General features: G+C 72.1%; 54 protein-coding genes, 5 tRNA genes and 1 pseudogene (1 of these 60 only partly in view). 23 read left to right on the top strand and 37 right to left on the bottom strand.

Features of this window, described 5'->3' with window-relative positions:
• Both OO67_RS27725 and OO67_RS27730 read right to left on the bottom strand, forming a co-directional pair.
• Positions 1-411 carry the 5' end (the start) of a LacI family DNA-binding transcriptional regulator gene (locus tag OO67_RS27725; RefSeq protein WP_033304391.1) on the bottom strand. The gene continues 609 nt to the left of window position 1, outside the view, so the window shows 411 of its 1,020 coding nt (coding positions 1-411); the start codon lies at positions 409-411; its stop codon lies beyond the left edge, outside the window.
• Positions 412-703: 292 nt separating this feature from the next.
• Positions 704-1,168, bottom strand: a complete 465-nt coding sequence (locus OO67_RS27730) for a hypothetical protein (RefSeq protein WP_033304392.1) — start codon at positions 1,166-1,168, stop codon at positions 704-706.
• A gap of 154 nt (positions 1,169-1,322) precedes the next feature.
• Between OO67_RS27730 and OO67_RS27735 the strand changes: the two genes are divergently transcribed.
• Positions 1,323-1,838 (top strand): DsbA family protein, encoded by a 516-nt coding sequence (locus OO67_RS27735; protein ID WP_033304393.1) that lies wholly within the window; start codon positions 1,323-1,325, stop codon positions 1,836-1,838.
• An 18-nt stretch (positions 1,839-1,856) separates the two neighbouring features.
• Here OO67_RS27735 and OO67_RS27740 read toward each other — a convergent pair whose 3' ends face one another.
• The 3 genes from OO67_RS27740 to OO67_RS27750 all read right to left on the bottom strand — a co-directional run bounded on the left by OO67_RS27740 (position 1,857) and on the right by OO67_RS27750 (position 4,633).
• On the bottom strand, positions 1,857-2,693 hold the full coding sequence (locus OO67_RS27740; protein ID WP_033304395.1) for a GNAT family N-acetyltransferase: 837 nt from the start codon (positions 2,691-2,693) through the stop codon (positions 1,857-1,859).
• A gap of 69 nt (positions 2,694-2,762) precedes the next feature.
• Positions 2,763-3,584, bottom strand: coding sequence for an aminotransferase class IV (locus OO67_RS27745; RefSeq protein WP_033304397.1), 822 nt, complete (start codon positions 3,582-3,584; stop codon positions 2,763-2,765).
• Positions 3,581-4,633: a chorismate-binding protein gene (locus tag OO67_RS27750; RefSeq protein WP_033304398.1), complete on the bottom strand. Its 1,053-nt coding sequence runs from the start codon at positions 4,631-4,633 to the stop codon at positions 3,581-3,583. The genes OO67_RS27745 and OO67_RS27750 overlap by 4 nt, the downstream gene beginning before the upstream one ends.
• A 144-nt stretch (positions 4,634-4,777) precedes the next feature.
• Between OO67_RS27750 and OO67_RS27755 the strand changes: the two genes are divergently transcribed.
• The 5 genes from OO67_RS27755 to OO67_RS27775 all read left to right on the top strand — a co-directional run bounded on the left by OO67_RS27755 (position 4,778) and on the right by OO67_RS27775 (position 5,223).
• Positions 4,778-4,850 (top strand) — tRNA-Gly (locus OO67_RS27755).
• Between the two features lie 37 nt (positions 4,851-4,887).
• Positions 4,888-4,961, top strand: a tRNA-Cys gene (locus OO67_RS27760).
• Position 4,962: 1 nt separating this feature from the next.
• Positions 4,963-5,034: transfer RNA gene (locus tag OO67_RS27765), tRNA-Val, on the top strand.
• Positions 5,035-5,053: 19 nt separating this feature from the next.
• A tRNA-Val gene (locus OO67_RS27770) sits at positions 5,054-5,125 on the top strand.
• Between the two features lie 23 nt (positions 5,126-5,148).
• Positions 5,149-5,223 (top strand) — tRNA-Val (locus OO67_RS27775).
• A gap of 56 nt (positions 5,224-5,279) precedes the next feature.
• Here the strand turns inward: OO67_RS27775 and OO67_RS40920 are convergent.
• From OO67_RS40920 to OO67_RS27800, 6 genes are all read right to left on the bottom strand, one after another.
• Positions 5,280-5,369: an MFS transporter small subunit gene (locus OO67_RS40920; protein WP_417794843.1), complete on the bottom strand. Its 90-nt coding sequence runs from the start codon at positions 5,367-5,369 to the stop codon at positions 5,280-5,282.
• 7 nt (positions 5,370-5,376) lie between these two features.
• Complete coding sequence (locus tag OO67_RS27780; protein WP_033304400.1) at positions 5,377-6,726, bottom strand: L-lactate MFS transporter; 1,350 nt, start codon at positions 6,724-6,726, stop codon at positions 5,377-5,379.
• 130 nt (positions 6,727-6,856) lie between these two features.
• Positions 6,857-7,153: a TFIIB-type zinc ribbon-containing protein gene (locus OO67_RS27785; protein WP_033304401.1), complete on the bottom strand. Its 297-nt coding sequence runs from the start codon at positions 7,151-7,153 to the stop codon at positions 6,857-6,859.
• Between the two features lie 63 nt (positions 7,154-7,216).
• On the bottom strand, positions 7,217-8,179 hold the full coding sequence (locus OO67_RS27790; RefSeq protein WP_033304403.1) for a phosphotransferase family protein: 963 nt from the start codon (positions 8,177-8,179) through the stop codon (positions 7,217-7,219).
• Between the two features lie 212 nt (positions 8,180-8,391).
• Entirely contained in the window at positions 8,392-8,598 is a 207-nt protein-coding gene (locus OO67_RS27795) for a hypothetical protein (protein ID WP_033304404.1), read from the bottom strand.
• 349 nt (positions 8,599-8,947) lie between these two features.
• Entirely contained in the window at positions 8,948-9,205 is a 258-nt protein-coding gene (locus tag OO67_RS27800; RefSeq protein WP_033304405.1) for a hypothetical protein, read from the bottom strand.
• Positions 9,206-9,410: 205 nt separating this feature from the next.
• On the opposite strand from OO67_RS27800, the gene OO67_RS27805 reads away from it, so the two are divergent.
• Entirely contained in the window at positions 9,411-10,730 is a 1,320-nt protein-coding gene (locus OO67_RS27805; RefSeq protein ID WP_033304406.1) for a serine/threonine-protein kinase, read from the top strand.
• A 14-nt stretch (positions 10,731-10,744) separates the two neighbouring features.
• On the opposite strand, the gene OO67_RS27810 is transcribed toward OO67_RS27805, so the two are convergent.
• The 8 genes from OO67_RS27810 to OO67_RS27845 all read right to left on the bottom strand — a co-directional run bounded on the left by OO67_RS27810 (position 10,745) and on the right by OO67_RS27845 (position 21,866).
• A complete protein-coding gene (locus tag OO67_RS27810; protein ID WP_033304407.1) occupies positions 10,745-11,569 on the bottom strand; it encodes a TrmH family RNA methyltransferase in 825 nt (274 codons plus the stop codon).
• A gap of 74 nt (positions 11,570-11,643) precedes the next feature.
• Positions 11,644-12,897, bottom strand: a complete 1,254-nt coding sequence (cobA, locus tag OO67_RS27815) for a uroporphyrinogen-III C-methyltransferase (protein ID WP_033304408.1) — start codon at positions 12,895-12,897, stop codon at positions 11,644-11,646.
• 356 nt (positions 12,898-13,253) lie between these two features.
• Positions 13,254-16,751 (bottom strand): nicotinate-nucleotide--dimethylbenzimidazole phosphoribosyltransferase, encoded by a 3,498-nt coding sequence (gene cobT, locus OO67_RS27820; RefSeq protein ID WP_033304409.1) that lies wholly within the window; start codon positions 16,749-16,751, stop codon positions 13,254-13,256.
• A gap of 332 nt (positions 16,752-17,083) precedes the next feature.
• Positions 17,084-18,298 (bottom strand): precorrin-6y C5,15-methyltransferase (decarboxylating) subunit CbiE, encoded by a 1,215-nt coding sequence (gene cbiE, locus OO67_RS27825; protein ID WP_033304410.1) that lies wholly within the window; start codon positions 18,296-18,298, stop codon positions 17,084-17,086.
• A gap of 120 nt (positions 18,299-18,418) precedes the next feature.
• Positions 18,419-19,057, bottom strand: a complete 639-nt coding sequence (locus tag OO67_RS27830; protein ID WP_051709913.1) for a GNAT family N-acetyltransferase — start codon at positions 19,055-19,057, stop codon at positions 18,419-18,421.
• A 141-nt stretch (positions 19,058-19,198) separates the two neighbouring features.
• The gene (locus OO67_RS27835) at positions 19,199-20,065 is read right to left on the bottom strand and encodes a MetQ/NlpA family ABC transporter substrate-binding protein (RefSeq protein ID WP_033304690.1); all 867 of its coding nucleotides are present in this window, start codon (positions 20,063-20,065) and stop codon (positions 19,199-19,201) included.
• A gap of 71 nt (positions 20,066-20,136) precedes the next feature.
• Positions 20,137-20,808, bottom strand: coding sequence for a methionine ABC transporter permease (locus OO67_RS27840; RefSeq protein WP_033304412.1), 672 nt, complete (start codon positions 20,806-20,808; stop codon positions 20,137-20,139).
• A complete protein-coding gene (locus tag OO67_RS27845; protein ID WP_033304413.1) occupies positions 20,805-21,866 on the bottom strand; it encodes a methionine ABC transporter ATP-binding protein in 1,062 nt (353 codons plus the stop codon). The genes OO67_RS27840 and OO67_RS27845 overlap by 4 nt, the downstream gene beginning before the upstream one ends.
• A gap of 573 nt (positions 21,867-22,439) precedes the next feature.
• On the opposite strand from OO67_RS27845, the gene OO67_RS27850 reads away from it, so the two are divergent.
• Both OO67_RS27850 and OO67_RS27855 read left to right on the top strand, forming a co-directional pair.
• Positions 22,440-22,799: a hypothetical protein gene (locus OO67_RS27850; protein ID WP_033304414.1), complete on the top strand. Its 360-nt coding sequence runs from the start codon at positions 22,440-22,442 to the stop codon at positions 22,797-22,799.
• 2 nt (positions 22,800-22,801) lie between these two features.
• On the top strand, positions 22,802-23,263 hold the full coding sequence (locus OO67_RS27855; protein ID WP_033304415.1) for a hypothetical protein: 462 nt from the start codon (positions 22,802-22,804) through the stop codon (positions 23,261-23,263).
• A gap of 22 nt (positions 23,264-23,285) precedes the next feature.
• On the opposite strand, the gene OO67_RS27860 is transcribed toward OO67_RS27855, so the two are convergent.
• The 3 genes from OO67_RS27860 to OO67_RS27865 form a co-directional block, all read right to left on the bottom strand.
• Positions 23,286-23,789: a GNAT family N-acetyltransferase gene (locus OO67_RS27860; RefSeq protein ID WP_033304417.1), complete on the bottom strand. Its 504-nt coding sequence runs from the start codon at positions 23,787-23,789 to the stop codon at positions 23,286-23,288.
• Between the two features lie 37 nt (positions 23,790-23,826).
• The gene (locus OO67_RS40165; RefSeq protein ID WP_078598314.1) at positions 23,827-24,396 is read right to left on the bottom strand and encodes a sigma-70 RNA polymerase sigma factor region 4 domain-containing protein; all 570 of its coding nucleotides are present in this window, start codon (positions 24,394-24,396) and stop codon (positions 23,827-23,829) included.
• A gap of 107 nt (positions 24,397-24,503) precedes the next feature.
• Positions 24,504-25,667, bottom strand: coding sequence for a glycerophosphodiester phosphodiesterase (locus OO67_RS27865; protein ID WP_033304419.1), 1,164 nt, complete (start codon positions 25,665-25,667; stop codon positions 24,504-24,506).
• Between the two features lie 232 nt (positions 25,668-25,899).
• Between OO67_RS27865 and OO67_RS27870 the strand changes: the two genes are divergently transcribed.
• Positions 25,900-26,571, top strand: a complete 672-nt coding sequence (locus OO67_RS27870) for a lysophospholipid acyltransferase family protein (RefSeq protein WP_033304420.1) — start codon at positions 25,900-25,902, stop codon at positions 26,569-26,571.
• A gap of 166 nt (positions 26,572-26,737) precedes the next feature.
• Here OO67_RS27870 and OO67_RS27875 read toward each other — a convergent pair whose 3' ends face one another.
• On the bottom strand, positions 26,738-28,285 hold the full coding sequence (locus tag OO67_RS27875; protein WP_033304422.1) for an MFS transporter: 1,548 nt from the start codon (positions 28,283-28,285) through the stop codon (positions 26,738-26,740).
• A complete protein-coding gene (locus OO67_RS27880) occupies positions 28,282-28,833 on the bottom strand; it encodes a TetR/AcrR family transcriptional regulator (RefSeq protein ID WP_033304424.1) in 552 nt (183 codons plus the stop codon). The genes OO67_RS27875 and OO67_RS27880 overlap by 4 nt, the downstream gene beginning before the upstream one ends.
• Positions 28,834-29,086: 253 nt before the next feature.
• Here OO67_RS27880 and OO67_RS36020 point away from each other — a divergent pair.
• Both OO67_RS36020 and OO67_RS27890 read left to right on the top strand, forming a co-directional pair.
• A pseudogene (locus OO67_RS36020) lies at positions 29,087-30,632 on the top strand (carboxylesterase/lipase family protein).
• A gap of 99 nt (positions 30,633-30,731) precedes the next feature.
• Positions 30,732-31,256 carry an HAD domain-containing protein gene (locus tag OO67_RS27890; RefSeq protein WP_033304426.1) on the top strand — a complete coding sequence of 175 codons (525 nt, stop codon included), beginning with the start codon at positions 30,732-30,734 and terminating at the stop codon, positions 31,254-31,256.
• Positions 31,257-31,358: 102 nt separating this feature from the next.
• Here OO67_RS27890 and OO67_RS27895 read toward each other — a convergent pair whose 3' ends face one another.
• Both OO67_RS27895 and argH read right to left on the bottom strand, forming a co-directional pair.
• Positions 31,359-32,330, bottom strand: coding sequence for an aldo/keto reductase (locus tag OO67_RS27895; RefSeq protein WP_033304428.1), 972 nt, complete (start codon positions 32,328-32,330; stop codon positions 31,359-31,361).
• Positions 32,331-32,393: 63 nt separating this feature from the next.
• Positions 32,394-33,827 (bottom strand): argininosuccinate lyase, encoded by a 1,434-nt coding sequence (gene argH, locus OO67_RS27900; protein WP_033304429.1) that lies wholly within the window; start codon positions 33,825-33,827, stop codon positions 32,394-32,396.
• Between the two features lie 182 nt (positions 33,828-34,009).
• On the opposite strand from argH, the gene OO67_RS27905 reads away from it, so the two are divergent.
• The 3 genes from OO67_RS27905 (at position 34,010) to OO67_RS27915 (ending at position 36,644) form a co-directional block, all read left to right on the top strand.
• Positions 34,010-35,236 (top strand): hypothetical protein, encoded by a 1,227-nt coding sequence (locus tag OO67_RS27905; RefSeq protein ID WP_033304691.1) that lies wholly within the window; start codon positions 34,010-34,012, stop codon positions 35,234-35,236.
• A 41-nt stretch (positions 35,237-35,277) separates the two neighbouring features.
• Complete coding sequence (locus tag OO67_RS27910) at positions 35,278-35,877, top strand: pyridoxamine 5'-phosphate oxidase family protein (protein ID WP_033304430.1); 600 nt, start codon at positions 35,278-35,280, stop codon at positions 35,875-35,877.
• A 65-nt stretch (positions 35,878-35,942) separates the two neighbouring features.
• Positions 35,943-36,644, top strand: a complete 702-nt coding sequence (locus OO67_RS27915) for a L,D-transpeptidase family protein (protein WP_033304432.1) — start codon at positions 35,943-35,945, stop codon at positions 36,642-36,644.
• On the opposite strand, the gene OO67_RS27920 is transcribed toward OO67_RS27915, so the two are convergent.
• The 5 genes from OO67_RS27920 to argC all read right to left on the bottom strand — a co-directional run bounded on the left by OO67_RS27920 (position 36,638) and on the right by argC (position 41,596).
• Entirely contained in the window at positions 36,638-37,183 is a 546-nt protein-coding gene (locus OO67_RS27920; protein WP_033304434.1) for an arginine repressor, read from the bottom strand. The genes OO67_RS27915 and OO67_RS27920 overlap by 7 nt on opposite strands.
• Before the next feature lie 25 nt (positions 37,184-37,208).
• Positions 37,209-38,405: an acetylornithine transaminase gene (locus OO67_RS27925; protein ID WP_033304436.1), complete on the bottom strand. Its 1,197-nt coding sequence runs from the start codon at positions 38,403-38,405 to the stop codon at positions 37,209-37,211.
• Positions 38,402-39,328, bottom strand: coding sequence for an acetylglutamate kinase (gene argB / locus OO67_RS27930; protein WP_033304437.1), 927 nt, complete (start codon positions 39,326-39,328; stop codon positions 38,402-38,404). Before argB ends, OO67_RS27925 begins: the two co-directional genes overlap by 4 nt.
• Positions 39,325-40,479 (bottom strand): bifunctional glutamate N-acetyltransferase/amino-acid acetyltransferase ArgJ, encoded by a 1,155-nt coding sequence (gene argJ / locus OO67_RS27935; protein WP_033304439.1) that lies wholly within the window; start codon positions 40,477-40,479, stop codon positions 39,325-39,327. The genes argB and argJ overlap by 4 nt, the downstream gene beginning before the upstream one ends.
• 88 nt (positions 40,480-40,567) lie before the next feature.
• Positions 40,568-41,596, bottom strand: a complete 1,029-nt coding sequence (gene argC, locus OO67_RS27940) for an N-acetyl-gamma-glutamyl-phosphate reductase (RefSeq protein WP_033304441.1) — start codon at positions 41,594-41,596, stop codon at positions 40,568-40,570.
• Between the two features lie 282 nt (positions 41,597-41,878).
• Here argC and OO67_RS27945 point away from each other — a divergent pair, with 282 nt between their 5' ends.
• The gene (locus tag OO67_RS27945) at positions 41,879-42,511 is read left to right on the top strand and encodes an SRPBCC family protein (protein WP_033304443.1); all 633 of its coding nucleotides are present in this window, start codon (positions 41,879-41,881) and stop codon (positions 42,509-42,511) included.
• Positions 42,512-42,678: 167 nt separating this feature from the next.
• Here OO67_RS27945 and OO67_RS27950 read toward each other — a convergent pair whose 3' ends face one another.
• Positions 42,679-43,077 carry a DUF5997 family protein gene (locus OO67_RS27950; RefSeq protein WP_033304692.1) on the bottom strand — a complete coding sequence of 133 codons (399 nt, stop codon included), beginning with the start codon at positions 43,075-43,077 and terminating at the stop codon, positions 42,679-42,681.
• Positions 43,078-43,135: 58 nt separating this feature from the next.
• Between OO67_RS27950 and OO67_RS27955 the strand changes: the two genes are divergently transcribed.
• From OO67_RS27955 to OO67_RS27975, 5 genes are all read left to right on the top strand, one after another.
• Complete coding sequence (locus OO67_RS27955) at positions 43,136-43,900, top strand: LysR family substrate-binding domain-containing protein (protein WP_033304445.1); 765 nt, start codon at positions 43,136-43,138, stop codon at positions 43,898-43,900.
• Between the two features lie 138 nt (positions 43,901-44,038).
• Positions 44,039-44,998 carry an alpha/beta hydrolase gene (locus tag OO67_RS27960; protein WP_033304447.1) on the top strand — a complete coding sequence of 320 codons (960 nt, stop codon included), beginning with the start codon at positions 44,039-44,041 and terminating at the stop codon, positions 44,996-44,998.
• The gene (locus OO67_RS27965) at positions 44,991-46,178 is read left to right on the top strand and encodes an acyltransferase family protein (RefSeq protein ID WP_033304449.1); all 1,188 of its coding nucleotides are present in this window, start codon (positions 44,991-44,993) and stop codon (positions 46,176-46,178) included. Before OO67_RS27960 ends, OO67_RS27965 begins: the two co-directional genes overlap by 8 nt.
• Positions 46,179-46,188: 10 nt before the next feature.
• A complete protein-coding gene (locus OO67_RS27970; RefSeq protein WP_033304450.1) occupies positions 46,189-47,466 on the top strand; it encodes a sensor histidine kinase in 1,278 nt (425 codons plus the stop codon).
• Positions 47,463-48,131, top strand: coding sequence for a response regulator (locus tag OO67_RS27975; protein ID WP_033304452.1), 669 nt, complete (start codon positions 47,463-47,465; stop codon positions 48,129-48,131). Before OO67_RS27970 ends, OO67_RS27975 begins: the two co-directional genes overlap by 4 nt.
• A 7-nt stretch (positions 48,132-48,138) precedes the next feature.
• Here OO67_RS27975 and OO67_RS27980 read toward each other — a convergent pair whose 3' ends face one another.
• The 4 genes from OO67_RS27980 to OO67_RS27995 form a co-directional block, all read right to left on the bottom strand.
• Positions 48,139-49,290: an EstA family serine hydrolase gene (locus OO67_RS27980; protein ID WP_033304454.1), complete on the bottom strand. Its 1,152-nt coding sequence runs from the start codon at positions 49,288-49,290 to the stop codon at positions 48,139-48,141.
• A gap of 96 nt (positions 49,291-49,386) precedes the next feature.
• Positions 49,387-49,962 carry a histidine phosphatase family protein gene (locus tag OO67_RS27985; RefSeq protein ID WP_033304456.1) on the bottom strand — a complete coding sequence of 192 codons (576 nt, stop codon included), beginning with the start codon at positions 49,960-49,962 and terminating at the stop codon, positions 49,387-49,389.
• Positions 49,963-50,031: 69 nt separating this feature from the next.
• On the bottom strand, positions 50,032-50,469 hold the full coding sequence (locus OO67_RS27990) for a GNAT family N-acetyltransferase (protein ID WP_033304458.1): 438 nt from the start codon (positions 50,467-50,469) through the stop codon (positions 50,032-50,034).
• Positions 50,466-51,926, bottom strand: a complete 1,461-nt coding sequence (locus OO67_RS27995; RefSeq protein WP_208861092.1) for an aminotransferase-like domain-containing protein — start codon at positions 51,924-51,926, stop codon at positions 50,466-50,468. Before OO67_RS27995 ends, OO67_RS27990 begins: the two co-directional genes overlap by 4 nt.
• Between OO67_RS27995 and OO67_RS28000 the strand changes: the two genes are divergently transcribed.
• Entirely contained in the window at positions 51,925-52,896 is a 972-nt protein-coding gene (locus tag OO67_RS28000; RefSeq protein ID WP_033304460.1) for a DMT family transporter, read from the top strand. The genes OO67_RS27995 and OO67_RS28000 overlap by 2 nt on opposite strands.
• 42 nt (positions 52,897-52,938) lie before the next feature.
• A complete protein-coding gene (locus OO67_RS28005; RefSeq protein WP_033304462.1) occupies positions 52,939-53,142 on the top strand; it encodes a DUF1918 domain-containing protein in 204 nt (67 codons plus the stop codon).
• 78 nt (positions 53,143-53,220) lie between these two features.
• Here OO67_RS28005 and OO67_RS28010 read toward each other — a convergent pair whose 3' ends face one another.
• A complete protein-coding gene (locus OO67_RS28010; protein WP_078598316.1) occupies positions 53,221-54,477 on the bottom strand; it encodes a glycoside hydrolase family 10-like protein in 1,257 nt (418 codons plus the stop codon).
• Between the last annotated feature and the right edge of the window lie 70 nt (positions 54,478-54,547).

A 54,547-nucleotide genomic window follows, 5' to 3' on the forward strand; every position in this document is an offset into this window, starting at 1 on the left:
GAAGGCTTCGAGGTTGCCGCCGGTGGCGTCGGCCGGGGTGACCAGTACCCCGCAGACCCGCTGCTCGGCGAAGAGGCCGAGATACTCGGCCTCCTCCTCCTGGCTCTGGCCGCTGTTGCAGACCATCACGCCGAGCCCGGCCTCCCGGGCCGCACGCTCCGCGCCGCGGGCGATGTCGACGAAGAAGGGGTTGCCCATGTCGAGCACGAGCAGAGCCATGATGCGGCTGCGGCCCGCCCGGAGCTGCCTGGCCGACTCGCTGCGTACGTAACCGAGTTCCTCGATCGCCGCCAGCACGCGGGCCCGGGTGTCCGGAAGCACCGCCTCGGGGCGGTTGATCACATTGGAGACCGTGCCCACCGAGACTCCGGCCTGCCGGGCCACGTCCTTGATCCCTGCCACACGCCCCACTTGCCCTGCCCCACTGATGTCGGCCGCCGTGCTTCGGCGCCGGGTCCCTGGCCCACGGACGGACGGACGGCCCGTCCCACCGCCGCCCGGACCGCGTCCGTCCGGATTGAATTGTTTCAATCCGTTCGGGACGCTAACCGCATGCGCGGGATACCGTCAAGGTCGAGGCGATGGGACCTGAATATACCGAGGCGCGGCGCCCATCCGGGCTCCCCGACTCCCCGCGAAAGGTATGAATCGATTCACACCGCCTGGTCCGCGCCGTCGGCGGACGGACCGCGTCGGGAGGCCGTCAGATCCCGTGCTTCTTCAGGATGGCCTCGATGTCACTGAAGTCGTCACCGGGAGCGGCCGCCTGCTGCGGCTTCTTCTTCGGCCTGTCCTGCGCCTGCGGGGCAGCCGCGCCGGCCCCGGATGTCAGCGTGGGCGACGCGGCGCCAGGCGCCACCGCGGCGCCCCGCCCGGCGGCCCGGGCGGCCTTGCGCTCCTTGCGGGTCGAGCCACTGCGGCGCTCCACGGCCCGCGTGGTCATGAAGAGCAGCCAGGCCGCGGCCAGCAGACCGAAGCCGATCCAGACGCTCGGCTTGAACACGATGCCCGCCACCCACTCGACCACGCCGGTCATCACCAGGCCGACGGGCACCAGTGAGTAGGCGGCGATCCGGGTCGCCGTGAGGAACCGCTTTCGGTACGCGGTGATGGCGGCGATGCCCAAACCGGCCGCCGACACCGCGGAACAGATGGTCTCGGCAAGCATCGGGGCCTCCAGCTGTCGGGATACGTCCCTTCCATCCTGCACCGGCAACGGCCGCAGGGGCCACGGTGCGGGTCCACATCAGGGACTTCTCAGGGCCGTGGTCGTCCCCAGGTCCCGATTGGGAGGGCCCGGTCCCGCCTGAAAGACTGATGCCATGAGCGATTCCCCCTCCGCGGCGCCTGTCGTCCTCGACCTCTGGTGCGAGCTGGAGTGCCCCGACTGTCATCAGGCCCTCTCCGACGTCCATGCCCTGCGCGCCCGCTACGGCGACAGGCTCGAGATCCGGCTGCGCCACTTCCCGCTGGAGAAGCACAAGCACGCGTACGCGGCCGCGCAGGCCGCGGAGGAGGCCGTCGTCCAGGGCAAGGGATGGCCGTACATCGAGGCCGTACTCGCCCGCACCGCCGCCCTCTCCCGCGCGGGCGAGCCCCTGCTGCTCGAGGTGGCCGGCGAACTGGGTCTGGACGCGGAGGAGTTCGACACCGCGCTGATCGACGGCCGCCATCTGCTGATCGTGGACGCCGACCAGGCCGAGGGAAAGGCGATCGGCGTCACCGGGACCCCGACGTACGTGATCGGCGACGAGCGGCTGGACGGCGGGCGGAGCCAGGAAGGACTGCGCGCGCGCATCGAGGAGATCGCCGACCGCCTGCTCGCCGGCCGGGACTGACGGCCGGGCCCTCCCCGGCTACAGCGCCTTGGCGAGGTTGTACTGCGTGACCTCGTAGCCGAGGGACTCGTACAGCCGCAGGGCGGGCGTGTTGGACGCGAAGACGTGCAGGCCGAGCAGGCCGAGGCCGGCGTCGAGTGTGACGGCCTCCGCGTGGTGCATCAGCGCCCTGCCGTGACCGTGCCCCCGGTGCTCCTCGCGCACCTCGACGTCGAACACGTAGCCGAGGCCACCCCCGGCCGGCTCCGCACGTCGCGCCACCCAGACGTGGCCGACGACGTCTCCGTCACGGACGAGGACGTGGAAGTACATGCCGGGGGTGGCCAGGCCGTCCGGCAGGTTCGTGGCGTGGTCGGTCTCGGACTTGCGCCGGGCCTGGTCCTCCGGGACCCCGCGCTCCACCCAGCTCCGCGCGTACGTCCCGACACTGGTGGCCGCCCATGCCGCGTACTCCTGCTCCGTCATGGGACGCCCGGTGACTCCGGCGGGCAGCGCGGGGGCGGTCGGCCGGAGGGCCTTCAGCATGTTGCGGCTGCGCTCGGTGTAGCCGAGCACAGCCGCAAGCGCCCGGGCCGCGTGGTTGTCCGCGGGGGCCACCAGGCGCACCTGGGTACAGCCCCAGCCGCGCAGCACCTCCTCGGCGGCGAGCGCGGCGATGGTCCCCCGGCCGCGCCTGCGGTGCGACTCCTCGATGCCGAGTGAGTGGAGTATGCCCGCCGAGGCGCCGAACGCAGGGTCGGTGGAGATGCCTACGGAGCCCACGGGCCGCCCGTTGTCGCACACGTCGTACGTGCGTGTCCGCGCGCCGTCGGCGCCTTGCTGGACCGGCCCGGTCGGCCGGATGGTCGTGGTCATCAGGGATTTCTATCCGCTGGACGGCGGGCCGTCACCCTTCTTCGCGAATTCCGGCTCCCCGCACCGCCCTCACGGGTCGAGGTCATCCGCCGCGCGCTCGTCGAAGACCCGCATCGCCTTGACCGTCACCGGCCCGGGGGCGCCGGGCAGCTCCCGGCCGTCGACCCGGTGGACGGCCTGGATGTCGCGGAGCGTGGACGTCAGAAAGATCTCGTCGGCCCGCTCGAGCACGTCAAGCGGAAGGTCGGTCTCCTGCGCACCCGTCCATTCCACGACCAGGGCACGGGTGATTCCGGCCAGGCACCCCGAAGTGACGGGAGGCGTGTGGATCCGGCCGTCGAGGACGACGAAGACGTTGGAGCCGGTGCCCTCGCAGAGCTGCCCCACCGTGTTGGGAAAGATCGCCTCCGACGCGCCCCGCTCATGGGCGCGCGCGAGAGCGACGACGTTCTCGGCGTACGAGGTGGTCTTGAGGCCCGTCACCGCGCCGCGTTCGTTGCGCGTCCAGGGCACGGTCACCACGGCGGTGCTGTCGGGACGGCGTGCCGCCTCGCCCAGGGCGACGATCAGGCTGGGTGCGGCGTCCCCGCGGTCGGAGCCGAGCGGGGAGAGACCACCGGTGCAGGTGATCCGGAGCCGGCCGAGCTCCATGGGGTTCGCCTCGATGACCGTCTCGACGGCGTGGCGGACCTCGTCGTGGTCGGGGTCGGCCAGGCCCAGGCCCCTGGCCGAGCGCGTCAGCCGGACGAGGTGCCGGGTGAGGGCGAAGGGGTGGCCTCCGGCGACCCGGACGGTCTCGAAGATGCCGTCGCCGACGGTCAGCCCGTGATCGAACACGGACAGCCGGGCGTCATCGGCGTCCCGCAGTCCCCCGTTGACCCAGATCCTCATGACGCGGTCCTTCCTGTCTCCTCGTGAGCGCCCGACGCTACAGCGAGCAGTCGGGACGCCTTGAGCTCGGTCTCCGCCCATTCGCGCGCCGGGTCGGATCCCCAGGTGATACCGGCGCCGGTGCCGAAGCAGAGGAGCGGGGCGGGTCCGGTGCGGTCGATCCAGAAGGTCCGTATGCCGACGGCCAGTTCCGCGGTACCCCGGTCGGCGTCCACCCAGCCGACCGCCCCGCAGTACGGACCGCGGGGTGAGGTCTCCAGGGCGTCGATGATCCGCAGCGCGCTGGACTTGGGGGCGCCTGTCACGGATCCGGGCGGGAACGCCGCGGTGATCAGCTCGGGCCATCCGGCGCCGTCGGCGAGCCGTCCGCGCACGGTGGAGACCAGGTGGACGAGTCCCGGGTGCTTCTCCACGGCGCAGAGGTCCGGAACACTCACGGTGCCGGGCGCGCAGACACGGCCGAGGTCGTTGCGGACCAGGTCCACGATCATGACGTTCTCCGCGTGGTCCTTCTCCAGCAGATCGTCCTCGGTACGTCCGGTGCCCTTGATCGGGCCGGATTCGACGGTCCGGCCGTCGCGCGAGAGGAAGAGCTCGGGGGACGCGGTCGCGATCTCCACGCCGTGCTCCGGGAGCCGGATCGTGCCCGCGTACGGGGCGGGGTTGCCTCGGGCGAGCAGAGCGGTGAGAGCGTCCACGTCCGCCTGCGGGCCGGGCAGCGGCGCGGACAGGACCCGGCAGAGATTCGCCTGGTAGACCTCGCCGGCCGCGATGTGTTCACGGATCCGCCGTACGCCGGCCACGTAGGCGCCCTTGTCGAGCGAGGACGCCCAGTCCCCCGGGCCGGGCCCCCGCCAGGCCCCGGGGACGGGAAGGGGGACCTCTTCGGACCGTACGGTGGCGAAGCGGGCACAGACCAGACGGCCTTCGAAGTCGGCGCATACCGCCCAGAAGCCGGATGATTCGAGAGCGGCGGGATCGCTGGTGACATCCCGCAGGCCGGAGGCGACGAGGCCACCGAAGCGGGCAAGGGGGGTGAGGTCGCGCACGTGACCGAGTCTAGGGCGGCACGCGGTGACCTGCGACGAGCGGCGGTGACGCAGCACGCTGCGCAAACGCGTTTTTGTGCTGGCCCGGGAATCCGCTAGAGTTCAACACGTCGCCGGGACGCGCAAGCGGACCGGGAAAGACAAGCGGACGTAGCTCAGTTGGTAGAGCGCAACCTTGCCAAGGTTGAGGTCGCCAGTTCGAACCTGGTCGTCCGCTCGCAAAAGGTGGGGGATCTTCCCGAACCCCCACCCCTGGTGGAGTGGCCGAGAGGCGAGGCAACGGCCTGCAAAGCCGTCTACACGGGTTCAAATCCCGTCTCCACCTCCAAGGACGATTAGCTCAGCGGGAGAGCACTTCCCTGACACGGAAGGGGTCACTGGTTCAATCCCAGTATCGTCCACCGGTCCGCAAGGATCCCCGCGCGATTAGCTCAGCGGGAGAGCGCTTCCCTGACACGGAAGAGGTCACTGGTTCAATCCCAGTATCGCGCACGCAGTACACGCAGGTTCACCCTGCGCGATTAGCTCAGCGGGAGAGCGCTTCCCTGACACGGAAGAGGTCACTGGTTCAATCCCAGTATCGCGCACCAGCCGAAACCCCCGGTCGTCCTCGACGACCGGGGGTTTCGTCATGTGGCGGTGCGGGTCAGCCGGTGAAGAGCTGGGTGGCCTTGCGGACGAGCTCGTAGAGTCCGTACGCGAACGGCACGGCGACCCAGAGCCAGACGAACGCCATGAGCGGTTTACGAGTGCTGGTGGACACGGGGGCTCCCTTCCGGTGCCTCGTGGAAGCGTGCGTGGACCGGGCGTATGCATTCGTTGGCGACGAAGCCGACGACCAGCAGCCCGATCATGATCGTCAGGGATGTCGTGTAGAGGCTGGGACCGCTGTGTCCGGCCCGCTCCCCCGCGTCGGCGACCCGGTTGACGATCAGCGGGCCGAGCACCCCCGCCGTGGACCAGGCGGTCAGCAGGCGGCCGTGGATGGCCCCCACCTGGTACGTGCCGAAGAGGTCACGCAGGTAGGCGGGAGCGGTCGCGAATCCTCCGCCGTAGAAGGAGAGGATGACGAGTGCGCAGCAGATGAAGAGCGGCTTGGAGTCGTTGCCCAGCTGGGCGATGACCACGTACATGAGCGCACCGACGCCGAGGTAGACGCGGTACATGTTCTTGCGGCCGATGAGGTCGGAGGTGGAGGACCACAGGAGGCGGCCGCCCATGTTGGCCAGCGAGAGCAGGGCGACGAAGCCCGCCGCGGCGGAGACCGAGACCGGGGTGGAGGTGCCCGCGAAGAAGTCCTGGATCATGGGCACGGCCTTCTCGAGGATGCCGATGCCCGCGGTGACGTTCATGCAGAGGACCACCCACAGGCACCAGAACTGCGGTGTGCGCAGGGCGTTGCGGGCGGAGACCTGGGCGTTGGTGACGAGCCTGCGGGTCTCCTGCTTCGGCTCCCAGCCGTCGGGGAGCCAGCCCTCCGGAGGCACCCGCACGAGGAAGACGCCGAGCGCCATGAAGGCGGCGTAGACGACCCCGTGGACGAGGAAGGCGGAGGCGATGCCGGAACGGTCCGCGCCGAAGCTCTCCAGCATCCCGGTCGACCAGGGGGAGGCGATGAGCGCGCCGCCGCCGAATCCCATGATGGCGATTCCGGTCGCCATGCCGGGGCGGTCGGGGAACCACTTGATGAGGGTGGAGACCGGCGAGATGTAGCCGATGCCGAGGCCTATGCCGCCGATGAAGCCGTAGCCGAGGACGACGAGCCAGTAATGACCGGTGGCGGCGCCGAGCGCGGCGACGAGGAAGCCGGAGGAGAAGCAGACCAGGGAGACGAACATCGCCCAGCGGGGGCCGTTGCGTTCGACGAGGGTGCCGCCGAAGGCGGCCGAGAGGCCGAGCATGACGATGCCCAGCTGGAACGGGAGTGCGCTGGCGGTGCCCGAGAGGCCGAGAGCGGATTCGAGCGGTGGCTTGAACACGCTCCAGGCGTAGGCCTGTCCGATGGAGAGGTGCACGGCGAGCGCGGCGGGCGGTACGAGCCAGCGGCTCCACCCCGGGGGCGCGACAGTTCGGGACCTGTCGAGGAAGTTCATGGACCCGCACTTTAGGCATCAGCCATGGTCATGACTAGATCATGAACGGAAGTCGGTCGACCGTATGCAATGCGGGTCCGGGCGTCGGGCCCGGACCCGCCCTGCGGAAGTACCCGCTCAGAAGGCCGGGTCAGGAGCTGAACAGCATCCGGCCGAAGCTCTTCTGACGGTGGTGACCGCCGTGGTGACCGCCCTGGTGCGGCGCTCCCCATGCGGGGGCCGGCGCGGCGGGGTACGCCTGCGGGGCGGGCGGCGCGGCGGGGTACGCCTGCGGGGCCTGCTGCGCCCACTGCGACTCCAGACGAGTCAGGGACTCCAGCTCGCCGTAGTCCAGGAATATCCCACGGCAGCCACTGCACTGCTCGATCTGGACACCGTTGCGGTTGTAGGTGTTCATCTGGGCGTGACACTTGGGGCACTGAATCATCGAGCGAGCTCCTCAGTCGTGACGGCGTCACCGGAATGCATGCCCGGTGGCGATCGTCTCACCCTACGACGCGCGTTCGGACACCAACTCGGGCGGGAGGGAGGCAATTCGGACACATGCATCGATCATCAACTGTTCCACCTCATCCGGACTGCGGTCCTCCGCCGCGGACTTGGTCAGGGCGAGGGCGGCCGTCTGGACCGTGAGCGCCCTCGCCACGACGTCGAGCCCGGACCACGGGTCCCCTTCGGCTCGCACGGCCGGGCCGCCGGCCGCCCGGTAGGAGTCGAGGAAGCGTAGCCAGGTCCCGGACGGCAGCAGCCCGGCCGCGTACCAGGCGGCGGGCCGCGCCAGGTCCCAGGCGGGATCGCCCAGGCCCGTGTCGTCGAGGTCGATCAGGAGCCAGGGGCCGTCCCTCGCGGGGTGCCGCACGAGTTGCCCGAGGTGCAGATCACCGTGGCAGAGGAAGCCGTTCCGGTGGCCGGGAGCGGGGCTCTCGGCGCGGGCCCAGCCGGGCAGCCCGCGCCAGGCGGCCAGCACGGGCGCGACAGCCGGGTCGCCGGGGCGGGCCGCGCACATCCGGGCCACGGCCCGGGCGGCCTTGACCGGTCCGCCCATCGGCGGGAGCGGGTGGGGCGGCGGGGTGCGGTGCAGCCGTGCCAGGAGGACGGCGGCCTCCTCCCAGGGGGCGGCGTCGGGGTCCGAGGGGTCGACGGGCGTGCCGTAGGGCCAGAGGCTCACGGTGCGGCCCTCGGTGCTGCCGGGCGGCCCGTCCGGGGCGGGGAGCGCCGGAAGCAGGATTCCCTCCAGCCGGGGAGAGGCGGCAAGGGCCAGGCGGGCGGCCAGGGCGGGAGGCTCGGAGTCGGAGGCGTGGGCTTTCGCGACGACCGGTCCGCTGCGGACCACTGTGCCGTCGGGCCGGTCCGCGAGCACCTGGGGCGGGGCGCAGGCGCAGGCCGTGGCCCCGGCGTGCGCGCTGTCGTGCGCGAGGTCGCCCAGCGCGCGTACGACAGGGGTGGTGGTCATGGGCCCGGCTCCCGCAGAGGTGATCGGCCGGCCCCGCGGCCGGCCCCGCGGGTGATCGTACGCGGCGGCTCGGAAAATGCTCCGGACAGCGCGATGTCCGGCCAGCTCCCCAGCTGGCCGGACAAACGCTGCCGTCCGCCGCACCCCCGTCCCCACGGGGCTGTTGGCCGGATGTCCCGGTCCGGACCGCTCTTCCGGACCCGGGGCGCCGCTCAGCGCCCCAGCATCACGCCCACGGACGACGCCTGTGTGACCACTGCGTCCCAGCCGCCGAAGACGACGACCAGCAGGGCCGCCAGAGGAAGGACCATGGCTGTCGCCACCAAGGGGTGACGCGTACCGGACGGGCGTACGCCGAACGAGGCGTATGCCCTGCGTCCTCGCGTGCGGATCATCGTCCGCGTGGCGGTGTCCGCCATGGTTCCTCTCCTGACCTGTTCCGGAGCGGCGGGCGTCTGGCCTCGGGGGACGAGTTCCACGCCCGCCGCTTGACTTCAACACTAGGGAGCCGGAAGGCGTCCGGCGTCATGCCCGCGTACCGAATGCCGGGCCTCCCGGAGGATGATCCCGCCGTCTTCCGCGTACTCCCCTGGGTGGAGAAACGGTGCCGGCCGCGGCACCCGGCACCTAGGGGGTGCCCCCGAAGTCCCGCCGCATGCCGGCGGCCTCCTCCCCCTCACGCTCCCTGTACCGCGCGACCACGCACCGTTCTTCCAGAGCCGCGCGCGCCGGACCGGGAGGCGCGGCCGGCGCGGTCCGCGGGAGGAACTAGGAGTCGAGGCCGCCCGCGAGGGGACGCTCGGAGGCGTCCTCACGGGGGACCGGCTGTTCGACCAGGGCGAGCACCCTGGTCGCCATGAAGCGGGCGGTCCGGACAACTGATCCACTTCGGGTGACTTCACTCACTTCCACCACACCCCGGCGGACCGCTGTCTCCACCCGGCGGCCTGCCCTGGAGGCCACCACTTCGTACGTCCTGGTCGTGTCACCCGCGTCCACGACTATTTCCACACGATCGCCCTTCATCGATCCAATCCCCCTTCTGCGACGGTCCTTTGAGATCTCGCACGGGACACGGAGCCTGGATCCACGGCTCCCTGACCACTTCTCAATTCTCCCACCGGGCACTGACAATCGATGGGCCGACGAGGGCGCGGCCTCTGAGCGCGCCGCGCCACGGGTACGTAAGCTGTGCCTCGTCAGGCGGACCGGCAGCGGGGATGGGCAGACGATGGCGATGATGCGGCTCCGGCGCGAGGACCCGCGTGTCGTCGGCTCGTTCAGGCTGCACCGGCGGCTCGGTGCGGGCGGCATGGGCGTCGTCTACCTGGGCTCCGACCGCCGTGGCCAGCGGGTGGCCCTCAAGGTGATCCGGCCGGATCTGGCGGAGGACCAGGAGTTCCGCTCGCGCTTCGCGCGCGAGGTGTCCGCCGCCCGGAGGATCCGCGGCGGCTGCACCGCGCGGCTGGTGGCCGCCGACCTCGAGGCGGACCGTCCCTGGTTCGCGACGCAGTACGTGCCGGGCCCCTCGCTGCACGACAAGGTCATCGAGGAGGGCCCTCTCTCGGCCGCCGAGGTGGCCTCGATCGGGGCGGCGCTGTCGGAGGGCCTGGTGGCGGTGCACGAGGCCGGTGTCGTGCACCGTGACCTGAAGCCGTCCAACATCCTCCTCTCCCCCAAGGGCCCCCGGATCATCGACTTCGGCATCGCCTGGGCGACGGGGGCCAGCACCCTCACCCATGTCGGGACGGCCGTCGGGTCGCCCGGCTTCCTGGCCCCCGAGCAGGTGCGTGGTGCCGTGGTGACACCCGCGACGGACGTGTTCTCCCTGGGCGCCACCCTGGCCTACGCGGCGATGGCGGATTCGCCCTTCGGGCACGGCAGTTCCGAGGTGATGCTCTACCGCGTGGTCCACGAGGAACCGCACCTGTTCGATGTACACGACGCACTCGCCCCGCTGGTACGGGCGTGTCTGGCCAAGGATCCGGAGGAGCGGCCGAGCACTCTGCAGCTGTCCATGCGGCTCAAGGAGATCGCGGCACGCGAGGCGCAGGGACTGCAGGAGCGCCGGCCGCCCGCGCAGCGGGGCGAGCAGGAGCTGGACCGGCCGACGGGCCGGCTCGAGGGTCCCTACACCGAACAGGCGACCCGGCGCGCGGCCGGAGGAGCCTCCCAGGCGTCGCGCGCGCCGGGGCGGAGCCCTGCTTCGCAGCGCCCGGCAGCACCTCGCACCGGAGGCTCGCAGTCCCGGGGGTCGCGGGTCGGCCCGCGCTCCGGACGGCAGACCCACGGGCCGAAGGGCACGAACGGCAGGCAGGCCTCCCGGCCCGGCGTCCGGACGACTTCCGCCGGCAAGGCCGGGAAGCGGCGGCCGGCCAATCCGCGGCTGCTGCGTCAGCGGCTCGTCGTCTTCGTCGTGGTCACGCTGCTGGTCGCACTGGGTATCGCAGCCGCTCAGGGCTGCCAGGGCCCCGCACAGGGACTGGGCGGCACACCGTCACCGACGCACGACGGGGCCGCCGTACACCCGGCGCGGGTGGCGGGGTCCTGAGGGGCGGGGCCCGGTCAGGCGGATACCACCCGCGTCGCGTAGAAGGCCACGGCGGAGGCCGCGGCGACGTTGAGCGAGTCGACCCCGGCGTCCATCGGGATGCGCACATGGGTGTCGGCCAGGGCGAGTGCCTCGGGCGTGAGGCCGTCGCCCTCCGTGCCGAAGACGAGCGCCAGCTTCTCGTGCTGGCGTGCGACGAGTTCGTCCAGGGTGATCGACGTGTCGCTGAGACAGAGCGCGGCGGTGGTGAAGCCGGCCCCGCGCAGCAGGCCGACGTCCTCGGGCCAGGACGCCAGGCGGGTCCACGGGACGTGGAAGACCGACCCCATGGAGACCTTGACCGCCCGCCGGTAGAGGGGGTCGGCGCAGCGCGGGGTGAGCAGGACGGCGTCGACTCCCAGAGCGGCCGCGTTGCGGAAGGCCGCCCCGAGATTGGCGTGGTCGACGATGTCCTCGAACACGGCGACCCGCCGTACGGTCCCCTGTGCCGGGGACAGCAGCGTGCCGACGTCGGGGAGCGGCTTGCGCTGCATGGAGGCGAGGGCCCCGCGGTGGACGTGATACCCCGTGACGCGCTCGGCGAGTGCGGGGGTGACCGCGTACACCGGTGCCGTGGCCTCGTCGATCACGTCGCGCATGACGTCGATCCACTTGGCGGAGAGCAGCATGGACCGCATCTCGTACCCCGCGTTCGCGGCACGCCGGATCACCTTCTCCCCCTCGGCGATGAAGAGGCCCTCTGCGGGTTCCCGCCGACGCCGTAGCTCGACGTCGGTCAGGCCGGTGTAGTCGCCCAGACGCGGGTCGTCCGGGTCGTCGACGGTGATGAGTTCAGCCACGGAGTGCTACTGCCTTGTCGGGGGTGGTGTGGGGTGCGGGGGCGCGCCGCTCGGCGGGACGGGTGTCCGGCCGTTCAGCCTTCGAGCCGGCCGGCCGGGTCGCCGCCCACGGCGACGACGTCACCGATGACGATGACCGCCGGGGGGCGTACCTCTTCCGCCACGACGCGCTCCCCGACGTCTCCGAGGGTCGCGTCGACCCTGCGCTGGGCTGCCGTGGTGCCTTCCTGGACCAGGGCCACCGGGGTGTCGGGGGACTTGCCGTGGGAGATGAGGGCCTGGGAGATGGCACCGATCTTGTCGACGGCCATCAGGAGGACCAGCGTTCCGCGAAGCTGCGCGAGCGCCTTCCAGTCGACCAGGGAGCGCGGGTCCTCGGGTGCCACGTGGCCGCTGACCACCGTGAACTCGTGGGCGACGCCCCGGTGGGTGACGGGGATCCCGGCCGCTCCGGGCACCGAGATCGAGCTGGAGATTCCGGGGACGACCGTGCACGCGATGCCCTCGGCCGCCAGGGCCTGCGCCTCCTCCATGCCCCGGCCGAAGACGAACGGGTCGCCGCCCTTGAGGCGGACCACCGACTTGCCCGCCTTGGCGTGGTCGATCAGCGCCTGGTTGATCGCCTCCTGCGCCATGTACCGGCCGTACGGGATCTTCGCGGCGTCGATCACCTCGACGTGCGGCGGGAGTTCGTCGAGGAGGTCGCGAGGGCCGAGCCGGTCGGCGATGACCACGTCCGCCTCGGCGAGGAGACGACGGCCCCGGACCGTGATCAGATCGGGGTCGCCCGGACCGCCGCCCACCAGCGCGACCCCGGGGGCGCGGGTGCGGTGGTGCGGGGCGGCGAGGGTGCCGTCGCGCAGTCCCTCCACGATCGCGTCGCGGACCGCGGCGGAGTGCCGGGGGTCGCGGCCCTGGGAGGTGGTGGTGAGTACGGCGACCGTGATGCCCTCGCTGCGGCCGGTGGCCGGCGTCCAGGCGGTGGCCGCCTCCGCGTCGTCGCTCCGGACGCACCAGGTCCGGGTCCGCTCCGCCTCGGCGGAGGCGGCGTCGTTGGCGGCGGCGTCCGACGACGCGACGAGGGCGTACCAGGTGTCCGCGAGGTCGCCGTCCTGGTACCTGCGGCGCTCCCAGCGGATCTCACCGGTGTCGGCCATCGCCTCGACGGACGCGGTCGCGGACGGAGAGACCAGGGTGATGTCGGCCCCGGCCGCGATGAGGGCGGGCAGCCGGCGCTGCGCGACCTGACCGCCGCCGACGACGACGACGCGGCGCCCGTTCAGGCGCAGTCCGACGGGGTAGGCAGGGTGATCGTCATGCTCGGCCATGGTCGTGCGGGCTCCTCGTGCAGGGTGCGGTGTGCTGCGGGCCGCTGCGGCGGTGGAGCGGCGGTGACGCGGGCTGGGTGAGGCGGTGACGCGTGGGACCACGATACGGGGTGGCGGGGCGGGGAGCCGGGGCGGTGCGGTGGGCCGGGCGGGCGGGGTCTCACCGCCTCCTCCCCCTTCTCCGTGCCGGGCTCCTGACGAGCGACGGGCCGGAGAGGCCCCGGTCGCCGACGGGCCGGGCCCCCGCGTCCGGCCTCCGAGGCCGCCCGGGAGCGCCGGGCGGGCGGGGGCCGCATCCACCTTCGGGCAGGTGGTGCCCGGACGGGCCGGTCGGGCTCGTCCGGGCACGGTGACGGCTACTTCTCCGTGACACCCGCGGAGTCGAACGTCGCGACCTCGTGCATGGCGCGGGCCGCGCTCTGCACGATGGGGAGCGCCAGGAGCGCGCCCGTTCCCTCACCGAGACGCAGGTCCAGGTCGACGAGCGGGCGCAGCCCCAGCTTGTTGAGGGCCGCGACGTGGCCGGGTTCCGCGCTGCGGTGCCCCGCGATGCACGCGGCGAGCGCCTCGGGGGCGATCGCCCGGGCAACCAGTGCCGCGGCTCCGGCGCTCACACCGTCCAGGATCACCGGCGTACGGAGGGAGGCGCCGCCCAGCAGGAAGCCCGCCATGGCGGCGTGCTCCAGGCCGCCGACCGCGGCCAGGACCCCGATCGGGTCGGCGGGGTCGGGCTGGTGCAGGTCCAGGGCTCGGCGGACCACGTCGACCTTGCGGGCGTGCATCTCGTCGTTGATCCCGGTGCCGCGACCGGTCACCTCCGCCGGGTCCATGCCGGTGTAGACGCAGATCAGCGCGGCCGACGCCGTGGTGTTGGCGATTCCCATCTCACCGGTGAGCAGGCCCTTGTTGCCTGCCGCCACCAGGTCGCGGGCAGTCTCGATGCCCACCTCGATCGCCGCGAGAACCTCTTCGCGGGTGAGCGCCGGGCCGGTCGTGAAGTCGGCTGTTCCGGGACGGACCTTCCTGGGCAGCAGGCCGGGCGTCGCGGGGAGTTCGGCCGCCACACCGACGTCGACGACGCAGACCTCGGCGCCGACCTGTGCGGCGAAGGCGTTGCAGACGGCGCCACCGCCGAGGAAGTTGGCGACCATCTGGGCGGTGACCTCCTGGGGCCACGCCGTCACACCCTGGGCATGGACCCCGTGGTCACCGGCGAAGATCGCGACGGCGGCGGGCTCCGGCACGGGAGGCGGGCAGAGCCGGGAGAGCCCGGACAGCTGAGCGGAGATGATCTCCAGCATGCCGAGCGCGCCGGCGGGCTTCGTCATCCGCTTCTGGCGTTCCCAGGCCTCGCCGAGCGCCTTGGCGTCCAGGGGGCGGATGCCGGCGATGGTCTCCTGGAGGAGGTTGTGCGGCTCTTCGCCGGGCAGGGCTCGGCGGCCGTACGTCTCCTCGTGGACGACCCAGGACAGCGGGCGGCGCTTGGACCAGCCCGCCTGCATCAGCTCCGGCTCCTCGGGGAACTCGTCGACGTATCCGACACAGAGGTAGGCGACGACTTCGAGGTGCTCGGGCAGGCCGAGCGCACGGACCATCTCCCGCTCGTCGAAGAAGCTGACCCAGCCGACGCCGAGGCCCTCGGCACGGGCGGCGAGCCAGAGGTTCTCCACGGCGAGCGCTGAGGAGTACGGGGCCATCTGCGGCTGGGTGTGCCTGCCGAGGGTGTGGCGGCCGCCGCGGGTGGGATCGGCGGTGACGACGATGTTCACGGGCGTGTCGAGGATGGCCTCGATCTTCAGTTCCTTGAACTGCTTGGCGCGGGCCTTGGGCAGCGACTTGGCGTACGCCTCGCGCTGCCGCTGCGCCAGCTCGTGCATGGAGCGGCGCGTCTCCGCGGAACGGATGACGACGAAGTCCCAGGGCTGCGAATGGCCCACGCTCGGTGCGGTGTGCGCGGCCTCCAGGACCCGGAGGAGGACCTCGTGCGGAATGGGGTCGCTGCGGAAGCCGTTGCGGATGTCGCGCCGTTCGCGCATCACTCGCAGGACGGCTTCGCGCTCGGCGTCGTCGTACCCGGGGGCGGGAGCGGTGGCGGGGGCTGCTTCGGCTTCTGCTTCGGCGGGCGCCTCGGCCTCGATCTCGGCTTCGGCTTCGGCTTCGGCGGGGGCCACGGCTGCGGCCTCCGTGTCGGCTTCGGCCTCTGCTTCGGCCTCTGCCTCTGCTTCGGCTTCGGCTTCGGCTTCGGCGGGAGTCACGGCATCGGCGACGACGGTCTGATCCGTCGCCTCGGTGAGCGGGGCTTCCTCGGACGTGTCCTCGGCCGGGGCCGGGGCAGCTGGAGCCTCTGCTTCCAAGGGCTGCCCCTCCGCGAGCACGGGCGGCGGGATTACGGCTTGCGGGGCTTCGGCTTCCGGGGTCTCGATGATCTCGGGCCCGGCGCCCGGCTCCGGCTCCGGCTCCGGCTCCGGCTCTGCGAGGGTCTGAGGACCGGCTTGCGGTACGGCCACGGGAGCCGGTGCGGGTTCCGCGACGGGCTCGGCCTGGATTCCGGGCGGTGCCTCCGGCTGCTGGACGGCGACCGGCTCCGGAGCCTCCGGCACCTCGGGCGCGGCGGGTACGGGCTCCGCGACGGGGGCCTCCGGCTGCGGCGCGGGTTCGGCGGCCTGCTGGGGCTCGGCGGCGGGGACGACCGTCTCGGCCACGGGCGCCGGGACGGGGTGCGGGGCCGTCGGTACGGATTCCTCGGCAGGTACGAACTGCGCCACCGGCTCATCCGGGACGGCGGCCTCGACGGGGAGTCCGACGGGCGTCTCGACGGGCACCTCGGGGGGAACTTCCACCGCTATGGCCGCCGGGGCCTCGGCGGAAGCCTCCGCCGGTACGGGCTCCGGGGCCTCTGCGGCGGTCTCCGCCACCGGCTCGGGAGCGTCCGGCATCGGGACGGCCGCCGGTTCCGGGGCGACCGTTTCTGCGGGGGCGACGGGCACCGCGGCTTCAGCCGGTTCGGCGGACGCGGCGGGGTCGACAGGCGTGACGGGGACCTCGGGTGCGACGGGGAGGACCCCGGACTCCGCCACCGGTTCCGACACAGCCACCGGCTCGGGCTCCGGGACAGGGGCCGGCTCCGGCTCGGGCTCCGAGGCAGGGGCCGGCTCCGGCTCCGCCACCGAAACAGGGATCGGCTCGGGCTCCGAGGCAGGGGCCGGCTCGGGCTCCGCCACCGAAACAGGGATCGGCTCGGGCTCCGGGGCAGGGGCCGGCTCGGGCTCCGCCACCGGCTCGGGCGATCCCCATGCGGGCGCGCCCTGGGGCGGGATCTCGCCCAGCTGCGGGCCCGGCAGCACGGAGACCTCGTCCGCCGGGATGTCGTAGTACTCCGGGCCTGCCGTCGGCGGTCCTGCGTGCCGCACGGGCATCGGGTTCTGCGGGCCGGCCGGCCCGCGGTCCGCGAGCGAACGGACCACTCCGCCGGTGGGCATCACCCCGTAGGAGGGCGCCTCGGTGGACGCCGGGCCACGGTGCAGCGGGCGCCGGGCCGGCGCGGCGGCGGCCGGTACCTGCACGGGCGGGTGCACCGGGATGTGTACGCCGTTGAAGTCGGACGAGCCGGACGTGTGCGTGCCGTTCGCGCTCTGGGCGTGCGCCGGGTACTGCTCGGGCACCCCCGCCGGCGCGGCCGGGGCGTCGCTCCACGCGCCCTGGGGCGCGGGCATCAGGAGGAGGTCGTCGTCCTCGGCTGTGTGCTCGGAGGGTTCGAGGTAGGTGTAGGCGTCCGGGGCGGGGACGCCCGGCTGCTCCACCATGCCTGCGTTCTCCGGCAGTCCCTCGCCCGGGATCTGGCCGGTGTCAGTCATGCGTACCCCTCGCCCATCGTCAGTGCTCCTTCGCCCTTCGCCCGGGATGCCCGAACCACGGCACGCCGGTGCTCGTCAACAAGAACGAGCGGGCTCCCCGCGCGGCACGAAACGCGCGCGCAGGCATACATTCTCGCGGCCGTTCGCCGCCGCGACAGACAGTTCTGCCTCGGCTCGCTGTGGACTGCGCCACGTTGCGCGTCCCCCGGTTGCGCCGTACCACATCGCGGACCAAAACGGTCCACTTTTCCGGACATTGACGAACGAACCGTCGAACAGCCGGGCGCGGTACAACGATCGGTCAGCCTACCTCGCGCTCCCCCGCGAACAGTTCAGGGGGCGAGAGCGGGGCGCACCGCGGAAAGCAGGAACACGACGGAGCGTTCGCGTTCCGCCCAGCCTGATGTGTCCATCTCCACGGACTGGAGCAGCGCGCACTCGACCGTGTACCCGTTCTCCGCGAGGGCCGCGCCCAGCGCCTCCGCCTCGTCCCGGTTCGAGGCATGGGTGACGATGCGTTCCGGCCGCCGGTCGGCCACCGCCGTGACGACGGGGACCCCGCCGCCACCGATCCGTACGACATCGGGTTCGGGCAGGCGTTCCAGGACGCGCGGGGCCGTGCCCCTGACGACCTGGACGCCCACCCGGAAGGTCCGGGCGGCTGCCGCGGTACGCGCGCAGGCGTCGGGGTCCTTGTCCACGGCGAGCACCGCGGCGCCGAAGCGGGCCGCCTCCACGGCGAGGGCGCCGCTGCCGGAGCCGATGTCCCAGACGAGATCACCGGTGCGCGGCCCGAGGCGGGCAAGCTGGGCGGCGCGCAGGCCTGGCGACTCCCCTTCGCCTCCCTCCCCCGTGCCGCCGTACGACGCGGCGGGCAGGGCCCAGCCCCGGACGCCGTCGGGACTGCGGCCGGCTATCCAGGCCCCGTTGGCCGTGGCCTCGGGGCCGCTCCCGATGACGATGACGACGTTGGGGTCGCGCCAGGTGTGGTCGGCGGTCCTGTCGGAGGTGAGGACGGTGACCCGCTCGCGCTCGGTGCCGAGCTCCTCGCAGATCACGAAGGTGCGGTGGACGCCTTCCAGCAGCAGGGCGAGCTCGGCGGGACCCGCTCCGGGCGAGGTGAGCACGGCCACCTTGTGATGGGCACGGATGACGTTGACCGCGCGGCGCAGGGTGCGCGGGTGGGCGACGACGGTCTGTGCGTCGTCCCACGGCATGCCGGCGCGGGCGAAGGCGGTGGCGACGGACGAGACGGCGGGGACCACCTCGACCTCGAGACCGTGCTCGGGCTTGCGCAGGGTGCGTACGACGCCGAAGAATCCGGGGTCGCCGTCGGCGAGGACCACGGCACTTCCGCGGTGGCCGGCGATCCTGCGGGCGGCCAGGTCGACACTGCCGAGACGGATGCGCTCCGCACGCTCGGGCACTTCGGGCAGTGCGAGGTGGTGGGCCGCACCGGCGACGAGCGTGGCGGCCGAGAGCGCGGCTGTGGCCGCTCTGGTCAGTGGCGAGCCGTCCCAGCCGATCACCGTGACCCGGTCGGCCATCGTCGTCAGTCTCCTGGGGTGTGGGCAGGCGGGGCTCCCCTCGGGATGGGCGGAGCAAGGGTGAGCGTATCCGGTCCGTACCAACGCCCTGCCGGGGGCTCCCGGAGCCCGGGCGTCAGGTCACTTCCAGTCGTTGTACGTGCCGTAGCCGCCCGCGTCGGCCAGCTGCTCCGCGACGCCCTCCAGGTCCTCGGGCAGGAGCCCCCACACGATGAGGTCGGTCCTGATGTCGGCCCAGCCTCCGTCCTCGGTGGCGGTCCTGGCTATGCGGGCGTTGCGCAGGACCCCCTCGCTGATGCATCCGAGTTTCTGGGCGACCTGCTGGGCGGCGGTGTTCCCTGCGGGGGTGCGCAGTTCGATCCGCTCGAAGCCCTGGTCGCGGAAGAGCCACTCGGCGAGGGCCAGCACGGACTCGGTGGCGTATCCCTCACCGCGCGCCCAGGGGGCGGTGATGTAACGGACCTCGGTGGCCAGGGTGCGCCGGTCGGTGTTGAGGAGCCGTACGGAACCGACGAGGCGCTGGGTGAGGAACTCGGTGACGGCGAAGACCATCCCGTTGCCCTGGGTGCGTTCGGCGGGCGCGATCCTGCGCACCCAGCGTTCGGCGTCGACCTGGGTGTAGGGGTGCGGTGCGTCCGTCCAGGCGGTGACCAGCTCGTCGTTCATCATCTCGATGTAGGCGGGGACGTCCGCCATGTCGAAGGGGCGCAGCACCAACCTGTCCGTGCTGATGGAGATGGACGGGAAGGTGGTAGTCATGCGCAGCTCCATGCAGAAGACCGTGTAAAGGCACCAGCATGCAGCATCGGGCCGTGGATGTGCATGGCCGGGTCCGCACGGCGGAGCCCCGCGCACCGTGGCGGGGTGTGCGGGGCTCGTGGGGCAAGTGGTGCCCGGGCGTCAGGACTTGGCGGGCTCACCGAAGGCGGGGGTGATCGAACCCTTGTAGGTGTCCTCGATGAACTTCTTGACCTCGTCGGAGTTCAGGAGCTTCGCGAGCTTCTGGACACGGGGGTCGTCCTCGTTGCCGTCCCTCACCGCCAGGAAGTTGGCGTACGGGTTGCCGTCGGCCGCCTCCAGCGCCAGGGAGTCCTGACCCGGCTTCAGGCCGGCCTCGATGGCGTAGTTGCCGTTGATCACGGCGGCGTCGACGTCGTCCAGGGCACGGGGCACGGTCGCGGCCTCGACCTCCTTGAACTCCAGGCCCTTCTTGTCCGTGATGTCGCTGAGCTTGGCGTTGGTGCCGACGCCGTCCTTGATGGTGATCAGACCGTTCTCGGCGAGCAGCTGGAGCGCACGGCCCTCGTTGGTGGTGTCGTTCGGGACGGCGATCGTCTGGCCGGCCTTGATGCCCTTGATGTCCTTGACCTTCTTGGAGTAGAGGCCGAGGGGCTCCAGGTGGACGTTGACGACCGGCACGATGTGGGTCTTGTTCTTCTTGTTGAAGTCGTCCAGGTAGGGCTTGTGCTGGAAGAAGTTGGCGTCGACCTGACCGCTCTCGGTCGCGGTGTTCGGCAGGACGTAGTCCGTGAACTCCTTGACCTCCAGCTTGAGGCCGGCCTTGTCCGCCAGGTTCTTCTTGACGTAGTCCAGGATGTCGGCGTGCGGCGTCGGGGACGCGGCGACGACGAGGGCCTTCGAGGTGTCCGCACCGGCACCGGTCTCGCCCTTGGCGGCCGGATCGGAGTCCGTGCCGCAGGCGCTGAGGCCGAAGGCGAGGGCGGCGGCTGCGGCGGCGGCAGCGGTGATCTTGATGTTCTTGCGCACGAAGAGTGCCTCTTTCCGGTGGTGGGTGGTGCGCCCGGACAAGGAGTTCGGGCTTCAGGGGGAGATGAGGTTCAGGAAGTGGTGCGCCCTCGGCGCGCCAGCAGGCGTACGGCGCCGTCGCCGATCAGCTGGACCACGGTCACGATGACGATGAGCAGCGCGACGGTGATGAGCATGAACTGGTCGTCGAAGCGCTGGAATCCGTAGGTGATGGCCTTGGAGCCGAGTCCTTCGCCGCCGACGGCGCCGGCCATCGCGGAGTAGCCGATGAGCACGATGACGGTGGTCGTGACGCCGGATACCAGCGAGGGCAGCGCCTGCCGGAGCAGGACCTTGCGGACGATCGTCGGGATGGATCCGCCCATCGACTGGACCGCCTCGACGAGCCCGTGGTCGACCTCACGCACCGCCGTCTCGACGAGCCGCGCGAAGAACGGGATGGCGCCGATGGCGAGCGGCACGATCATCGCGGACGGGCCGATGAAGGTGCCGACGATCCAGGTGGTGAAGGGGATCAGGGCGATCAGCAGGATGATGAACGGCAGGGAGCGGCCGATGTTCACGATCACGCCGATGACCTTGTTCACCACGATGTTCTGCAGCAGCCCGCCCTTGTCGGTGAGGACGAGCAGAATGCCGAGCGGCAGCCCGCCGAGGACGGTGACGAGTGTGGACCAGAGCACCATGTAGAGGGTGTCGATGGTTCCCTGCGTGAGCAGTGGCTGCATTTCGGACCAGGTCACTTCGCCACCTCCTTGGTGATCGGGGCGGGGGTCTGGGCGGGGACGCCGACGGAGGCGGCCTCCACGATCTCGGCCTGGAGGCCCTGCTCGCGGAGGAAGCCGATCGGTACGACGTTCTCCTCGAACCGGCCGGGCAGCTCGATGCGCATACGGCCGATCTGCTTGCCGCCGACGGTGTCCATCGCGGCACCGAGGATCGAGATGTCGATGTTGTACGTGCGGGAGAGCTGTGAGATCACCGGCTGGGCCGCGGCCTCGCCGTGGAAGGTGACGTCGACGACGGTGGAGCCGGGGCCGGACGCGGTGCCGCCGACGGGGAAAAGCTCGTGGGCCAGCTCGGAGCCGGGGGTGGCCAGCAGTGCGCCGACGGTGCCCGACTCCACGATGCGGCCCTTCTTCATCAGTGCGGCGGAGTCGCAGACGGTCTTGACGACGTCCATCTCGTGCGTGATGAGCAGCACCGTGAGGCCGAGCTCCTGGTTGAGGTCGCGCAGCAGCTGCAGGATGGAGCGCGTGGTCTCGGGGTCCAGAGCGGAGGTCGCCTCGTCGGAGAGGAGCACCTCCGGGTCGCCGGCCAGGGCGCGGGCGATGCCGACGCGCTGCTTCTGGCCTCCGGACAGCTGGCCTGGGTAGGCCTTCGCCTTGTCGGCGAGACCGACGAGGTCGAGGAGCTCGAGTGCCTTGCGGGTGCGTGCCTGCCCTGAGAGCCCGAGGATCTCCAGAGGGAGCTCGACGTTGTCCCGGACGGTGCGCGAGTCCAGCAGGTTGAAGTGCTGGAAGACCATGCCGATGCGGCTGCGTGCCCGGCGGAGTTCCTTTCCGGCGCGGCGGCCCCGGCCCGCGAGGGCCGTGAGGTCCTGGCCGGCGACCGTCACGGTGCCCGAGGTGGGCCGCTCGAGGAGGTTGACGCACCGGATGAGGGAGGACTTGCCGGCACCGCTCTGTCCGATGACGCCGTAGACCTCGCCTTCGCGGACGTGCAGGTCCACGCCGTCCAGGGCGGTGACCTCACGGCCGCGTGACTGGTAGACCTTCGTGAGGCCCGAAGTGGTGATCACAGGGTTTCCGTCACTGTCGAGTGCACGGCGCGGTGTCCGCCGGGCACGGGGCATTCGTCTGATGAGACTGTTCTCAGTGGTCGACCGGTGGGAGTCTCGGCATGATCCGGCCTCGGCCGAGCCGCCGGGCGCGGGGTATGCCCGGGCCTGCTCGATCCGCTGGGTGCGGACGGCACGGGCTCGGTCTCGCTTCGGGGCGCGAGGCTCAGGCGGGGGCCCTCAGAAGGCGCGCATTCGACACGTACAACGAGCACCGGGCGTCGGGATCGCCTCGGTCGCAGGGCTGCGGTAGCTCGTCGTGGTCATGGCCCAAGTAAAACAGATTCGACGTTCCGGCAGCCCACGGTGTCCGCATAGCGGACGACGGTGGACGTGTGTCCCCTATGCCTGGACGGCTGCACGCACCGCTGTGACCTGCGAAAACGCGAGCGCCTCCCCACCGCGGCGCCGACCGCGGTGCGATCACCCTGTGCCCGCCCTGTGGCCAAGGCCACGATTCCTGGACGCACACGCGGCGGCCCCGCGCCCGGGCCCGCACGCGGCGGCTCCGGCCGCCCGTAATACCCTCACTCCATGCTTGACGCCCTGACGGTCGCGGTCGCCGTGACCGCGCTCGCCCTCGCCGCCTGGTGCGGATTCGCCGCCTACCGGGACCAGCCCACGAAGGACTGGCACTTCATCGGCATGGCGGTCGTCTCCGTGCTGGCGCTGGCGCAGCTGCTCGTGGGAATCGTGCAGCTGGCACGCGGTGAGCGGCCCGACCAGGGCATGACGATCTTCATCGCCTATCTGATCGGCGCCTTCACGGCCGTGCCCGCGGCGGGATTCCTGTCGCTGTCGGAGCGGACCCGCTGGGGTTCGGTGACGGTGGCGGCCGGTGCGGTCGTGCTCGCCGTCCTGGAAGTGCGGCTCTACGACATCTGGGGAAACTGACCATGCGCGACACCGACCGCACGGGGACCCCCGCCTCCCCGGCCCAGGAGCGGAACACCCCGCGGCAGAAGCAGCAGTTCGAGCTCGGCTCCGGGCCGGGGCGGGTACTGGTCTGGTTCTACGGGGTGTTCACCGTGGCCGCCGCGTCACGCTCGATCGTCGAGATGGTCCTCGACTTCGGCAAAGCCCCGCTCGCCTACGTCCTTTCGGCCGTCGCCGCCGTCGTGTACGGCTTCATCACGTACTCGCTGGTCCGGGGCGGGGAGAGGGCGCGCAGGGCGGCGCTGGTGTGCTGCGCCGCCGAGCTCGCGGGGGTGCTGATCGTCGGCACCTGGACGCTGCTGGAGCCGGCCGCCTTCCCCGACAGCACGGTGTGGTCGGAATTCGGCATGGGCTACCTGTTCATCCCGGTGATCCTGCCGGTCACCGGGATGATCTGGCTGCGCCGCGCACGAAACGTCTGACTCCGGGCGTCCCGGGAGTCGTTCAGGCGCTCGCCACGTAGGCCGGCGCGGTGGCGTCCTTCTCCAGCAGGACCAGCCGGACCCCGTCACCGCCGGTGGCGTTGCCCACCCGGGCATAGCCCGCCTTGCGGTAGAGCCGCAGATTGCCTTCGCTGCGTTCCCCGGTGTGCAGGCGGAAGCGGGTGGCCGAGCGACCGTCCGCCAGCCCGGATTCCGCGGCGCGCAGGAGACGGGTGCCGAGACCGTGGTTCCGGAGCCTGGGGTGGACGCAGAGCTTGCCGATCCGCCCGGTGCCGTCCTCGTCGGCGAAGCCGCGTACCGATCCGACGACTTCGTCGCCGAGCCTGGCCACGAACACCAGATCCGCGGCGACTTCTTCCCGGACGGAGTCGAGGGTCTGGACGAGCGGGTCGATCCGGTAGTTGCCGTAGAGCTCCGCCTCGCTCTGGAAACAGAGGTACTGGAGTCTGAAGATCTGCTCGACGTCCTGCGCTGTCGCCGCCGAGATGGTCACACTCATGCCCATGTGTGCATGCCTCCCGCTCACCTGATCCACCGGTTGTCTACCGCTCCTTTCCCCGCAGTTCAGGAGCTACAACCTCCGCCGCGAGCATTCTGCGCAGACATCCAAGGCATCGGGAACGCATAGGACCCAAACTGCCTTGTGACATACCCAACTCCCCTGCGATTTCCCGGTACGTCGGATCGTGGGGAGCCAGCATCGCCTCGAGTAACTGCGGGCATCTTCCGGGCAGCCGGCCCACCGCGACGCGCAGCGCTCGGCGTTCGTCGGCTCCCACCGCGATCCGTTCGGGGCAGTGGTCCCAGTCGCCCGGGGATTCGCCGCCCGCGTAAGCGTGTTCACGCCGCTTCCTGCGGCGGGCGACACGCGCCTCCGCCCGGACTGCGGCTCGGACCCGCCGGACGGGGTCGGCGGGCACCGCCGGGCCGGGGCGGGGCTCGAGCAGCCGTACCCACACCGCCTGTTCCAGGTCCGCGGCGTCGGCCCCTGCGGCCTGGGCCTCGGCCCTCGCCTCCGCGCGGACCAGGGCCTGCAGGGCGTGGACGACCGCTCGCCCGCGGTCGGCCGCCCCCTCCGCCTGGGCAGAGGGAACATGATCAAGAAGAGTCATGCCTCGTCAACGCTCCCCGTGCGCGGCGGGTTGCCGCACAGGGGGAGCTCCACCCGACCGGGGTACGGGAGCCGTGCGGCTGACGTGCGGGGCACGGCCCCGGGGCATCAGTCCTGGACGAAGTCGGCGGCGGCGAGCAGGGCGGTGTCGGGGTTGTCGGAGAAGATCCCGTCGATGCCCGCCTCGAAGTACGCCCGGAGAGCGCCGAACACGTCTCCGTACGCGTTCGGGTCCGTGCCACGCCGGAAGTCCGCGGGCAGGAAGCTGTTCTCGTTGCGCAGCGTGTACGGGTGCAGGACCAGCCCTCGCGCGTGCGCGTCCGCGACCAGGGTGGTGGGGGTGGTCAGCCGCCCCGCGCCGTCCCTGGGGATGACCAGGTCCAGGGTGGGGCCGATGCCCTGGGCGAAGGACGCGATCCACTTCAGCCCGGCCGGCTTCACCAGATCGGCGACGGTGCGGGGGTCGCCGGCCTCCACGAAGTCCCAGGGCCGTTCCTTCGGGCCGGACAGCAGGACGACTCGGGGCGTGGCGACGAGCTTCGACAGCCGCTGCACAGAGCTCGGCTCGAAGGACTGGAGGATCAGGGCGGAGTTCGCCCGGTGCCTGCCGTGGCGGCGCAGCAGCTTGGCGAGAGGCTCCTCCAGGCCGAGCCCGAGGCCCCGGAAGTAGGAGGGGTGCTTGGTCTCGGCGTAGAGCCAGACGGGCTTGCCGCGCCTGCGGCCCTCCTTGTCGGCCCAGCGCAGGACCTCTTCGAAGGTGGGGATCTCCCAGCGCCCGTCGTACAGCGTGTTCTCCTGGCGGTTGCCGGGGATCCGCTCCTTCGCGCGGAGCGTCTTCAGCTCGGCGAGGGTGAAGTCCTCGGTGAACCAGCCGGTGAGCGACACCCCGTCGACCTGCTTGGTGGTCCTGCGGCTCGCGAACTCGGGGTGCTCGGCCACGTCCGTGGTGCCGGTGATGTCGTTCTCGTGGCGGCAGACCAGGTGACCGTCCCTGGTCGGTACGAGGTCCTGCTCGACGATGTGCGCGCCCATGTCCAGGGCCAGCTGGTAGGAGCCGAGGGTGTGCTCGGGGCGGTAGCCGCTGGCGCCCCTGTGGCCGATGACGGTGGGTACCGGCAGGTTCCGGTAGGAGCCGCCGCCCACGCCGCGTCCCTCCGGGGCGCCACGCCCGGCGGCGTGCGCCGCGCCGGTCGCTCCGACGGCCGAAGCCCCGAGGACGGCCGCCCCCAGGAAAGTCCGCCGGCCAGGGCCTGTCCGCGCGCGCTCTGTCATGAATGCTCCTCGCATGTGATGTCCGGCACCTTCGGGGCAGGCTTGATCGTAGGCAGCTACGCCATCGGTGGGGCAGCCCGTGGACGAACACGGCGGAAACACACATCAACACTGTGTATCCGCCGGGTGAACCCGATGTGCGGAGAGGCGGTACCCGCGAGTATCGTCCTCACCTGCACAGACCCTCGCGAATTCCCGCCCCGGCCGCCCGGCCACGACACCGGAGGATGCGTTGTCCCGACTCACGGTCATCAAGGCAGTGCTCGGACCGATCCTGCGCCTGCTCTTCCGGCCCCAGGTGGAAGGCGTCGAGAACATCCCGGGGAACGGTCCGGTGATCCTCGCGGGCAACCACCTGACGTTCATCGACTCGATGATCATGCCGATCTGCTGTGACCGGCCGGTGTTCTACATCGGCAAGGACGAGTACGTCACCGGCAAGGGCCTCAAGGGCCGTCTGATGGCCTGGTTCTTCACCGGCTGCGGCATGATCCCGGTGGACAGGGACGGCGGCCGCGGTGGCGTCGCGGCGCTGATGACGGGCCGCCGGGTGCTGGAGGAGGGCCACGCCTTCGCCATCTACCCCGAGGGCACCCGCTCCCCCGACGGCCGGCTCTACCGGGGTCGTACGGGTATCGCGCGGCTGACCCTGATGACCGGTGCGCCGGTCGTGCCCTTCGCGATGATCGGCACGGACAAGCTGCAGCCGGGCGGCGCCGGTCTGCCCCGCCCGGGCAAGGTCACGGTCCGCTTCGGTGAGCCGATGGAGTTCTCGCGCTACGAGGGCATGGACCGCGACCGCTACGTCCTGCGGGCGGTGACGGACTCCGTCATGGCCGAGGTCATGCGGCTCTCGGGCCAGGAGTACGTCGACATGTACGCCACGAAGGCCAAGGCCGCCTGAGCCGGACGGGTGCTTCTTCCCGTACCGGGGCGGCTCCGCCCGTCCCGGTACCTCGGGGCGGCTCCGCCCGTCCCGTACCCGGGGCTGCTCCGCCCGGCACCCGCTCGGCGAAGGTCCGGGGCGCTGTCCGACGGGGTCACCCACTCGCCGCCCTCCGCCCGGTTGGTCACTCGTCGGGGATGATGCCGTCCTCCAGCTTCTGGCCGCGCAGCAGGAACCACGCGGCGACGGCCGTCGCGAGCAGCACCACGGCGCCGACCGCCGCCGACACCCTCAGCCCGTTGACGAAGGCCTCCTGAGCCGCGACCACGAGCTCCCCTCCCTGCTGTGCCGGTAGGTGCTCGGCCGTCTCCACGGCTCCGCCGAGCGACTCGTGGGCCGCCGTCGCGGCAGCGGCCGGGATGCCCTCGGGGGTTCCGAAATCCTTGTAGACGCCCGTGACGATGGATCCGAGCAGGGCGATGCCGAGGGCGGCGCCCAGCTCGTACGCCGTCTCGGACACCGCTGACGCCGAGCCCGCCTGCTCCTTCGGGACGCTGGAGAGGATCACGTCGGAGGTGACGGTGAAGGCGAAGCCCGCACCCACGCCCACCACGAGGAGCAGGACACCGATCAGCGGGTAACCGGTCTCCTTGTGGATCACCGTGACCACGGCGAGCGACACGCCGATGGCCCCGAGCCCGACGCCGACCACGGATCGTACGGAGTAGCGGCGGGCGACCCTTCCCGCCAGCAGCCCGGCGGTCACCGCGCCGACCGCCGCGGGCAGTTCGGCGAGCCCGGCCTCGAGCGGGCCCCGCCCCTGGACCAGCTGCAGGAACTGGGAGAGGAAGAAGACGATGCCGGAGAGGCCGAGGATGGTCAGCAGGTCGGCGAGGACCGCGCCGGAGAACCCCCGGTGGTGGAAGAGCCGCATGTCAAGCAGTGGAGCGGGGAGCTTGAGCTGACGGCGTACGAACCAGGCGAGGGCCAGCGCACCCCCGACGGCCACCAGGCCGGTCTGCCAGCTCGGGCCGTGCGAGGCGAGCTCCTTGATGGCGTACACGATGCCGACCATGCCGACCAGGGAGAGCCCCACGCTGAGCAGGTCCCACGGTCCCGGCGCCGGGTTCTTCGATTCGGGGATCATCTTGACGCCCACGGCGACGAGGACCGCCATCACGGGCAGGTTGATCAGGAAGACCGATCCCCACCAGAAGTGCTCCAGCAGGAGCCCTCCCACGACCGGTCCGACGGCGGCGCCCGCAGCGGCCATCGCACCCCAGATACCGACGGCGAGGCTGCGTTCGCGCGGGTCGTGGAAGAGATTGCGGATCAGGGCGAGCGTGGACGGCATCAGCGTGGCGCCCGCGACGCCGAGCAGCGCCCTGGCCAGGATCATCATCTCGGGGCTCGACGCGTAGGCGTTGAGCACGGAGACCGCGCCGAAGGCCGTGGCACCGGTCAGCAGCAGCTTCTTCCGGCCGACCCGGTCGCCGAGGCTGCCCATCGAGACCAGGAGTCCGGCGATCACGAAGGAGTAGACGTCCCCGATCCAGAGCAGCTGGGTACCGGTCGGTTCCAGGTCCTCGCTGAGGAACGGGGTGGCGAGTCCGAGGACGGTCGCGTCGACGGCGACCAGCAGCACGGCCAGGACGAGGACCGTGAGGGCGATCCACCGGCCCGGATGGTGCGGATCGCCGGTGACTCCGGCCTTCGAGAAGGTGCTGCTCATTTCTCCACGCTCCGGCGTGCTCCGCCCAGGAGCAACTCGACGATCATGTGGGGGAAGTCCTGCGCGGCGACCCGGCCGGCCTGCACCGACCACGCGCAGCTCCCGATCAGGCCGTACAGGGCCTCGGTCAGCCAGGCCGGGGTGAGGTCGATCCTGAATTCGCCGCGCTCCTGGCCACGCCGGAAGAAGGCGGCGACCCGGGCGTCGAGACGGCTCCAGCCCTCGTCGACGTCATCGCCCTCGAAGAGCTGGTTCTCGGTGACGAGGAAGGACAACAGCCCCGCGCTGGGCTGAACGGCTGTGATGAGGCGCCGCAGCCCGTCCTCCGCACTGCCCTCGTCGAGGCCGGCTGCGTCCAGAGCGGCTTCGAACTCCTGGATGCCCAGGCTCTCCAGCGCTCCGACCAGGGCGTCCCGCCCGGCGAAGTGCCGGTGCAGGGTGGCACGGCCGATCCCCGCGGCGCGGGCGACCTCGTCCATGGTCGCGGTGGATTTCCGGGTCAGCAGCGCGGCGGCGCTCCGCAGCACCTGCTCATGATCGAAAGGCATGAGACGACAGTAGCCCAGATGAGACAAGAACGTCTCGTCGAGAGTCGCCGATTGATCATCATCCAGGCGGAACACTCCGGCGACCGGTCTCGGCGGGACAACACACAACACATTCTGTCACTGTGTGTAATCGATCCAGCTCGCCGGGTAACGATGAGGCGTCCTGTCCGGCTGTCGGCGCGGGACGCCCGACGGGGTGGTGGGCCGGCCCCCCGCGGGTCGGTCCCGTGACCGACCGGCCCCGAGGAGACACATGTCCGAGCAGAGCACGGTCGAGGTCGAAACGGCTTACGGCTCGGTGTCGGGGAAGCTGGAGGGCGGCATCGCCCGCTTCCTCGGAATGCCCTACGGCCGTGCACCGATCGGTGAGCTGCGTTTCGCCGCTCCCGCACCGCTCCAGCCCTGGCAGGGCGTGCGGACGGCTCATGCCTTCGGGCCCACGCCCCCCAAGCCCCCGCTGGGTGGCAAGCTCGGTGAGATCATGGCCGACCCGGCCATCGCGGGAGACGAGTGGCTGAACCTCAACGTGTGGACGCCCGACACCGAGGCGGCCCTGCCCGTACTGGTGTGGATCCATGGCGGCGGATTCACCACCGGTTCGTCCGCCGTCCCCGCCTACGACGGTGCGACCTTCGCCCGTGACGGCGTGGTGTGCGTCTCCGTCAACTACCGCCTGGGGGTGGACGGTTTCGGCTATCTCCCTGATGCCCCGGCCCCGGCCAACCGTGGTCTGCTCGACCAGATCGCCGCGCTCACGTGGGTCCGCGAGAACATCGGCATTCGGAGGGGACCCGGGCAACATCACCCTGTGCGGGGAGTCGGCCGGCGCCATGAGCGTGCTCGCCCTGCTCTCGCGCGACGACGGCCTCTTCCACAAGGCGATCGTCCAGAGCGGCAACGCCCACATCGGCCAGACGCCCGAGGACGCCGCGCTGGTGATCGGCGCGGTGGCGGAGCGCCTGGGTGTCGAGCCCACCGCTGCCGCGCTGGCGGGGGTGGACATCGACGACCTGACCGAAGCACAGAACGAGGTCTCCAAGGAGGTCAGCCAGAGCGCGGACGCGGTCGCCTACGGGGCGAGCACCATCGCCTCCTGCGGCCTGGCGTTCCTGCCTGTGGTCGACGGCGACGTGCTCCCCCGCCTGCCCGCGGCCGCGATCGCGGACGGCGCGGGTGGTCAGGTGCCGCTGTTGATGGGCACGACCACCGAGGAGTTCCGTCTCTTCATCGTGACCAGCGCACTGGTGTCCGTGCTCCTGCCGGGCCCGTTCAAAACCCGGGTGAAGGCCTACGGGGCGCCGGCCGGCGCCTACGACGAATACGCGAAGAACGACACCGCCGCCTATCCGCGCAACAAGCCCTCCGGCATCGCCGCCGCGGTGCTGACCGACCGGATGTTCCGCATCCCGACCTGTCGTGTCGCCGAGGCCCGGGGCGAGAACGACGGGGCACCGACCTACCTGTACGAGTTCGGGTGGCGCTCCCCGGTCGTCCCCAACAACGTCCAGGTCAAGCTCGGCGCCTGCCACAGCCTCGACCTGCCCTTCGCCTGGGACACCCTGTCCCTGCCGGCCAACCAGAAGTTCACCGGAACCGAGCCGCCCCAGAGCCTCGCGGACGCCCTGCACAGCACCTGGGTCGACTTCGCCAGGACCGGACAGGCGTCGTGGAAGGAGTACGACGCGCAGGAGCGCCCCGTCATGACGTTCCGCTACAACAACACCGCGTCCGACCAGGTCGTCAACGATCCCCGCAGGACCGAGCGCGAGCTGTGGGACGGCCTTCTGGACACCGTCTGACGGCTCCCGGGGCGCCTGATGCCCGAGTGATTCCCGGGGCCGTCCCGGCGCCCGGGGAAATCCATGGGTGCCGGCCGGTCCAAGGGGCACCATGGCGGCATGAAGCCGCTGCTGCTGATCGACATCGACGGTCCGCTCAACCCGTACGCGGCGCTGGCCCGCCCCACCCCGCCGGAGGGCTATCTGGTGCACCGGATGCGGCCGACGGGGTGGAAGGAGGGGACACCGCTGCCCGTTCTCCTCAGCCCCGGACACGGCGCGGAACTGCTGGCTCTCGCCGGCCGGTACGAGCTGGTCTGGGCGACCACCTGGAAGGACGAGGCCAACGAGTGGATCGGCCCGCGTCTCGGGCTGCCGCCGTTGCCGTACATCGACTGGCCCGCCATGCACGCGGCCACCGTGGACGGGACGTACTGGAAGACGCGTTACGTCGTCGACTACGCGGACGGGAGGCCTTTCGCCTGGGTCGACGACGAGATCTCCGAGGCCGACACCGCCTGGGTCTCCGGGCATCACCCGGGGCGGGCCCTGCTGCGCCGGGTCGACCCCTGGGTGGGGCTGGTGCGGGCGGACTTCGATGTGCTGGCCGCCTGGGCGTGGACCGCGAGCCCCGGCGAGGCGTGAGCCGGGCGTCCCGGCGAGGCGTGAGCCGGGCGTCCCGGCGAGGCGTGGACCGCGAGCCCCGGCGAGGCGAGAGCCCGCGCCGGGGCCCACCTGGCCGGCCGCTCAGCTCCAGGGCAGCGAGGCGCGGTGCCGCCAGTACGCCTCCGGCTCCTCCACCAGGGCGGACAGCCGGTCCAGCCGGTCCGGGTCCAGGTCGAGCAGAGGCGCGTGCAGATTGGCCGCCAGCTGGGTGACGGTGACCGCGCCGGACAGGACGACCCCGGCCCACGGCTGACGGAGCACGAGCGCCAGGGCGACGGCGTCCGCGTCCAGTCCGGCTTCGGCACCGATCTCCCGGACGACGGCGGGCGCCTCGGTCCCGGCGAGCCGGCCGTTGGCCATGGCCTCCTTGACGATCACGGTGAGCCCTGCGTCGTGCGCCTCGGCGAGCGCCGTTCCGGCGGAGGTCTCCAGGGCGTTGTAGGTGGCCTGGACGGTACGGAAGAGGGGTTCGCCGTCCACCGTCACGGCCAGGGCGGCCCGGATGGCGTCGGCCTGGCCGGGACCGCTCGCGGAGAAGCCGAGCGTGGTACCTCCGGAGGCCAGTTCGGCGAGACGCGCGTGCAGGCCCTTGTCGCTCAGCACCGGACTGTCGGCGGTGACCGAGTGGATCTGGTAGAGATCGAGCCGGTCGCCCAGCAGCGCCGTCGTTTCGGCGTACTGCCGTTCGAAGGTGGCCGGTCCGTGGTCCTTCACCTCGTGCGTTTCGGCGTCGACCCGCCAGTCGGCGGTGTAGGTGTAGCCCCACTTGCTGCCGATGACCACGTCCGTCACGTCGGGGCGGGCGGTCAGCCACTCGGCGAGGAACTCCTCGGCGCGGCCGTAGGAACGGGCGGCGTCGAAATAGCGGACGCCCTGGGCGTAGGCCGCGTCCAGGAGCTCGTGGGTGCGGGCACGCAGCGCCTCCACACCGCGGTCGCCGGGCAGATCGCGGTCACGGTGCGGGGTGATGTAGCCGGGCCTGCCGACGGCGGCCAGGCCGAGCCCGATGTGGGAGGTCGGGGTGGTCGCTCGGTTCAGGCGGGCGAAGGGCATCGCGGGCTCCTCAGGGTCGGTTCCGAACGCCTTCCCGTCAACGTAGCCCGCGATGCCTGCGAATCAGCCTCGCGCGGTCGCCCAGGCGTGCTGCGTCACCAGGTCGGCCTTCACCTCGCCCAGCTGGACCGCGACGGCCGACGGGGCCGTTCCGCCGCGCCCGTTGCGGGAGGCGAGCGCGCCGGGCACGTTCAGGACGGTGCGCACCTCCGGGGTGAGGTGCTCCGAGATCTTCGCGAACTGCTCGTCCGTCAGCTCGTCGAGCTCGATGCCCTGCTGCTCGCACACCTTCACGCACTCACCCGCGACCTCGTGCGCCACCCGGAACGGGACGCCCTGCTTGACCAGCCACTCGGCGATGTCCGTGGCGAGCGAGAAACCAGCCGGAGCCAGTTCCTCCATCCGCTCCCGGTTGACGGTCAGCGTCGCCATCATGCCGGTGAAGGCGGGCAGCAGTACCTCGAGCTGGTCGCAGGAGTCGAAGACCGGCTCCTTGTCCTCCTGCAGATCGCGGTTGTACGCGAGCGGGAGGGCCTTCAGCGTCGCCATCAGCCCCGTCAGGTTGCCGATGAGGCGGCCGGACTTACCGCGGGCCAGCTCGGCGATGTCCGGGTTCTTCTTCTGCGGCATGATCGAGGAGCCGGTGGAGAAGGCGTCGTGAAGGGTGACGAAGGAGAACTCCTTCGTGTTCCAGATGATGATCTCCTCGGCGATGCGGGAGAGGTTGACGCCGATCATCGCGGTGATGAAGGCGAACTCCGCGACGAAGTCACGGGACGCGGTGCCGTCGATGGAGTTGCCGGCGGAGCCGCGCTCGAAGCCGAGGTCCGCGGCGACCGCCTCCGGGTCCAGTCCGAGGGACGACCCGGCCAGCGCGCCGGAGCCGTAGGGCGAGACGGCGGTCCGCTCGTCCCACTGCCGCAGCCGCTCGGCGTCCCGGGACAGGGACTGCACGTGCGCCAGGACGTGGTGGGCGAAGAGGACGGGCTGCGCGTGCTGGAGGTGCGTGCGGCCGGGCATGGCCACGTCCGGGTGCGCCTCGGCCAGTCCCACCAGCGCGTCCTGGAGCTCGGCGACCAGTCCGCCGATGATCCGGGCGTGGTCGCGCAGGTACATGCGGAAGAGTGTGGCGACCTGGTCGTTGCGGGACCGGCCGGCACGCAGCTTCCCGCCGAGGTCCGGGCCGAGCCGCTCCAGGAGACCGCGTTCGAGGGCGGTGTGGACGTCCTCGTCGGCGATGGTGCCGGTGAACGAACCGTCGGTGACCGCGGCTTCGAGTGAGTCGAGGCCGTCGGTCATGCGGGACAGCTCGTCGTCGGTGAGCAGTCCCGCCTTGTTGAGCACGCGCGCGTGGGCACGGGAACCCGCGATGTCGTACGGCGCGAGCCGCCAGTCGAAGTGGACGGAGGCGGACAGCTTGGCCAGCGCCTCGGCGGGGCCGTCGGCGAAACGGCCGCCCCAGAGGCGTACGTCGCTGTTACCGGTGCCGTTGCTCACTGCGGTGCTCCTCGGGAGTGCAAGGGGTGTGCGTCCGCCTGACGGCGGCGAACAGCATAACTATGCGATACGCCGTATATATTGTCAAAGCCGCTGGTCAGGGCGGAGAAAACCCCTACCCTCGCGTGGAAGCCGCCTCTACGATCGGCATCCACACACACGCCGTTCCAGGGGGGGGCCTGATGAGCGACGGACACGGGCCGGCCGAACGGCTCGCTCTCGGGGTCCCGCTGGGCAAGGCGCTGGACACGACTTCTCCGGCGGCCTGGGTCGCACTGGACACCGGGGTACGCATTCTGGCCTCGCGCGCCGCGAACCGGCTGCCGACACGTCACGAACTGCGCGGACTGCCGGCCGGTCCGCCCTCCCCCGCCGCCGAGTCCCGGATCGCGCTGGCCCTCTGCCACCCCAACGGCAGGGTGCGGGAGGCGGCCCTGGAACGGGTGGCCGGAGCACGAGGGCTCCGGCCCCTGCTGGTGGTGCGCTGCGCCGACTGGGCGGCACCGGTACGAGCCCGGGCCCGTGCCGTGCTCGCGGACACCGCCGGGCCTTGGCTCCCCGCGCTCGCCCCTCTCGTCCTGCTCCTGTCCCTCCGTGACCGGGGCGGCTTCACCCTGCGTCTGATGGAGGACGTGCTGCGCGACGGTCCTGGCACGGACGCCGAGGCGCTGCTCACCGACGAGGACCGTGCGGTACGACGGCTCGCCTACCGCATCGCGGTCGACCGGCACCTCCTGACCCCGGCGGAGCTCGCCCGCACCGCGGCCACCGCCGGAGACGACGTACGCATCCAGGTCCTCTGCGCCGAGGCCGCACTCGCCGGGGCCGGCGAGGACGACTACGACAGCGTGTTGGCGCTCCTCCTGGCCGCCCGGTCACCACAGGTACGGTCCGCCGGCGTGACCGGGCTCCGCCGGGCCGGACGGTACGGGGAGGCGGCTGCCTTCCTCGCCGACCGGTCGGGCCTCGTGCGGGCCTGCGCCCGCTATGTGCTGCGGCAGGGCGGCACCGACCCGCTCCCCCTGTACCGGTCGATGTGCGCCGATCCCGCCCGGCACCCGGCCGCGGCGGCAGGGCTCGGCGAGTGCGGTTCCCGGGAGGACATCGAGACGCTGTGGCCCCTGTCGGCCCACCGGCTGCCCGCCGTGCGCGCACACGCGGTGCCGGCGTTGTGCGCACTCGACGCCGTGCGGCCGGACCGTATGTGTCCGCTGCTCGACGACCCGGCGCCGGCCGTGGTCCGCGCTGCCGCCCGCGCCCTGCGGCCGTACGCCGTCGAGCTGCACCAGGACTGGCTGCGTGCACGAGTCGCACCGGACCGGCCGCGCCACACCCGGATGGCGGCACAACGGCTCCTCGATGCGCAGGAGCGTGCCTACGCGCGAGGGAGCGGGTATCCCAGGCTGTGAAATACCCGGTCGCAGCCAGCCGCTCGCACGACAATGTCGTCATGGGAAAAACATACGAACGTATTGACGGGCGTCTCCGGGCTTTCATCGAGGAACAGCCCCTGTTCTTCACCGCGACCGCGCCCCTGGACGGCGACGGCACGGTCAACCTCTCGCCCAAGGGCGTGCGTGGGTCGTTCGCCGTGGTCGACGAACAGACGGTGGCCTACCTCGACTTCGCCGGCAGCACCGCCGAGACCCTGGCCCATCTCCGGGAGAACGGGCGCATCACGCTGATGTGGTGCGCTTTCCAGGGCCCGCCGAACATCGTCCGTGTGCACGGCCGCGGGGAGCCGGTCTTCCGTGACGACCCACGCTTCCCCGGGCTTCTCGGTCATTTTCCAGGCATCGACCCGACCCCCCACGGGCTGCGCGCGATCATCGTGGTGACGGCCGAGCTGGTCCGGGACTCCTGCGGTTACGCGGTGCCGTTCATGGCGTACGACGAGGACCGTTCCCTGCACGCCGACCGCTTCCGGCGTGAGGACGACGAGAGCCTCAGCAGGTACTTCGAGAAGAAGCCCGACATCGCCACCAGCATCGACGGGCTGCCCGGCCTCCCCCTGCCACTGCCGGTCATGCCGACGGCAGCCGGCGGGTGAGGTACTGGGCCGTACGGAGCAGGCCCGGTGGGGAGCCGGCCGCCGCGCCCCGTACGGTCCGGAGCATGCGCAGATTCCTGGTGACCGCGTCGGTCCTGCTGGCGCTGGCCGGTTCGCTCGCGGCGCGGCCCGGCGGGCCGCCGCCGCTTCCTGAGCGGCTGGCCGACACGGGCGGCGGTACACAGCTCATCACCGCCGAGGCCCCCCGCACGGACTCCACCACGGGCACGGTCACCTGGTGGGACCGGGGCCGGAGCGGCTGGGTGGCGGGGGGCTCGGCGCCCGCCCGCTTCGGGGCGAACGGCCTGGCCGAGGGTCTCACTCGCGTCCAGGGCACGAACACCACGCCCACCGGGCTGTACGACCTGCCCTACGCCTTCGGGATCGAGGCCGCCCCGCCCGGCACCCGCTTCCCGTACCGCCGGGTCGGAGAGAGTTCGTGGTGGTGCCAGGACAACGCGTCCCGGCACTACAACCGATGGGTGGACCCACGGCCCGACGACTGCCGGGCGGACGAGGCCGAACACCTCGTCACCTACGCCACCCAGTACGCCCGTGCGCTCGTCATCGGCTTCAACTACCACCGCCCGGTGCGGGGCAGGGGCGCCGGGATCTTCCTCCACGTCGACGGAAAGGGCCCGACCGCCGGCTGTGTTTCCGTGCCGGCGGCCGCCATGGGCCGGATCCTGGCCTGGGCCGACCCGGCTCGCCGTCCGCACATCGCGGTCGGGACGGCGTCCGGCCCGACCGCGATCACCCGCTACTGAGGCCCGCGGTCGTTCTGGGCCAGCCGCAGCAGGTGGTCGGCCAGTGCCTGGCCGCCGTTCGGGTCACGGCTGATCAGCATCAGCGTGTCGTCCCCCGCGATCGTGCCGAGGATCGCCTGGAGTTCGGCCTGGTCGATGGCCGAGGCGAGGAACTGCGCGGCACCCGGAGGCGTTCGCAGCACCACGAGGTTGGCCGAGGCCTCCGCGGAGATGAGCAGCTCGGCCGAGAGCCTGCGCATCCGCTCCTCCTTGGCCGACCCTCCGAGCGGTGCCTGCGGGGTGCGGAATCCACCCTCGCTCGGCACCGCGTAGATCAGCTCGCCGCCGGTGTTGCGGATCTTGACCGCACCGAGCTCGTCCAGGTCGCGGGAGAGCGTCGCCTGGGTGACGCTCAGCCCGTCGTCGGACAGGAGCCTGGCCAGCTGGCTCTGCGAGCGCACCGGCCGGCGGTTCAGGATGTCCACGATCCTGCGGTGGCGTGCCGTGCGGGTCTGTGGCACCGACGGCCCGCCGTGGTCGGTTTCCTGCGCCTCGGTCATCGTCGTCGCCTCATTCTCCGGTTCGTCACTCTCCGGATCGTCCGTCCCCGTAAGCCGCGTCGAGGGCTCCCGGCAGAATCCGCAGGAACGCGTCCACCTCGGCGTCACCGATGATCAGCGGCGGCATGAGCCGTACGACGTCGGGGGCGGGCGCGTTCACCAGGAGTCCGGCTCCCTGAGCCGCCTGCTGCACCTTCGGTGCGAGGGGCCCGGTGAGCACGATACCCAGCAGCAGTCCCGAGCCGCGGACGTGGGAGACCAGCGGGTGCCCGAGGCCCTCGACGCCCTCCCGGATCCGCTCACCGAGCCGCTTCACGCTGTCCAGGATGCCGTCGGCGGCGAGAGTGTCCAGGACGGCGAGACCGGCGGCGCAGGCGACGGGGTTGCCGCCGAACGTCGTGCCGTGCTGGCCGGGCTTGAGCAGATCGGCCGCGGCGCCGAACGCCACGGTCGCGCCGATCGGCAGACCGCCTCCGAGGCCCTTGGCCAGGGTGACGACGTCAGGCTCGACCCCCTGGTGGGCCTGGTGCTCGAACCAGTGGCCGCAGCGGCCGATCCCGGTCTGCACCTCGTCCAGGACGAGCAGCGTGCCGGTGGCCCGCGTGATCTCCCTGGCCGCCTCCAGATAGCCCTTGGGCGGCACGACGACGCCGTTCTCGCCCTGCACGGGCTCGATGACGAGCAGTGCGGTGCCGGTCGTCACCGCGGCCCGGAGCGCCTCGACGTCGCCGTACGGGACGTGCGTGACGTCTCCCGGCAGCGGCAGGAACGGGTCGCGCTTGCCGGGCTGACCGGTCAGCGCGAGGCTGCCCATGGTCCGGCCGTGGAAGCCGCCGTCGGTGGCGACCATGTGCGTACGCCCGGTCAGCCGTCCGATCTTGAAGGCGGCCTCGTTCGCCTCGGCGCCGGAGTTGGAGAAGAAGACCCTGCCCGTCCGGCCGAAGAGCTGGAGGAGCCGTTCGGCGAGCGCGATGGGCGGCTCCGCGGTGTAGAGGTTGGAGACGTGGCCGAGGGAGGCGATCTGCGTGGAGACGGCCTCGACCACGGCGGGATGGGCGTGGCCGAGCGCGTTGACCGCGATACCGCCGACGAAGTCGAGGTACTCGTTGCCCTCCGCGTCCCACACCCGGGCGCCCGCGCCGCGCACCAGGGGCAGCTGCGGGGTGCCGTAGTTGTCCATCAGCGCACCCTGCCAGCGCTGTGCGAACTCCTCGTTGCTCATGACTCCCCCTCTGTTCCGTCAGGCGCGACGGGGGCCGTGTCGGGCACGACCATCGTGCCGATCCCCTCGTCGGTGAAGATCTCCAGCAGGATCGAGTGCTGGACCCTGCCGTCGATGACCCGGGCGGTCTCGACGCCGTTGCGTACGGCGTGGAGGCAGCCCTGCATCTTGGGCACCATGCCGCTGGAGAGGTCCGGCAGCAGCTTCTCCAGTTCGGTGGCGGTGAGCCGGCTGATGACGTCGTCGCTGTTCGGCCAGTCCTCGTAGAGGCCCTCGACGTCGGTCAGGACCATCAGCGTCTCGGCGTTCAGCGCGGCGGCGAGTGCGGCTGCCGCGGTGTCCGCGTTGACGTTGTAGACGTGGTTGTCCTCGGCGGAGCGGGCGATGGAGGAGATGACGGGGATCCGGCCGTCGTCCAGCAGCGCCTGGATCGCTCCGGTGTCGATGCCCGTGATCTCACCGACGCGGCCGATGTCGACGGCTTCGCCGTCGATCACCGGGCGGTGCTGGGTGGCGGTGATCGTGTGGGCGTCCTCGCCGGTCATGCCGACGGCGAGCGGGCCGTGCTGGTTGAGCAGCCCGACGAGCTCTCGCTGCACCTGTCCGGCCAGCACCATGCGTACGACGTCCATCGCCTCGGGCGTGGTGACGCGCAGTCCGGCCTTGAACTCGCTGACCAGGCCCTGCTTGTCGAGCTGTGCGCTGATCTGCGGGCCACCGCCGTGCACGACGACCGGTTTGAGGCCGGCGTGCCGCAGGAAGACGACGTCCTGGGCGAAGGCCGCCTTCAGCTCCTCGTCGATCATGGCGTTGCCGCCGAACTTGATGACGACGGTCTTGCCGTTGTGCCGGGTGAGCCAGGGCAGCGCCTCGATGAGGATCTGCGCCTTGGGCAGCGCGGTGTGCTTCCTCGCGGCGCTCATGAGCTGTACGCGCTGTTCTCGTGGACGTACTCGGCGGTGAGGTCGTTCGCCCAGATGACGGCGGACTCGCCACCCGCCGCGAGGTCCGCGGTGATCCTGACCTCCCGGTAGCGCATGTCCACCAGGTCGCGGTCCTCGCCCACGCTGCCGTTCCTGCACACCCAGACGTCGTTGATGGCGACGTTCAGCAGGTCGGGCTCGAAGGCGGCCTTGGTGGTGCCGATCGCGGAGAGGACCCGGCCCCAGTTGGGGTCCTCGCCGTGGATGGCGCACTTCAGGAGGTTGTTGCGGGCGATGCTCCGGCCGACCTCGACGGCGTCCTCCTCGGTCGCCGCGTTGATCACCTCGATCCGGATGTCCTTGGAGGCGCCCTCGGCGTCTCCGATCAGCTGCCGGGCGAGGTCGGCGCAGACGCTCTGCACGGCCTGGTCGAACTCTGCCTGCGCGGGGGTGATTCCGCTCGCCCCGGAGGCGAGCAGCAGCACGGTGTCGTTGGTCGACATACAGCCGTCGGAGTCGACCCGGTCGAAGGTGGTGCGGGTGGCGGCGCGCAGCGCGGTGTCGAGGGCGGGCGCTTCCACGTCTGCGTCGGTGGTGAGGACGACGAGCATGGTGGCGAGACCGGGGGCGAGCATGCCCGCGCCCTTGGCCATGCCGCCGACGGTCCAGCCCTCGCCGCCCGCGACGGCGGTCTTGTGGACCGTGTCGGTGGTCTTGATCGCGATGGCGGCCTTCTCGCCGCCGTGCTCGCTGAGTTCCTTCGCGGCCTGCTCGATGCCCGGCAGGAGCTTGTCCATGGGGAGGCGCAGGCCGATCAATCCGGTGGAGGCGACCGCGATCTCCCCCGCGCTGTGACCGCTGAGGACCTCGGCGGCCTTCTCGGCCGTGGCGTGGGTGTCCTGGAAGCCCTGGGGGCCCGTACAGGCGTTCGCGCCACCGGAGTTGAGGACGACGGCGGTCACTTCGCCGCCCTTGAGCACCTGTTCCGACCAGAGGACGGGTGCTGCCTTGACGCGGTTGGAGGTGAAGACGCCCGCGGCGGCACGGCGGGGGCCGTCGTTGACCACGAGGGCCAGATCCGGATGACCGCTCTCCTTGATCCCGGCGGCGATGCCCGCCGCCGTGAATCCCTTGGCTGCCGTGACGCTCACTGCATCTCCTCGTTCGTCTCTCCGCCCACGCGGCGCCGCGGCGCGGCCTTCGTCGTTGCCCGCAGCCCGGCGGCTGCGCGTGCTTCGCTCACGGTGCGACTCCGATGGTGGAGAGCCCCGTGTCCTCGGGCAGTCCGAGGGCGATGTTCATGCTCTGCAGGGCGCCTCCGGCGGTGCCCTTGGCGAGGTTGTCGATGGCGCTGATCACGATGATCCGGCCGGCCGCCTCGTCGTGGGCGACCTGGATCTGTACGGCGTTGGACCCGTACACGGCCGCGGTCGCGGGCCACTGCCCCTCGGGCAGCAGGTCGACGAACGGCTCGTCGGCGAAGGCCTTCTCGTACACGTCGCGGAGCGAGGCGGCGCTCACTCCCGGCTTCGCCTTCGCGCTGCACGTGGCGAGGATCCCGCGGGGCATGGGCGCCAGGGTCGGCGTGAAGGACACGGAGACGGGCTCACCGGCCGCGGCACCGAGGTTCTGGATCATCTCGGGGGTGTGCCGGTGGGTCCCGCCGACGCCGTACGGGGACATGCTGCCCATGACCTCGGAGCCGAGCAGGTGCGGCTTGGCGGCCTTGCCCGCGCCGGAGGTGCCGGACGCCGCGACGACGACGGCCTCGGGCTCGGCGAGACCGGCGGCGTATGCCGGGAAGAGCGCGAGGGAGACGGCCGTCGGGTAGCAGCCGGGCACGGCGATGCGCTTGGACCCCTCCAGCGCCGCGCGGGCCCCGGGAAGCTCGGGCAGACCGTAGGGCCAGGTGCCCGCGTGCGGCGAGCCGTAGAACTTCTCCCAGTCGGCGGGGTCCTCGAGCCGGAAGTCGGCGCCCATGTCGACCACGAGCACCTCGTCACCGAGCTGTTCCGCCACTGCGGCGGACTGCCCGTGCGGCAGGGCCAGGAAGACGACGTCGTGCCCGCTGAGCACCTCCGCCGTGGTCGGCTGGAGAACTCGGTCGGCGAGCGGCCTCAGATGCGGCTGCAGCGCACCGAGCCGCTCCCCGGCGTTGGAGTGGCCGGTGAGGGCCCCGATCTCGACCTGTGGGTGAGTGAGGAGCAGACGGAGCAGTTCCCCGCCGGCGTAACCGCTCGCTCCTGCCACTGCCGCACGTACCACCATCGGAATGCCTCCTCATCGATGGCATGACTATACGCAGTAATGCAGTGTTATGCAAAGATCGCTCGCCTGGCCGTTCGCCGGCCGGTGCCGGAGCCGGAGGAGGTGCCGGTGCCGGTGAGCGAGGCGCCGGGGCTCGAGTGCCGGATGCGCAGGTCTCCGGCGGTGGAATCGCCGGGCGGTCGCGGCGTCCGGTGAGGCGGGTGCGGCAGGACTTCGGTTACATGACCTGTATACCGACCGGGTGCGGAGCGGTCGCAAGACGCGGAGGCGGAGTGAGCGGCCATGGGTGAGATCGCCGAGGAGGCCGGCCGTGTGCACCGGGAGGTCGGCACACGCCGCGTGGGGTCGGACGAGGCCGGCACGGTGCTGTTGCGGCGCACTTTCGACGCCCCTGCCGCCGATGTCTGGGGGGCGGTGACCTCTCCGGAGCGCATCGCCCGGTGGTTCCTCCCGGTGACGGGTGACCTCCGGGCCGGCGGGAGCTATCAGCTGGAGGGCAACGCGGGCGGCGAGATCCTCGAGTGCGTCCCCCCTGGGCGGCTGCGTGTGTCCTGGCTGTTCGGCCCCGACCCCGGATTCAGTGAGGTCGAGGTGCGCCTGGCGCCGGAGGGCGGCGACCGGACGGTGTTCGAGCTGGAGCACGCGTCCGTCATCCCGGAGGAGTTCCGGAGTCAGTTCGGGCCCGGCGCGGTCGGTGTCGGCTGGGACCTTGCACTTCTGGGGCTCGGATGGCACCTGGCGGGCGGCGGGATCGACCCGGAGGAGGCGGTGGAGTGGCACACCTCCCCCGAGGCGAAGGCCTTCGTGGCCCGCTCGGGTGAGGAGTGGGGGCGGGCGTTCGCCGCTTCAGGAGCGGATCCGGAGACCGTGACCGCGACGACGGTGGCCACGATCGCGTTCTACACGGGGTCGTAGACCCGGCGACACGGGTGCGGGGCGGCGTTCCCGGCGCACGGCGGCGCCGTGCGTGTGCCGCGGCGGCGCGGACCTGCGGGCCGCTCCCGCCGGTCGCGCCCCGCCGGAGCCGACGGGAGTGGCACCCGGTCGGCCCGGCGCCCACGCTCGGCGTCCCCGGGGGCACGTCAGTCGCGGTCGGCCTGCTCCGAGCGGGCCGCGTTGCGCTCCTTGATGCGTGCCGCCTCCTCGCGGACCTCGGCCTGGGTGGCGCGTTCCTTCTGCAGCCACTCGGGCCCGTCCTGCTTCAGGGCGTCGATCTGCTCCGTGGTGAGGGGCTCCGTGACCCCGCCGCGGGCGAGGCCGGCGATGGAGACGCCCAGCTTCGAGGCGACCACCGGCCGGGGGTGCGGACCGTTGCGGCGCAGCTCCTGCAGCCACTCCGGCGGGTCGGACTGCAGCGCGTTCAGCTCGGCGCGCGAGACGACGCCCTCCTGGAACTCGGCGGGGGTGGCTTCGAGGTACACACCCAGCTTCTTCGCCGCTGTGGCGGGCTTCATCGTCTGGGTGGTCTGGTGCGACGTCATGGTGTCCAGGGTATCGAGCATGTGCGCCGCCTCCGACCACGGCCGGTAACCTGGCGGAGTGACAGGCTCGGAAGCACCTTCGTCGTTCCGGCTCGCCTACGTCCCGGGCGTGACCCCGACCAAGTGGGTCCGGATCTGGAACGAGCGGCTGCCCGGTACCCCGCTGACCCTCGTCGGCGTACCCGCCGCCGAGGCCGCCGGCCTGCTGCGCGACGGTGGCGCGGACGCCGGTTTCGTGCGGCTGCCCATCGACCGTACGGACCTCAGCGCGATCCCCCTGTACACCGAGACCACCGTCGTCGTCGTCCCCAAGGACCACGCGGCGACGGCCGTCGAGGAGATGTCGGCCGAGGACCTGGCCGAGGAGATCGTGCTGCATCCCCTCGACGACACCCTCGGCTGGGAGCGCCCGCCGGGCCGGCCCGCGCTCGAGCGGCCCGCCACCACGGCGGACGCCGTCGAGCTGGTGGCGGCCGGCGTGGGCCTGCTCGTCGTCCCGCAGTCACTGGCCCGGCTGAACCACCGCAAGGACCTCACCTACCGGCCGCTGGCCGGCGCCCCCGAGTCACGGATCGCCCTCGCGTGGCCGGAGGAGAAGACCACCGACCTGGTCGAGGAGTTCATCGGGATCGTCCGCGGGCGGACCGTCAACAGCACCCGCGGCCGCGCCCCGACGCCGCCGCAGCCGAAGGCCAGGCGCGCCGAGAAGAAGAGCGGCGCACCGCGCAAGCCGGCACCGGGCAAGACCTCCCGGGGCGGCTCCGGCGGCGCCAAGAACCCCAAGGGCGGCGCCAAGCGCGGAAAGCCCCGCCGCCGGCCGTAGCGGGTGGGCCGTGCCCTACCCGTAGTACTTCGGAGCTACGCGCCAGGTGCCCTCCCGGGCGGGACGCCGACCACAGGGGTCGCTCCATAACTTCGGTACCGGATTCAACGAGAACCATCCGGTACGGAAGGACATCCCATGGCGTCCCGCCCATGGAGCAGCCGCGCGCGGCGCGCCCTGCTCGCCTCCCTCGTCACCGCGTCGGTGGCGCTGCCGGTGTCGGGGGCGGCCCGCCCCGCCGCCGTTCCGGCCCCCGCTCCGGCCGCCCTCGCCCCGCTGGGCACGGCGGAATCCTCGGTCCTGGAGGCCAGGTACGCCGCCGGCCGGGAGGAGATCCGGGCGGCGCGTGACATGGCCGCCCGCCACGGCGACCGTCGACGGGCCGCAGCGCTCACGGCCATGGCGGGGCCGGGGCGCACCTTCCTGATGTTCGACGGGCGCGACGGCGGACGCAGCGCGGAGGTGTTCGGGGATCTGTCCCGCGCCGGACGTATCGCCGTCCTGGTGCCGGGGGCGGGTGTCGACCTCGATCACTACTGGCGCCTACGGCGTGACGCCGACGCGCTCCTGGACGAGCTGGGCAGCGGGTCCGCCGTCATCGCCTGGCTCGGCTACCGGACGCCTGCCACGCTGGGCCCGTCGTCGCTGACGGCGGGACGGGCCGGCGAAGCGGCGCCTCGGCTCAGGGCGTTCGTCCGGGAGCTGGGCGGGGCCGTGCCCGCCGCCCGGGTCTCCCTCCTCTGCCACTCCTACGGTTCCGTGGTCTGCGCCCGGGCCGCGTCCGGCCTCGAAGTGGCGGACGTCGTGCTGTACGGGAGCCCCGGCACCGGTGCCGGGAGCGCGGCCGGTCTGCGGACCCGCGCCACGGTGCGGGCGGGCCTGGGCGGGGACGACTGGATAGCCCTGGTCCCGCACACGGCTCTCCCCCTGCCGTTCGTCACGGTCGGGTTCGGGGCGGACCCGACGGCGCCGGAGTTCGGAGCCGAGGTGTTCGACGCGGGCGACGCCGGACACAGCGACTACCTGAGACCCGGGTCCGTCTCGCTCCGCAGCATCGCCGGGATCGTGGCGGGAACGGCTGGGACCCGTCATGGGTGACCTCGTGCGGCGCATCGATGTACGTCCCCTCGTGCGGCGGATCGATGAGGCGACGCCCCGGGACCGCGACCGCGCCGTCGACGCCCTGCGCGCCTTCGCCATCCTGGGCGTGGTGTGCGGCCACTGGCTGGTCACCGCGCTGGTCACCGACAGCGGCACGGTGCGCGGCGCGAGTCCGCTCCAGCACATGCCCCGGCTCGCTCCCGTCTCCTGGGTGTTCCAGACGCTCGCCCTCTTCTTCCTGGTGGGTGGCCAGGTGGGCGCGCAGGGCTACGCCTCCGCCCGGGCCAGGGGCGAGTCCTACGGGTTCTGGCTGAGGGTCCGGATGGGCAGGCTGTTCCGTCCGGTCGCCGTCGTGACCGCCGTGTGGGCCGTGGCGGCCGGCGTGATGCTGGCCTCGGGTGTGGACGAGGGGTCGGTGCGCGTGCTGGCCGGACTGGTGTGGTCGCCGTTGTGGTTCCTGCTGGTGTTCGCGGCACTGACCGCGGCGACCCCGCTGGTGGCCCGGCTGCACCCGCTGTGGCCGCTCGCCGTCGTCCTGTACGTCGACCTGTTCCGGCTGGGGTTCGACGGCCCGGCCGGACTGGGCTGGATCAACGTGGCCGCGGGCTGGCTGGTCCCCTACTGCCTGGGCGCGGCCTGGGCGCGGGGCGGCCTGCGCGACCGCCGGACCGGATGGGTGCTGCTGACCGGAGGCGCGGCGGCCACGGCCGGGCTGGTGCTGCTCGCCGGATATCCCGCCTCCATGGTCGGGGTGCCGGGCGGTGCCCTGTCCAACCTCGACCCGCCGACGCTCGCCGCCGTCACCTTCGGCCTCGCCCAGTGCGGGGCGGCCCTGCTGCTGCTCGGACGCCTGCGGCGGGTGCTCACGCGGCCCGCGGTGTGGGCGGCGGTGGCTCTGCTGAACCTCTCCGCGATGACCGTCTTCCTGTGGCACCAGACCGCGATGATCGTGGTCACGTCGACCGCCCTGTTCCTGAACGGCCCTCTCGCCGGACTGCACACGGTCCCCGACGGCCCCGGCTGGGTGTTCGCCCGGCTGGCCTGGCTCCCGGTGTTCGCCCTGGTGCTGCTGGTGTGCCAGGCCGCGTTCGGGGCGTACGAGCAGCGGGGCGCGGGGAGTTCGACCGTCGTACGGTCGGGTTCCCCTGCCCGGGCGCCGGAGTCGCGCCGTGTCTAAGCTGAGCGGCATGACGGGGGCTGGGGGGCGGATCGCGGCGGCTCTGCGCGGGCTGCCGCGCATGCTGCGCGAGGATCTGTGGACCGCTCCCGTCGATCCGGTGCCGCCCATGGGTGCGCCCGGATCGCCGGTCTGGCGGCCCGCCTTCGGGATGTTGCTGACACTCGTGGTGACGGTCCTCGGCGTCTGGCACGTGCCCGACCTGGTCCCGCACGGCGCCGCGGTACCCGAGTACGTGGTGCTCCTCGTCGTCAGCCAGGCCCTGGCACTGCTCACGGGGATGTGGCACCCCCTGTACGCGTGGTGGGCATCGCTGGCCCTGATGGTCGTCAGTGTGCGGATCACGGCGTACGCCATGACGCCTGGCGAACTGTATCCGTGGACCGGCCCCGAGATCGCGCTGCAGGGCACCGCCCTGTTCCTGCTGGCACTCCGCGTGCGTCCACGCCGGGCGGGTCTCGCGCTCGTGCTGAGCCTGCTGGCGGGGCTGTCGGCCGGCTCCACCACCAGGCCCCACCACTACTCCCTGTATGTCGCCGCACTGGTCCTGTTCACGGCCGTGGTGATCGGTGCCGCCCTGCGCGCCCTGCGCGTGGCCCGCACGGAGCTGGTCGAGCAGTCCGAGCTCACGGAGGAGGAGCGGGCCCGGCGCACCCTCCTGGAGGAGCGCAACCGGATCGCGCGCGAGCTGCACGACGTGGTCGCCCACCACATGTCGGTGATCTCCATCCAGGCGCAGGTCGCACCGCACCTGGTCGAGAACCCGTCGGACGAGCTCAGGGAGAACCTCACCGGTATACGGGAGAACGCCGTGGAGGCGCTGGCCGAGCTGCGCCGGGTGCTCGGGGTGCTGCGCTCGGAGGACGCGGTGGCGGACGGGCTGCGGCACGCCCCGCAGCCGACCCTGGAACGGCTGGACGAACTGATCGGCAAGGTCCGGAGCGCGGGCATCACCGTCACGGCGGAGACCACGGGCCGGCGCCGCCCGCTGCCGCCGGGGGTGGAGCTGTCGGCCTTCCGCATCGTGCAGGAGGCGCTGAGCAACGTACTGCGGCACGCCCCGGGGGCGAGGGCCCGGGTGCAGGTCGGCTACCACTCCGCCGCCGTCACCGTCCGGGTCACCAACACCGCCCCGGCGTCGCCCGGCCGGAGCACGGGCGGCGGGGGCCACGGGCTGCTCGGCATGCGCGAACGGACCGCCATGCTGGGCGGCGACCTCACCCACGGCCCCACCCCCGGCGGGGGTTTCGAAGTAGTGGCGACACTCCCCCTGGAGGAACTCTCATGACCATCCGCGTGCTGATCGCCGACGACCAGATGATGGTCCGCCAGGGCTTCACGGTGCTGCTGAACGCCGAGCCCGGCATCGAGGTCGTCGGTCAGGCGGTGGACGGTGTGGACGCACTGGAGAAGACGGCCGAACTCGACCCCGACGTCGTCCTGATGGACATACGGATGCCCCGCCTCGGCGGCATAGACGCCACGCGCCGCATCACCGGGGCACCCGGGGCGACCGCCCGGGTTCTCGTCCTGACCACCTTCGACCTCGACGAGTACGTGTACGAGGCGCTGCGCTCGGGCGCCTCCGGCTTCCTGCTGAAGGACGCCTCGGCCGACGAACTCGCCCAGGCGGTGCGGGTGGTGGCGGCCGGTGACGCGCTGCTCGCCCCTCACATCACCAAGCGCCTGATCGCCGAGTTCTCCCGGGTGAGCGCCGGGCCACGCCCTCCCGACAGGGGGCGCGTCGGTGACCTGACGGAACGTGAGACGGAAGTGCTGTCCCTCATCGCGCAGGGCCTGTCGAACGCGGAGATCGCGGCCCACCTCGTGGTCGCGGAGCAGACCGTGAAGACCCATGTGAGCCGGATCCTCGTGAAGCTGGGCCTGCGCGACCGGACCCAGGCCGCGGTGTACGCGTACGAGTCCGGGCTGGTGCGCCCGGCCGGCTACTGACCGGGGCTCACAGGGCCCCGTACACCGCGTCGATCAGCGCCATCTTGCGCGGGTCGTCGGCGATGTCCGGGCCCATGCGGTTCATGACGTAGCCGAGTGCGATCCCGGACTCCGGGTCGGCGAGTCCGCAGGAACCGCCCGCCCCGTCGTGGCCGACGGCCCGCGGGTTGGGACCGTACGAGGCATTCGGGCCGCTCAGCCAGAGGCCGAGACCCAGCTCGGTCTCGTGGGCGAAGCCCGCACCCAGCACCAGGTCCCGGCAGCTGCCCTGCCCCTCGCGGACCCGTTCGGCGGCCTCCTCGGACAGGATCCGCCGGCCGCCGAGGCTGCCCCGGCCGGCGAGGATCCCGTAGAGGGAGGCGACCGCGCGGGCGGTGCCGTGGCCGTTGGCGGCGGGAATCTCGGCGGCACGCCACTCCGGGGTGTTGGCGGCGGCGGTGCCCGTGCCGGGGTTGAGCAGGGAGGCGATGGCCAGCGGCTCCATGGTGGCGAAGAGCGCGGCCTGTTGCCGGGATACGTCCTTCGGCTGGACGAGCTCGGCCACCCGGCCGGCGTCCTTCTCCGGGAGGCCGACGGTGAAGTCGATGCCGAGCGGTCCGGTGATCTCCTGCCGCAGGAACTCCCCGGGCAGCAGTCCGGTGATCCGGCGGACGACCTCGCCGACGAGGAAGCCGTACGAGATCGCGTGGTAGCCGGAGCGGGTGCCCGGCTCCCACCAGGGCTCGGTGGCCGCCAGCCGGGCCGTGGTCAGCTCCCAGTCGTAGAGCTCGGCCAGGGTGTGCGGATCGCGCAGGCCCGCGACCCCCGAGCGGTGCGACAGCAGATGGCGCACGCGCACGGATTCCTTGCCGGCTGCGGCGAATTCGGGCCAGTACGCGGCAACCGGGGCGTCCAGCTCCAGAAGACCGCGGTCGACGAGGAGGTGGGCGCAGAGCGCGGTCGGGCCCTTCGTCGTGGACCAGACGTTGACCACGGTGTCCCGCTCCCAGGCACGGGTCCGCCCCCCGTCCGCCCAGCCGCCCCAGAGGTCCACCACGGTGCGGCCGTCGAGCAGGACGGTGACCGCCGCGCCCAGCTCGTCGCGCTCGGCGAAGTTCGCCGCGAACGCGTCGCGCACCGCGGCGAACCGGTCGTCACAGTGGCCTTGGATCTGCGGCACGGGTCTCTCTCCTCGTCTCGGTGCCACGCACCATACCGACTGGTCGGACTGGCGGGAAGACGCCGGGCGTGAGGTTCCTGCGGCCGGGTGATCAGCTCAGCGCGGAACCGCTTCGATGCTGAGGCTCCAGCGGCCGGGCAGTCCGGTGATGGTCACGGTGGAGAGCGGGCGGACGTCGATGTTCCAGTACGCCGACGGCGGGGCGTTGATGGCGTACACCAGGGCCGCGCGGACGACGGCGGGTTCGGCCACGGCGACGAGGGCGCCGTCGCGGACCGGGCGGGTGTCGAGCCAGCCGCCGATCCGGGATATGAAGGCGAGCAGGGATTCGCCGCCGTGCGGGGCGGAGCTCGGATCCGCGAGCCAGGTGTCGACACCGGCCGGCTCACGGGCGGCCACCTCGGACAGGGTCATGCCCCTCCACCGGCCCATGTCGCAGTCGCGCAGCGCCGGCTGGAGGAGCGGGGCGAAGCCGAGGGCGTCACCCGTGGCGCGGCTGCGCGGGGCGGGCGAGCAGTAGCGCAGCTCGGCGGCGCCGAGCCCCACCAGCGTATGGGCGGCGAGCTGGACCTCACGCCAGCCGGCGTGGTCGAGCGGCCGGTCGTCGTCGAACCGCTCGGCGAGGAGGGCGGAGCTGCGTGCTGCGGCGACCAGAGACACCCGAACGCTCATGCGAGCGATCGTGGGGCCGGGCGCCTCGCCGGTCAAGAGGGCCGTCGGCGGCGCCCGTGCGTCCGTGCCTCAGCCCAGCTGGAGGGCCATCCACATGTCCGGTTCGGCGAGCGGGGTGAAGCCCAGCTTGGCGTAGACCCCGTGGGCGTCCTTGGTGGCGAGCAGGAACCTGCGCACCCCCAGCGGCGCCAGCTCGTCACGGACGGCGGTGACGAGCCGGGTGCCGAGGCCGTTGCCGCGGCTCGCGCGGTCGACGTACACGTCGCATATCCATGCGAAGGAGGCGCGGTCGGTGATCACGCGCGCGTAGGCGGCCTGCCGGCCCGAGATCCGGTCGTAGGCACCGAAGTTGAGCGAGCCGGCGATCATCCGGTCCTGCTGCTCCCGGGTGCGCCCCATGGCCCAGTAGGCGTCCGTGGACAACCATGCGTGGATGCGGGCCGCGTCGAGGCGCGCGGGATCGCCGGAAACCGTGTAGCGCTGCGCGGAGGTGTCGTCGTCCTTCATCCGGGGAGGCTATCGCGCTGCGTCCGCAGCTCGTCGACGGCGATGCGCAGCCTGCGGACCCCCTCGGTGATCTCGGCGGGACCCGAGACGGCCGCGAAGCTCAGCCGGACGTGGCCGGCGGGTGGTTCGGCGCAGTGGTACGGACGGCCGGGCGCGACGGCGACGCCGGCCCGCAGGGCGGCGGAGACCAGGGACGACTCGCCGGCTGCCGGGCCCGGGAGCCGGAGCCAGATGCTGCCACCACCCGACGGCACGTGCGGCAGCGCGAGTTCGGGGAGCCGGGCGCGGACCGCCCCCGTCATCTCGGTGCGACGGCTGCCGAGTTCGGCGGCCACCGTACGGAGATGGCGCTCCCAGGCGGGGGAGCCCACGAGTTCGAGCGCGGCCTCCTGGACCGGGCGCGGCACGAAGAAGCTGTCGACGACCTGGATGGCGCGCAGCCGCTCCAGGACGGGGCCGCGTGCGGCCAGCGCACCGACGCGGAGGCTGGGCGACGTGATCTTGGTGAGGGATCGCACGTGGACGACGACACCGTCCGGGTCGTGGGCCGCGAGGGGCTCGGGCAGCGGACCGGTGTCCGCGTGGACGAGCCGGCGGGCGAAATCGTCCTCGACGACGAAGGCGCCGGCCCGCCGGGCCGCCCTCACGATCCGCTCGCGCCGCTCGGGCGCCAGGATCACGCCTGTGGGGTTCTGGAAGAGCGGCTGGCAGACGAAGACCTTCGCGCCGGTGGTGCGGAACGCGGCTTCCAGCAGATCGGGCCGCACCCCGTCGGCGTCCATCGGTACGGGGACCGGTCGCAGACCGGTGGCGCGGGCGGCGGCCAGCATGCCCGGATAGGTAGGGGACTCGACGAGCACGGGGGCTCCCGGCGGGGCGAGCGCACGGAGCGCCGTGGCCAGGGCGCTCTGCCCTCCCGCCGTGATCAGGACGTCGGACTCCGCGAGCGTGCCCCCGATCTCCCGGGCGAACCAGGCGCGCAGCTCGGCGAGCCCGTCGGTGGGGGGCCTGCCCCACGCTCCCGGCCGGCGTCCGGCCCGGGCCAGCGCGGCGGCCAGCGCCCGCTCGGGCTGGAGGCCGGGGTGGAGGTAGCCGCCGTTGAACTCGATGACCCCGGGGGGCGGTGCGGCGAGGGTGACGAGGACACCCGAGGCGTCGACGGTGCGCGGCACGACCTCGGGTCCGGCGTCCCCGCTGAGCGAGACCTCCTGCCAGGAGGTGTCTCCCGGCGCGGGTGCGACGGCACGGGTCCCGGCCCGGAAGGCCCCGGAGCCGGGGCGGGTGACGACCAGGCCTTCGGCGGCGAGTTGCGCGACGGCGCGGGAGACCGTCACCGGACTGACCTTGAACCGTTCGACGAGTGCCCGGCTGGACGGCAGCTTTCCACCCGGAGAGTAGCGGTCGAGCTCCGCCCGGAGGGAAGTGACCAGTTCGAACACACTGCTACGCTCATGCATGACAGCTCACGATAGCGCTACTGAACCGACTGCGATAGCGGTGAACGGCGACCGGCCCCTCGTGCGCCGCGGCCCCGGGAACGGCGTCGTGCTCGCCGGGCTCGGAGTCCTCGCCTTCTCGCTGACCTTTCCCTCGACGGTGTGGGGCCTGGAGAGCTTCGGCCCCTGGTCCCTGGTCGCACTGCGCAGCGTGCTGGCGGCACTGATCGCGGGATGCGCGCTGCTCGCCGGCCGTGTCCCGTTGCCCGCGCGCCGCCACTGGGCCGGTCTCGCGGTCGTCGCGGGCGGTGTGGTCGTGGGATTCCCCCTGCTGACCTCACTGGCCCTGCAGACCTCCACGAGCTCGCACGCGGCCGTCGTGGTGGGGCTGTTGCCGCTGACGACCGCGCTCTTCTCGGCTCTGCGCACCGGCTCACGCCCGCCGCGCGCCTTCTGGGTCGCGGCTCTCGCCGGCGCGGCGGTGGTGATCGCCTTCACGGTGCAGCAGAGCGGTGGAAGGCTCTCCGGCGGCGATCTCTACCTGTTCGGAGCGCTCCTGGTGTGCGCGGCGGGATACACCGAGGGTGGCCGGCTGGCCGGGGTGATGCCGGGCTGGCAGGTGATCGGCTGGGCCCTCGTCCTCTGCCTGCCGCTCGCCGTGGCCGGTGCGGCGGTGGCGCTGCCCTTCGAGCCGGTGCGCCTCACGACGCACGGGGTCGTCGGGCTGGTCTGGGTGGCCGCCGGGTCGACCTTCCTCGGGCTGTACGTCTGGTACCGGGGCATGGCGGAGATCGGGGTCCCCCGGGCCAGCCAGCTCCAACTGGCGCAGCCGCTGCTCACTCTGGTGTGGTCCTTCCTCGCCCTGGGCGAGGAGGTGTCCCCGGCCGCCCCGGTGGCGGCGGTGGCCGTCCTGGTCTGCATCGCCGTCACCCAGCGCGCGGGGAGCCGCGGCGAGCGCCGCAGGGGAGCCGACGTGCTCGTCCGGTCATAGACTTGTCGACATGGACCGCCACCCGTGAGGAGGTCACTCCCGATGGAGGCACACGCCGGCGACCGGCTGCTGACACACGGCAGGACCGTGGGGCAGCACGACCGGGTCGCAGAGATCATCGAGGTACTCGGCGACGGGGGCAGTCCCCCGTACCGTCTGCGCTTCGAGGACGGGCACGAATCGATCAGGTCCCCGGGTCCCGACAGCGTCGTCCAGCACACCGCCCCGGAGGACCGGAACCGGTAGAGCGCGCGTGCGCCGGGGGCACGAGTGGTTCCCGGCGCACGCGTCCCGCACGACGGCAGGGCCGCCGCGGCGGCCGGATCAGCGAGGCGTGCGGGCCCTGACCTGGTAGTGGTCGGCCACCACCCGCGCCATGGCCCCGATGCGGTCGGCCTTCACGTGCTTGGCGGAGAAGTAGACGTGGCCGCCCACCTCCGGATGGCCGGCGGCCAGGTCGAGGTGCCGGGAGAGTTCCGCCGGGTCCTGCCAGGCCGCGGGCTGGGCGGGGTCACCGGCCTTGTAGAGCGCCTCGCCGACGTAGAGGCCGACGCCGGTGCCCCGCACCGTCTCCGCCCACCACGGCAGGAGCTTCGCGTAGTCGGCCGCGGAGAACCCGATGTTCCAGTAGATCTGCGGGCAGATGTAGTCGATCCAGCCTTCCTTCACCCACTTCCGGGTGTCGGCGTGCAGGTCGTCGTACGTCTGCACACCGGCCGCGGTGTCGGAGCCCAGCGGATCGGTCTTCGCGTTGCGCCACACCGCGAAGGGGCTGATCCCGAACCGGACGCCACTTCTGACCGCCTTGATGCGTTCGGCCGTCTCGCGCACCAGCCGGTCGGTGTTGTCGCGGCGCCAGGCCGCTTTGGTTGCGAAGGCCCCGCCGTACTGCTCGTAGGCTGCGTCGTCGTCGAAGACCTGGCCCGCCACCGGGTAGGGGTAGAAGTAGTCGTCCCAGTGCACCGCGTCGACGGCGTAGCGGCTGACCGCGTCGAGCATCGCGTCCTGGACGAACTTCCTGACCTCGGGCAGCCCCGGGTTGTAGTAGAGCTTCCCGCCGTACGGCAGGACCCAGTCCGGGTGCAGCCGGGCGGGGTGGGAGGCGACGAGACGCGAGGGGTCCGTGTGGTTCGCGACCCGGTAGGGGTTGAACCACGCGTGCAGTTCCAGCCCGCGGGCGTGCGCCTCGCGCACCGCCGTACCCAGCGGGTCCCAGCCCGGGTCCTTGCCCTGGACACCGGTGAGGCACTGGGCCCACGGCTCGTACGAGGACGGCCACAGGGCGTCCGCGCTCGGCCTGACCTGGAGGACCACGGCATTGAGCCGCAGGGCGACCGCCCGGTCCAGATGGGCGATGAGTTCCGCCTCCTGGGCCGCAGCGCTCAGGCCTGGCGCCGAGGGCCAGTCCAGGTTGGCCACCGTGGCGATCCACACACCGCGCAGCTCGGCCGGGACGGCTCCGCGACCCCGGCGCCGAGGGGGATCCGGCCGTCGCGCCGCGACGGCGTCACCCGCTGTCATCAGCGCGGCCGCCACGCTCGCCGCGCCCATCACCAAAGACCTCCGGCCCATACGACGCATCTGTGTACCTTTCGTCTGTCTGTTCCCGTGTGTCACGTCGGCAGTGCGTGACGCAGATCATGCCCGCCCC

It is taken from the genome of Streptomyces atroolivaceus (assembly GCF_000717025.1).
GTDB classification, from domain to species: Bacteria; Actinomycetota; Actinomycetes; order Streptomycetales; family Streptomycetaceae; genus Streptomyces; species Streptomyces atroolivaceus.

Bases quoted from the DNA above. Each gene is read 5' to 3' on its own strand.
- OO67_RS27730 (WP_033304392.1), bottom strand. From the start codon at position 1,168: ATGCTTGCCGAGACCATCTGTTCCGCGGTGTCGGCGGCCGGTTTGGGC.
- OO67_RS27735 (WP_033304393.1), top strand. From the start codon at position 1,323: ATGAGCGATTCCCCCTCCGCGGCGCCTGTCGTCCTCGACCTCTGGTGC.
- OO67_RS27740 (WP_033304395.1), bottom strand. From the start codon at position 2,693: ATGACCACGACCATCCGGCCGACCGGGCCGGTCCAGCAAGGCGCCGAC.
- OO67_RS27745 (WP_033304397.1), bottom strand. From the start codon at position 3,584: ATGAGGATCTGGGTCAACGGGGGACTGCGGGACGCCGATGACGCCCGG.
- OO67_RS40920 (WP_417794843.1), bottom strand. From the start codon at position 5,369: ATGGCGTTCGTCTGGCTCTGGGTCGCCGTGCCGTTCGCGTACGGACTC.
- OO67_RS27780 (WP_033304400.1), bottom strand. From the start codon at position 6,726: ATGAACTTCCTCGACAGGTCCCGAACTGTCGCGCCCCCGGGGTGGAGC.
- OO67_RS27785 (WP_033304401.1), bottom strand. From the start codon at position 7,153: ATGATTCAGTGCCCCAAGTGTCACGCCCAGATGAACACCTACAACCGC.
- OO67_RS27790 (WP_033304403.1), bottom strand. From the start codon at position 8,179: ATGACCACCACCCCTGTCGTACGCGCGCTGGGCGACCTCGCGCACGAC.
- OO67_RS27795 (WP_033304404.1), bottom strand. From the start codon at position 8,598: ATGGCGGACACCGCCACGCGGACGATGATCCGCACGCGAGGACGCAGG.
- OO67_RS27800 (WP_033304405.1), bottom strand. From the start codon at position 9,205: ATGAAGGGCGATCGTGTGGAAATAGTCGTGGACGCGGGTGACACGACC.
- OO67_RS27805 (WP_033304406.1), top strand. From the start codon at position 9,411: ATGGCGATGATGCGGCTCCGGCGCGAGGACCCGCGTGTCGTCGGCTCG.
- cobA (WP_033304408.1), bottom strand. From the start codon at position 12,897: ATGGCCGAGCATGACGATCACCCTGCCTACCCCGTCGGACTGCGCCTG.
- cobT (WP_033304409.1), bottom strand. From the start codon at position 16,751: ATGACTGACACCGGCCAGATCCCGGGCGAGGGACTGCCGGAGAACGCA.
- cbiE (WP_033304410.1), bottom strand. From the start codon at position 18,298: ATGGCCGACCGGGTCACGGTGATCGGCTGGGACGGCTCGCCACTGACC.
- OO67_RS27830 (WP_051709913.1), bottom strand. From the start codon at position 19,057: ATGACTACCACCTTCCCGTCCATCTCCATCAGCACGGACAGGTTGGTG.
- OO67_RS27850 (WP_033304414.1), top strand. From the start codon at position 22,440: ATGCTTGACGCCCTGACGGTCGCGGTCGCCGTGACCGCGCTCGCCCTC.
- OO67_RS27855 (WP_033304415.1), top strand. From the start codon at position 22,802: ATGCGCGACACCGACCGCACGGGGACCCCCGCCTCCCCGGCCCAGGAG.
- OO67_RS27860 (WP_033304417.1), bottom strand. From the start codon at position 23,789: ATGGGCATGAGTGTGACCATCTCGGCGGCGACAGCGCAGGACGTCGAG.
- OO67_RS40165 (WP_078598314.1), bottom strand. From the start codon at position 24,396: ATGACTCTTCTTGATCATGTTCCCTCTGCCCAGGCGGAGGGGGCGGCC.
- OO67_RS27865 (WP_033304419.1), bottom strand. From the start codon at position 25,667: ATGACAGAGCGCGCGCGGACAGGCCCTGGCCGGCGGACTTTCCTGGGG.
- OO67_RS27875 (WP_033304422.1), bottom strand. From the start codon at position 28,285: ATGAGCAGCACCTTCTCGAAGGCCGGAGTCACCGGCGATCCGCACCAT.
- OO67_RS27880 (WP_033304424.1), bottom strand. From the start codon at position 28,833: ATGCCTTTCGATCATGAGCAGGTGCTGCGGAGCGCCGCCGCGCTGCTG.
- OO67_RS27890 (WP_033304426.1), top strand. From the start codon at position 30,732: ATGAAGCCGCTGCTGCTGATCGACATCGACGGTCCGCTCAACCCGTAC.
- OO67_RS27895 (WP_033304428.1), bottom strand. From the start codon at position 32,330: ATGCCCTTCGCCCGCCTGAACCGAGCGACCACCCCGACCTCCCACATC.
- OO67_RS27905 (WP_033304691.1), top strand. From the start codon at position 34,010: ATGAGCGACGGACACGGGCCGGCCGAACGGCTCGCTCTCGGGGTCCCG.
- OO67_RS27910 (WP_033304430.1), top strand. From the start codon at position 35,278: ATGGGAAAAACATACGAACGTATTGACGGGCGTCTCCGGGCTTTCATC.
- OO67_RS27915 (WP_033304432.1), top strand. From the start codon at position 35,943: ATGCGCAGATTCCTGGTGACCGCGTCGGTCCTGCTGGCGCTGGCCGGT.
- OO67_RS27920 (WP_033304434.1), bottom strand. From the start codon at position 37,183: ATGACCGAGGCGCAGGAAACCGACCACGGCGGGCCGTCGGTGCCACAG.
- OO67_RS27925 (WP_033304436.1), bottom strand. From the start codon at position 38,405: ATGAGCAACGAGGAGTTCGCACAGCGCTGGCAGGGTGCGCTGATGGAC.
- argB (WP_033304437.1), bottom strand. From the start codon at position 39,328: ATGAGCGCCGCGAGGAAGCACACCGCGCTGCCCAAGGCGCAGATCCTC.
- argC (WP_033304441.1), bottom strand. From the start codon at position 41,596: ATGGTGGTACGTGCGGCAGTGGCAGGAGCGAGCGGTTACGCCGGCGGG.
- OO67_RS27945 (WP_033304443.1), top strand. From the start codon at position 41,879: ATGGGTGAGATCGCCGAGGAGGCCGGCCGTGTGCACCGGGAGGTCGGC.
- OO67_RS27950 (WP_033304692.1), bottom strand. From the start codon at position 43,077: ATGACGTCGCACCAGACCACCCAGACGATGAAGCCCGCCACAGCGGCG.
- OO67_RS27960 (WP_033304447.1), top strand. From the start codon at position 44,039: ATGGCGTCCCGCCCATGGAGCAGCCGCGCGCGGCGCGCCCTGCTCGCC.
- OO67_RS27965 (WP_033304449.1), top strand. From the start codon at position 44,991: ATGGGTGACCTCGTGCGGCGCATCGATGTACGTCCCCTCGTGCGGCGG.
- OO67_RS27970 (WP_033304450.1), top strand. From the start codon at position 46,189: ATGACGGGGGCTGGGGGGCGGATCGCGGCGGCTCTGCGCGGGCTGCCG.
- OO67_RS27975 (WP_033304452.1), top strand. From the start codon at position 47,463: ATGACCATCCGCGTGCTGATCGCCGACGACCAGATGATGGTCCGCCAG.
- OO67_RS27985 (WP_033304456.1), bottom strand. From the start codon at position 49,962: ATGAGCGTTCGGGTGTCTCTGGTCGCCGCAGCACGCAGCTCCGCCCTC.
- OO67_RS27990 (WP_033304458.1), bottom strand. From the start codon at position 50,469: ATGAAGGACGACGACACCTCCGCGCAGCGCTACACGGTTTCCGGCGAT.
- OO67_RS28000 (WP_033304460.1), top strand. From the start codon at position 51,925: ATGACAGCTCACGATAGCGCTACTGAACCGACTGCGATAGCGGTGAAC.
- OO67_RS27995 (WP_208861092.1), bottom strand. From the start codon at position 51,926: ATGCATGAGCGTAGCAGTGTGTTCGAACTGGTCACTTCCCTCCGGGCG.
- OO67_RS28005 (WP_033304462.1), top strand. From the start codon at position 52,939: ATGGAGGCACACGCCGGCGACCGGCTGCTGACACACGGCAGGACCGTG.
- OO67_RS28010 (WP_078598316.1), bottom strand. From the start codon at position 54,477: ATGCGTCGTATGGGCCGGAGGTCTTTGGTGATGGGCGCGGCGAGCGTG.